Origin of the sequence: Streptomyces sp. NBC_00210, from assembly GCF_045160975.1 — a bacterium.
In the GTDB taxonomy this organism is placed as follows: domain Bacteria; phylum Actinomycetota; class Actinomycetes; order Streptomycetales; family Streptomycetaceae; genus Streptomyces.
In genome coordinates this window covers 56,940-112,384 of the sequence record NZ_CP108120.1, presented here as the reverse complement: position 1 = coordinate 112,384, position 55,445 = coordinate 56,940, and the positions used below count along the sequence as shown (strand labels likewise).

The 55,445-nt window shown below is 67.7% G+C and carries 53 protein-coding genes and 16 pseudogenes (1 of these 69 only partly in view); 33 read left to right on the top strand and 36 right to left on the bottom strand.

Annotated features, from left to right (window positions below; translation table 11 throughout):
• Positions 1–39: 39 nt before the first annotated feature.
• Positions 40–219: pseudogene (locus tag OG729_RS00660) on the top strand (IS5/IS1182 family transposase); the annotation flags it as partial.
• A 90-nt stretch (positions 220–309) separates the two neighbouring features.
• Here OG729_RS00660 and OG729_RS00655 read toward each other — a convergent pair.
• Positions 310–696, bottom strand: coding sequence for a hypothetical protein (locus tag OG729_RS00655; protein WP_405803551.1), 387 nt, complete (start codon positions 694–696; stop codon positions 310–312).
• Between the two features lie 163 nt (positions 697–859).
• The gene (locus OG729_RS00650; protein ID WP_405803549.1) at positions 860–1,111 is read right to left on the bottom strand and encodes a hypothetical protein; all 252 of its coding nucleotides are present in this window, start codon (positions 1,109–1,111) and stop codon (positions 860–862) included.
• A gap of 668 nt (positions 1,112–1,779) precedes the next feature.
• Between OG729_RS00650 and OG729_RS00645 the strand changes: the two genes are divergently transcribed.
• From OG729_RS00645 to OG729_RS00615, 7 genes and pseudogenes are all read left to right on the top strand, one after another.
• Positions 1,780–2,451, top strand: coding sequence for a hypothetical protein (locus OG729_RS00645; protein WP_405803548.1), 672 nt, complete (start codon positions 1,780–1,782; stop codon positions 2,449–2,451).
• An 18-nt stretch (positions 2,452–2,469) separates the two neighbouring features.
• Positions 2,470–2,652, top strand: a pseudogene (locus OG729_RS00640) (transposase family protein); the annotation flags it as partial.
• A gap of 242 nt (positions 2,653–2,894) precedes the next feature.
• Positions 2,895–3,812 carry a transposase gene (locus tag OG729_RS00635; RefSeq protein ID WP_405803545.1) on the top strand — a complete coding sequence of 306 codons (918 nt, stop codon included), beginning with the start codon at positions 2,895–2,897 and terminating at the stop codon, positions 3,810–3,812.
• Positions 3,706–3,960, top strand: coding sequence for a transposase (locus tag OG729_RS00630; RefSeq protein ID WP_405803544.1), 255 nt, complete (start codon positions 3,706–3,708; stop codon positions 3,958–3,960). Before OG729_RS00635 ends, OG729_RS00630 begins: the two co-directional genes overlap by 107 nt.
• A gap of 39 nt (positions 3,961–3,999) precedes the next feature.
• A complete protein-coding gene (locus OG729_RS00625; RefSeq protein WP_405803542.1) occupies positions 4,000–4,395 on the top strand; it encodes a GNAT family N-acetyltransferase in 396 nt (131 codons plus the stop codon).
• A gap of 771 nt (positions 4,396–5,166) precedes the next feature.
• A pseudogene (locus OG729_RS00620) lies at positions 5,167–5,301 on the top strand (IS5/IS1182 family transposase); the annotation flags it as partial.
• Positions 5,302–5,570: 269 nt separating this feature from the next.
• Positions 5,571–8,435, top strand: coding sequence for a matrixin family metalloprotease (locus OG729_RS00615; protein ID WP_405803541.1), 2,865 nt, complete (start codon positions 5,571–5,573; stop codon positions 8,433–8,435).
• Positions 8,436–8,750: 315 nt separating this feature from the next.
• Here the strand turns inward: OG729_RS00615 and OG729_RS00610 are convergent, their stop codons facing one another.
• A complete protein-coding gene (locus OG729_RS00610; protein WP_405803540.1) occupies positions 8,751–8,996 on the bottom strand; it encodes a hypothetical protein in 246 nt (81 codons plus the stop codon).
• A gap of 121 nt (positions 8,997–9,117) precedes the next feature.
• Between OG729_RS00610 and OG729_RS00605 the strand changes: the two genes are divergently transcribed.
• The 3 genes from OG729_RS00605 (at position 9,118) to OG729_RS00595 (ending at position 12,147) form a co-directional block, all read left to right on the top strand.
• Positions 9,118–9,255, top strand: a complete 138-nt coding sequence (locus OG729_RS00605; RefSeq protein WP_405803538.1) for a hypothetical protein — start codon at positions 9,118–9,120, stop codon at positions 9,253–9,255.
• A gap of 236 nt (positions 9,256–9,491) precedes the next feature.
• Positions 9,492–9,875, top strand: coding sequence for a hypothetical protein (locus OG729_RS00600; protein ID WP_405803537.1), 384 nt, complete (start codon positions 9,492–9,494; stop codon positions 9,873–9,875).
• 70 nt (positions 9,876–9,945) lie between these two features.
• Complete coding sequence (locus tag OG729_RS00595) at positions 9,946–12,147, top strand: tetratricopeptide repeat protein (RefSeq protein ID WP_405803535.1); 2,202 nt, start codon at positions 9,946–9,948, stop codon at positions 12,145–12,147.
• A 102-nt stretch (positions 12,148–12,249) separates the two neighbouring features.
• Here the strand turns inward: OG729_RS00595 and OG729_RS00590 are convergent, their stop codons facing one another.
• The 4 genes from OG729_RS00590 to OG729_RS00575 all read right to left on the bottom strand — a co-directional run bounded on the left by OG729_RS00590 (position 12,250) and on the right by OG729_RS00575 (position 14,637).
• The gene (locus tag OG729_RS00590) at positions 12,250–12,513 is read right to left on the bottom strand and encodes a hypothetical protein (protein WP_405803533.1); all 264 of its coding nucleotides are present in this window, start codon (positions 12,511–12,513) and stop codon (positions 12,250–12,252) included.
• 80 nt (positions 12,514–12,593) lie between these two features.
• A complete protein-coding gene (locus OG729_RS00585; RefSeq protein ID WP_405803531.1) occupies positions 12,594–13,256 on the bottom strand; it encodes a replication-relaxation family protein in 663 nt (220 codons plus the stop codon).
• Positions 13,166–13,543, bottom strand: a complete 378-nt coding sequence (locus OG729_RS00580; RefSeq protein ID WP_405803529.1) for a hypothetical protein — start codon at positions 13,541–13,543, stop codon at positions 13,166–13,168. The genes OG729_RS00585 and OG729_RS00580 overlap by 91 nt, the downstream gene beginning before the upstream one ends.
• A complete protein-coding gene (locus OG729_RS00575; RefSeq protein ID WP_405803527.1) occupies positions 13,540–14,637 on the bottom strand; it encodes a hypothetical protein in 1,098 nt (365 codons plus the stop codon). The genes OG729_RS00580 and OG729_RS00575 overlap by 4 nt, the downstream gene beginning before the upstream one ends.
• 62 nt (positions 14,638–14,699) lie before the next feature.
• On the opposite strand from OG729_RS00575, the gene OG729_RS00570 reads away from it, so the two are divergent.
• Both OG729_RS00570 and OG729_RS00565 read left to right on the top strand, forming a co-directional pair.
• Positions 14,700–15,347 carry a pentapeptide repeat-containing protein gene (locus OG729_RS00570; RefSeq protein WP_405803526.1) on the top strand — a complete coding sequence of 216 codons (648 nt, stop codon included), beginning with the start codon at positions 14,700–14,702 and terminating at the stop codon, positions 15,345–15,347.
• Positions 15,348–16,161: 814 nt separating this feature from the next.
• On the top strand, positions 16,162–16,563 hold the full coding sequence (locus tag OG729_RS00565; protein ID WP_405803525.1) for a hypothetical protein: 402 nt from the start codon (positions 16,162–16,164) through the stop codon (positions 16,561–16,563).
• Positions 16,564–16,604: 41 nt separating this feature from the next.
• On the opposite strand, the pseudogene OG729_RS00560 reads toward OG729_RS00565, so the two are convergent.
• From OG729_RS00560 to OG729_RS00530, 7 genes and pseudogenes are all read right to left on the bottom strand, one after another.
• Positions 16,605–16,832, bottom strand: a pseudogene (locus OG729_RS00560) (MoxR family ATPase); the annotation flags it as partial.
• A gap of 73 nt (positions 16,833–16,905) precedes the next feature.
• Positions 16,906–17,208 (bottom strand): annotated as a pseudogene (locus OG729_RS00555) (transposase); the annotation flags it as partial.
• A 38-nt stretch (positions 17,209–17,246) separates the two neighbouring features.
• Positions 17,247–18,122 carry an FKBP-type peptidyl-prolyl cis-trans isomerase gene (locus OG729_RS00550; RefSeq protein WP_405803523.1) on the bottom strand — a complete coding sequence of 292 codons (876 nt, stop codon included), beginning with the start codon at positions 18,120–18,122 and terminating at the stop codon, positions 17,247–17,249.
• A gap of 525 nt (positions 18,123–18,647) precedes the next feature.
• Positions 18,648–19,169, bottom strand: a complete 522-nt coding sequence (locus OG729_RS00545) for a hypothetical protein (protein ID WP_405803522.1) — start codon at positions 19,167–19,169, stop codon at positions 18,648–18,650.
• Positions 19,157–20,248 carry an RHS repeat-associated core domain-containing protein gene (locus OG729_RS00540; protein WP_405803520.1) on the bottom strand — a complete coding sequence of 364 codons (1,092 nt, stop codon included), beginning with the start codon at positions 20,246–20,248 and terminating at the stop codon, positions 19,157–19,159. The genes OG729_RS00545 and OG729_RS00540 overlap by 13 nt, the downstream gene beginning before the upstream one ends.
• Positions 20,245–21,717, bottom strand: a complete 1,473-nt coding sequence (locus OG729_RS00535) for a hypothetical protein (RefSeq protein WP_405803518.1) — start codon at positions 21,715–21,717, stop codon at positions 20,245–20,247. The genes OG729_RS00540 and OG729_RS00535 overlap by 4 nt, the downstream gene beginning before the upstream one ends.
• A gap of 44 nt (positions 21,718–21,761) precedes the next feature.
• Positions 21,762–21,956 carry a hypothetical protein gene (locus OG729_RS00530; RefSeq protein WP_405803517.1) on the bottom strand — a complete coding sequence of 65 codons (195 nt, stop codon included), beginning with the start codon at positions 21,954–21,956 and terminating at the stop codon, positions 21,762–21,764.
• 545 nt (positions 21,957–22,501) lie between these two features.
• Here OG729_RS00530 and OG729_RS00525 point away from each other — a divergent pair.
• The gene (locus OG729_RS00525; RefSeq protein ID WP_405803515.1) at positions 22,502–22,861 is read left to right on the top strand and encodes a hypothetical protein; all 360 of its coding nucleotides are present in this window, start codon (positions 22,502–22,504) and stop codon (positions 22,859–22,861) included.
• Positions 22,862–23,087: 226 nt separating this feature from the next.
• Here OG729_RS00525 and OG729_RS00520 read toward each other — a convergent pair whose 3' ends face one another.
• Positions 23,088–23,873: a hypothetical protein gene (locus tag OG729_RS00520; RefSeq protein WP_405803513.1), complete on the bottom strand. Its 786-nt coding sequence runs from the start codon at positions 23,871–23,873 to the stop codon at positions 23,088–23,090.
• Between the two features lie 122 nt (positions 23,874–23,995).
• Here OG729_RS00520 and OG729_RS00515 point away from each other — a divergent pair.
• From OG729_RS00515 to OG729_RS00500, 4 genes and pseudogenes are all read left to right on the top strand, one after another.
• A pseudogene (locus tag OG729_RS00515) lies at positions 23,996–24,157 on the top strand (protein-L-isoaspartate(D-aspartate) O-methyltransferase); the annotation flags it as partial.
• A gap of 274 nt (positions 24,158–24,431) precedes the next feature.
• On the top strand, positions 24,432–25,034 hold the full coding sequence (locus OG729_RS00510) for a hypothetical protein (protein ID WP_405803512.1): 603 nt from the start codon (positions 24,432–24,434) through the stop codon (positions 25,032–25,034).
• 566 nt (positions 25,035–25,600) lie between these two features.
• Positions 25,601–26,329, top strand: coding sequence for a DUF6193 family natural product biosynthesis protein (locus OG729_RS00505; RefSeq protein WP_405803511.1), 729 nt, complete (start codon positions 25,601–25,603; stop codon positions 26,327–26,329).
• A 367-nt stretch (positions 26,330–26,696) separates the two neighbouring features.
• On the top strand, positions 26,697–26,939 hold the full coding sequence (locus tag OG729_RS00500) for a hypothetical protein (RefSeq protein WP_405803510.1): 243 nt from the start codon (positions 26,697–26,699) through the stop codon (positions 26,937–26,939).
• A gap of 326 nt (positions 26,940–27,265) precedes the next feature.
• Here OG729_RS00500 and OG729_RS00495 read toward each other — a convergent pair.
• From OG729_RS00495 to OG729_RS00480, 4 genes and pseudogenes are all read right to left on the bottom strand, one after another.
• Positions 27,266–27,637 (bottom strand): annotated as a pseudogene (locus OG729_RS00495) (VOC family protein).
• Positions 27,628–28,224 (bottom strand): GNAT family N-acetyltransferase, encoded by a 597-nt coding sequence (locus tag OG729_RS00490; protein WP_405803508.1) that lies wholly within the window; start codon positions 28,222–28,224, stop codon positions 27,628–27,630. The pseudogene OG729_RS00495 and the gene OG729_RS00490 overlap by 10 nt, the downstream one beginning before the upstream one ends.
• Positions 28,225–28,315: 91 nt before the next feature.
• On the bottom strand, positions 28,316–28,825 hold the full coding sequence (locus OG729_RS00485) for a tyrosine protein phosphatase (protein WP_405803507.1): 510 nt from the start codon (positions 28,823–28,825) through the stop codon (positions 28,316–28,318).
• A 552-nt stretch (positions 28,826–29,377) separates the two neighbouring features.
• A complete protein-coding gene (locus tag OG729_RS00480) occupies positions 29,378–29,509 on the bottom strand; it encodes a hypothetical protein (RefSeq protein ID WP_405811450.1) in 132 nt (43 codons plus the stop codon).
• Positions 29,510–29,638: 129 nt separating this feature from the next.
• On the opposite strand from OG729_RS00480, the gene OG729_RS00475 reads away from it, so the two are divergent.
• Complete coding sequence (locus tag OG729_RS00475; RefSeq protein ID WP_405803505.1) at positions 29,639–30,337, top strand: nucleotidyltransferase domain-containing protein; 699 nt, start codon at positions 29,639–29,641, stop codon at positions 30,335–30,337.
• 43 nt (positions 30,338–30,380) lie between these two features.
• Here the strand turns inward: OG729_RS00475 and OG729_RS00470 are convergent.
• The 4 genes and pseudogenes from OG729_RS00470 to OG729_RS00455 form a co-directional block, all read right to left on the bottom strand.
• A pseudogene (locus tag OG729_RS00470) lies at positions 30,381–30,644 on the bottom strand (ATP-binding protein); the annotation flags it as partial.
• 130 nt (positions 30,645–30,774) lie between these two features.
• Positions 30,775–31,254, bottom strand: a pseudogene (locus OG729_RS00465) (hypothetical protein); the annotation flags it as partial.
• Positions 31,255–32,421: 1,167 nt separating this feature from the next.
• Positions 32,422–33,293 (bottom strand): annotated as a pseudogene (locus OG729_RS00460) (IS5 family transposase).
• Between the two features lie 243 nt (positions 33,294–33,536).
• Positions 33,537–33,665 carry a hypothetical protein gene (locus OG729_RS00455; RefSeq protein ID WP_405803503.1) on the bottom strand — a complete coding sequence of 43 codons (129 nt, stop codon included), beginning with the start codon at positions 33,663–33,665 and terminating at the stop codon, positions 33,537–33,539.
• A gap of 5 nt (positions 33,666–33,670) precedes the next feature.
• Here OG729_RS00455 and OG729_RS00450 point away from each other — a divergent pair, with 5 nt between their 5' ends.
• Positions 33,671–34,246 carry a DinB family protein gene (locus OG729_RS00450; protein ID WP_405803502.1) on the top strand — a complete coding sequence of 192 codons (576 nt, stop codon included), beginning with the start codon at positions 33,671–33,673 and terminating at the stop codon, positions 34,244–34,246.
• Between the two features lie 227 nt (positions 34,247–34,473).
• On the opposite strand, the gene OG729_RS00445 is transcribed toward OG729_RS00450, so the two are convergent.
• Positions 34,474–35,559, bottom strand: a complete 1,086-nt coding sequence (locus OG729_RS00445; protein WP_405803500.1) for an IS4 family transposase — start codon at positions 35,557–35,559, stop codon at positions 34,474–34,476.
• A gap of 186 nt (positions 35,560–35,745) precedes the next feature.
• Between OG729_RS00445 and OG729_RS00440 the strand changes: the two are divergent.
• Positions 35,746–35,982 (top strand): annotated as a pseudogene (locus OG729_RS00440) (transposase); the annotation flags it as partial.
• Between the two features lie 601 nt (positions 35,983–36,583).
• On the opposite strand, the gene OG729_RS00435 reads toward OG729_RS00440, so the two are convergent.
• Positions 36,584–37,039: a hypothetical protein gene (locus tag OG729_RS00435; RefSeq protein WP_405811449.1), complete on the bottom strand. Its 456-nt coding sequence runs from the start codon at positions 37,037–37,039 to the stop codon at positions 36,584–36,586.
• 70 nt (positions 37,040–37,109) lie between these two features.
• Here OG729_RS00435 and OG729_RS00430 point away from each other — a divergent pair, with 70 nt between their 5' ends.
• Both OG729_RS00430 and OG729_RS00425 read left to right on the top strand, forming a co-directional pair.
• Complete coding sequence (locus OG729_RS00430; protein ID WP_405803499.1) at positions 37,110–37,340, top strand: hypothetical protein; 231 nt, start codon at positions 37,110–37,112, stop codon at positions 37,338–37,340.
• Between the two features lie 318 nt (positions 37,341–37,658).
• The gene (locus OG729_RS00425) at positions 37,659–38,291 is read left to right on the top strand and encodes a hypothetical protein (RefSeq protein WP_405803497.1); all 633 of its coding nucleotides are present in this window, start codon (positions 37,659–37,661) and stop codon (positions 38,289–38,291) included.
• Positions 38,292–38,590: 299 nt separating this feature from the next.
• Here OG729_RS00425 and OG729_RS00420 read toward each other — a convergent pair whose 3' ends face one another.
• Positions 38,591–39,136 (bottom strand): thioredoxin family protein, encoded by a 546-nt coding sequence (locus OG729_RS00420; protein WP_360880316.1) that lies wholly within the window; start codon positions 39,134–39,136, stop codon positions 38,591–38,593.
• A 162-nt stretch (positions 39,137–39,298) separates the two neighbouring features.
• On the opposite strand from OG729_RS00420, the pseudogene OG729_RS00415 reads away from it, so the two are divergent.
• Positions 39,299–39,801 (top strand): annotated as a pseudogene (locus OG729_RS00415) (GNAT family N-acetyltransferase).
• 165 nt (positions 39,802–39,966) lie between these two features.
• Here the strand turns inward: OG729_RS00415 and OG729_RS00410 are convergent.
• The 4 genes from OG729_RS00410 to OG729_RS00395 all read right to left on the bottom strand — a co-directional run bounded on the left by OG729_RS00410 (position 39,967) and on the right by OG729_RS00395 (position 43,138).
• Positions 39,967–40,101, bottom strand: coding sequence for a hypothetical protein (locus tag OG729_RS00410; RefSeq protein WP_405810997.1), 135 nt, complete (start codon positions 40,099–40,101; stop codon positions 39,967–39,969).
• Positions 40,102–40,122: 21 nt separating this feature from the next.
• The gene (locus OG729_RS00405; RefSeq protein ID WP_405803496.1) at positions 40,123–41,061 is read right to left on the bottom strand and encodes a serine/threonine-protein kinase; all 939 of its coding nucleotides are present in this window, start codon (positions 41,059–41,061) and stop codon (positions 40,123–40,125) included.
• Entirely contained in the window at positions 41,058–42,932 is a 1,875-nt protein-coding gene (locus OG729_RS00400) for an ABC transporter ATP-binding protein (protein ID WP_405803494.1), read from the bottom strand. The genes OG729_RS00405 and OG729_RS00400 overlap by 4 nt, the downstream gene beginning before the upstream one ends.
• Positions 42,933–43,012: 80 nt before the next feature.
• A complete protein-coding gene (locus OG729_RS00395) occupies positions 43,013–43,138 on the bottom strand; it encodes a hypothetical protein (protein WP_360880328.1) in 126 nt (41 codons plus the stop codon).
• Positions 43,139–43,234: 96 nt separating this feature from the next.
• Here OG729_RS00395 and OG729_RS00390 point away from each other — a divergent pair.
• From OG729_RS00390 to OG729_RS00365, 6 genes and pseudogenes are all read left to right on the top strand, one after another.
• Positions 43,235–43,444 (top strand): annotated as a pseudogene (locus tag OG729_RS00390) (flavoprotein); the annotation flags it as partial.
• Between the two features lie 85 nt (positions 43,445–43,529).
• Positions 43,530–43,914: pseudogene (locus OG729_RS00385) on the top strand (IS5/IS1182 family transposase); the annotation flags it as partial.
• Between the two features lie 228 nt (positions 43,915–44,142).
• Positions 44,143–44,742: a cysteine hydrolase family protein gene (locus tag OG729_RS00380; RefSeq protein ID WP_405803492.1), complete on the top strand. Its 600-nt coding sequence runs from the start codon at positions 44,143–44,145 to the stop codon at positions 44,740–44,742.
• A 10-nt stretch (positions 44,743–44,752) separates the two neighbouring features.
• Positions 44,753–45,661, top strand: a complete 909-nt coding sequence (locus tag OG729_RS00375) for a GlxA family transcriptional regulator (protein ID WP_405803490.1) — start codon at positions 44,753–44,755, stop codon at positions 45,659–45,661.
• Between the two features lie 164 nt (positions 45,662–45,825).
• Positions 45,826–45,960 (top strand): annotated as a pseudogene (locus OG729_RS00370) (IS982 family transposase); the annotation flags it as partial.
• Between the two features lie 394 nt (positions 45,961–46,354).
• Positions 46,355–46,759 carry a hypothetical protein gene (locus OG729_RS00365; RefSeq protein ID WP_360880346.1) on the top strand — a complete coding sequence of 135 codons (405 nt, stop codon included), beginning with the start codon at positions 46,355–46,357 and terminating at the stop codon, positions 46,757–46,759.
• A 94-nt stretch (positions 46,760–46,853) separates the two neighbouring features.
• On the opposite strand, the gene OG729_RS00360 is transcribed toward OG729_RS00365, so the two are convergent.
• Positions 46,854–48,077, bottom strand: coding sequence for an IS256 family transposase (locus OG729_RS00360; RefSeq protein ID WP_405803488.1), 1,224 nt, complete (start codon positions 48,075–48,077; stop codon positions 46,854–46,856).
• Between the two features lie 91 nt (positions 48,078–48,168).
• Here OG729_RS00360 and OG729_RS00355 point away from each other — a divergent pair.
• Positions 48,169–48,965: pseudogene (locus OG729_RS00355) on the top strand (IS5 family transposase); the annotation flags it as partial.
• On the opposite strand, the gene OG729_RS00350 reads toward OG729_RS00355, so the two are convergent.
• From OG729_RS00350 to OG729_RS00340, 3 genes are all read right to left on the bottom strand, one after another.
• Complete coding sequence (locus OG729_RS00350) at positions 48,920–49,270, bottom strand: DUF2750 domain-containing protein (RefSeq protein ID WP_405810995.1); 351 nt, start codon at positions 49,268–49,270, stop codon at positions 48,920–48,922. The pseudogene OG729_RS00355 and the gene OG729_RS00350 overlap by 46 nt on opposite strands.
• A gap of 92 nt (positions 49,271–49,362) precedes the next feature.
• Positions 49,363–49,965 carry a hypothetical protein gene (locus tag OG729_RS00345; RefSeq protein WP_405803486.1) on the bottom strand — a complete coding sequence of 201 codons (603 nt, stop codon included), beginning with the start codon at positions 49,963–49,965 and terminating at the stop codon, positions 49,363–49,365.
• Between the two features lie 367 nt (positions 49,966–50,332).
• Positions 50,333–51,613 (bottom strand): IS701 family transposase, encoded by a 1,281-nt coding sequence (locus OG729_RS00340; RefSeq protein WP_405803484.1) that lies wholly within the window; start codon positions 51,611–51,613, stop codon positions 50,333–50,335.
• 238 nt (positions 51,614–51,851) lie between these two features.
• Here OG729_RS00340 and OG729_RS00335 point away from each other — a divergent pair, with 238 nt between their 5' ends.
• Positions 51,852–52,784: an aminoglycoside phosphotransferase family protein gene (locus tag OG729_RS00335; protein WP_405803483.1), complete on the top strand. Its 933-nt coding sequence runs from the start codon at positions 51,852–51,854 to the stop codon at positions 52,782–52,784.
• 632 nt (positions 52,785–53,416) lie between these two features.
• Here OG729_RS00335 and OG729_RS00330 read toward each other — a convergent pair.
• Both OG729_RS00330 and OG729_RS00325 read right to left on the bottom strand, forming a co-directional pair.
• On the bottom strand, positions 53,417–53,698 hold the full coding sequence (locus OG729_RS00330; RefSeq protein WP_405811447.1) for a hypothetical protein: 282 nt from the start codon (positions 53,696–53,698) through the stop codon (positions 53,417–53,419).
• Positions 53,608–54,039, bottom strand: coding sequence for a Helicase associated domain protein (locus OG729_RS00325; RefSeq protein WP_405810993.1), 432 nt, complete (start codon positions 54,037–54,039; stop codon positions 53,608–53,610). Before OG729_RS00325 ends, OG729_RS00330 begins: the two co-directional genes overlap by 91 nt.
• Before the next feature lie 344 nt (positions 54,040–54,383).
• Here OG729_RS00325 and OG729_RS00320 point away from each other — a divergent pair, with 344 nt between their 5' ends.
• On the top strand, positions 54,384–55,445 hold the 5' portion of the coding sequence (locus OG729_RS00320) for an FAD-dependent monooxygenase (RefSeq protein ID WP_405803481.1). Its footprint extends 501 nt past the window's final position; only the first 1,062 of its 1,563 coding nucleotides appear in the window; the start codon lies at positions 54,384–54,386; its stop codon lies beyond the right edge, outside the window.

The window sequence follows — 55,445 nt, the reverse complement described above, 5'->3', positions numbered from 1 at the left end:
TCAGCCTCCCCCTACCAACGACGAGGCCACAGCCCATAGAAGCTGCAGGCCGCGAAGAAGCTGGACTGGTCTCGGGCGGTGATCGACTCCAGCCATGTGAGGGCTGCTTGGCTGGGCCCCAAAAGCGGACCGAGCCCGGTCGACCGCGCACGTCCGGGCAGCAAGCACCACGTCCTCGTCGACGGGCAGGGCATCCCGCTCGCGGTGTCGCTGACCGGCATGGTGGTGGTCTCAGCCACGGCCGTCGTTCGCGGTGCCGATCGGCGACGGAGCAGCGCCAATGTCGTGCTGGTCCCAGGACTCCAATTGCTAGGCCCCCAGGCCCGGGAGTCCCAGGGTCAGCTCAGTGACGGGCAGGCCTGCGTCGATCAGGGTGCGGGCGTCTTGCACACTGGGCGGCGCAGCCGGTTCAAGCTCGGCGACGGCAACGCGGGGCGGGTCGGCCAGGCGGTCACGGATCACGAGCCGCGGGGCGGGGACCTCGTCAGGGTCGGTGTCCGTACGGCGCACCCACACCTGGCCGGGGGCAGCGAGGAGTACGGGGTCGCTATCGGTGACTCGCTCGCAGACCCAGCGCAGTGCCGTGTCGCGGGGGAACATGTCGGCCTCGACAATGCCGACGGTCAGGGTGTTCACCAGGACGGCGGCGGCCTGTTGGGTGCCGAGGATTTCGTCGAGACGGAGGGTGAAGGTCATCGTGAGCCTTTCTCTGACAGGGCCTTCAGGGAGGGTGGTTCTCGTCGGGGGAAGGTGCCGGCCGCCCGGCGCGGAAGAGGTCGCGTCGCGCCGGGCCGGGCGTATGGGGGATGCGATCAGCTACGAAGGGGGCTCGGTACTGACCGCCGGGGGATGCGGGCTGCTACAGGGCGAGCCTGGAGCGGAGTCCCGGTGCTACGGCCGCGATCTGTTCGAGCAGGCGCCAGCCGGGCGTCCACAGACTCCTGTTGCCGCTGGCTCGGATCGGTGTCGGCAGGGGCTGCACGTTCCTGATCACCCAGTGGTGGGAGCCAGCGCTCGACCACGGCGTGCACGACCCGTCGTCGGGGTGGTAGTCGGCGAGCTCGGCGACAGCGACGACGGCGCCCTGCACAAGGCGGTGCGAGCCGGGCAACGTGCGGGTGACGAGCGGCAGATGGCGGGCTGCGGTGTCGACGGTGACCGCGGCGTGGATGAGGAGGGTGCCCCGGTTATCTAGGGGTGGGCAAGTAAACCTCCTGGTAGATCGCTATGTGCTGTGTCTGTCACGTTGGGCACGCTCGTTCGGCGCCCGGGTCTCGACGACGGCCGGTCGCGGCGGGTGTGCTGCAGGCGCTGGTTGAGGTGGTGCGTCAACTGCGCGAGCTCGGCCCGCACAGTCCGATTAGCTTGTACTGCATACTGGCATCTTGAAAGCATGCAACCGTTCAACAGGTGGACGAGAGTGGCGATCGACGTCACTCGCTATGTGTGCGAGCAACACCTCGCAGACCGGAACTTCGAGTTTTACGGTCTCCAGGCTGCTGAAGCGCTCAACTATGGGCCCGGCAGCATCTACCCCGTCCTGCGCCGACTCGTAACCGCTAAATGGCTACTGGTTCGTGTGGAGGGAGCCGACGAGCCGCGTACCAAGGGCCGGCCGCGGCGGACCTACTACCGAATCAACCCGGACCAACTCGGCGCGGTCCGCCAGCGCGTCGCCGAGCTTGACGCGCGGGAGCGCTCATCGCGGTGGTCCCCACGCCCCGCCTCCCATCCGATGCCCGCGCCCAGTTCCGGGCCCGAATTCGGGAGGGTGGAAGGGTGAGTTTGATCTCGAGCGTGGTGCGGTTTACGCGCGACTCTGACAGCAGGATGGCGCGCCTCGCGCTCGCTGGCACCGTAGCGGCCGGGCCGGTCTCGTACATCTGGGGATCACCTCAATCCCCGGTGGCCAATTCCAGCATCGGTGTGAAGTGGACGTGGACCCTTGGAATGGGTCTCGGTCCGCTGCTGTTACTGCTGCTCGGCGACACGATTGCGCTGATTTCTTGGGCGACACGAGATCTCCGGCGGTGGGCTGCGCCCTTGCTGCCGCTGGTGGGAACAGTGGTGCTGGCAGTTCCGGCGGCCGCCTTCCCGCCGCGTGCTCGTCGTCAGTGGCTCTCTGGAGTGCTGGAGGCATTCTGGCTGCGCCGGGAACACGGGTTCACCTGGATTCGGGTGCTTTTCAGCTTCGTGGGTACCTGGCCATTGGCCCTGTTTTACGAATGGAGGGACTACCTCACCAGCCGACCCAACGACCTGGACCTAGCGTCCAACAGCGAGAACGCCGGGCCCCAACCGCCTGAGAGATACTGGAAGCGGCACCGTACGGAGATTTTCTGGGCGGCCGTCTTCGCGGTTACGGCGGCCGTGGGCTACGAGGCGCTCACCGAACTCATGCACTACAACGGCTACTCCTGGCCATGGGAGATCGCTGACTCGGCGCACTGAGAGCGTTCCCTGAGGCCAGTGAAGAACAGTCGCCCCAGGTCTGAATGGAGAGGGGCCTACGACGCCTCGTTCACCGACGGGATAACCTGCCCGGGGTGCGGATATTGGTCAGGTCGAATACACGGCTCCTACCTGCGGTTTCCTCGCGACCTGCCGACGGCGGGCAAGTTCGTCGTGGTGTCGCTACGGGTTCGGCGATTCGTCTGTGGGGAGGATTCCTGCCCACGCAAGACCTTCGCCGAGCAAGTACCGGGGCTCATCGGCCGGTTCGGGCGAAGGACCGAGCGGCTGCGATCGGCGCTGGTGTCGGTCGGACTCGCGCTCGCAGGCCGAGCCGGCGCCCGAATGACGGACGCCTTCAAGGTCCCGGTCAGCAGGAACACCCTACTGAGGCTGATCGCCTCGCTTCCGGATCCCGTCATTGCCGCACCCTCTACGGAACTGTGCTCGTCGACGTCGAAACACGTCGTCCCATCGACCTCCTGCCTGACCGGGAGGCGGACACGCTCGCGGCCTGGCTCGCCGAGCGGCCCGGCATCGAGATCGTCTGCCGCGACCGAGCCCCCTTCTTCGCCGAAGGCGCTACCCGCGGTGCCCCGCAGGCCATTCAGGTCGCCGATCGGTGGCATCTCTGGCACAACGTGGGTGAAGCCGCCGAGAAGTGCGTCCATCGGCACCGAGGCTGCTTACGTCCTGTTCCGGCTCCGGATGTTCCGCAGGAGGAGGAGCCGGCCACGTTGTCGCCCTGGCCGACAGGACACCGGTTCGCCGAACGCACCCGCGTAAAGCACGCCACCATTCACGCCCTCCTGGCCGCTGGGCACAGCAAGCGATCCGTCGCCCGACAGCTTGGCATGACCCTCAACACCATCCTGCGCTTCTCCCGCGCCACGACCCCGGAGGAGATGTTCACCGGCCAGTGGCAAAGCCGTGCGACCAAGCTCGACGCCTACAAGCCCTACCTCGATAAGCGCTGGCAAGAAGGCTGCACCAACGCCTGGAAACTGTGGGAGGAGATCAAGGAACAGGGCTATCCCCGCGGTTACGGCAGCGTCCGCGACTACGTCAGCAGAAGTCTTCGCGGCAAGCCCCAACCGGTCGGCCCCCGGCCGCCATCGGCCCGCGCCGTCACTCGCTGGATCCTCACCCACCCCGACGCCCTACCCGAAGGCGACCGGCTCCAGCTCAAAGCCGCCTTGGTCAACTGCCCCGAACTGACAGCACTCGCCCAACACGTGCGCTCCCTTCGGTCACATGCTCACCAACCTGCAGGGCGACCAGCTGCCGAGATGGATCGAAGCGGCCACCGCCACCACCGATCTGCCCAGCCTTCGGCACTTCGCCCAACACCTCGAACGTGACCTCGATGCCGTCATCGCCGGCCTCTCACTCCCGTGGAACTCAGGCGTCGTCGAAGGCCATGTCAACCGGATCAAGATGCTCAAGCGCCAGATGTTCGGCCGCGCCGGATTCAGCCTCCTACGCAAGCGAGTCCTCCTCGCTCCGTAGTCCGGTCACTGGACCTGGCACGGACATTACGATCGAGCAGTGACGATCAAGTACGAGTGGCGGGGCGACTTCGACAACGCCGCCCTCAACGCGCTACACGCTGACGGCTTCGGCCACCCGGTCGCTCAGACTGACTGGCGAGAACGACTTGAGCGCCACAGTCTTGGCTGGGTCTGCGCATGGGAAGACGGCTCTCTGATCGGCTTCGTCAACGTCGTCTGGGACGGTGGAGTCCATGCCTTCATCCTGGACACGGTGGTCGCACAGCATCGCCGAGCGAGAGGTGTTGGCGGCGCGCTAGTCGCAACCGCAGCCCACGAAGCGCGTGCGGCAGAGTGCGAATGGCTCCACGTCGACTTCGAGGAGCACCTGTGGTCGTTCTATTTCGATGCCTGCGGATTCAAGGAGACGGCAGCCGGTCTGATTGCTCTATAACGCCGTGGGCCGAGCCCTGGACCAGGGCGCACAGGACCAGGAGTGGCATCAACAGGCCCTTGCCAGACCCCTGACTCAATCTCGGCCGTCACCGAGTGTGACCGCACCACACAAGTTGGGCCAGAGCCACTACTCGTGAATAAAGCCAGCCAGGGGCAGCCACTGCACGGCCTGGTCGATGCGATCACCGTACGGGCGCACCTGACTTCGCGGTACTGCACCAATGCACCGTGCGCCGCTCCCGACCTTTCGGGTGTGCACAATCAACGCGCACGCAAGCTCAACGGCAGGGCACCCATGCACCACCTGCCGCACCTGACCCATTGGGTATGCACAGGCAGCCTGCACCTGCCGCCTGTCCGGCATGTCCACTCGCGAACCGCGGCGGGCGGGCGCGCAGTTCGTCTCACACGAACGGACGAGAATGAGCGAGAGACAAGCCCGTTGCCTCCGAGCCGAGTGAGCACCTGCATCTTGGCCGGAGGGCAGGTATCCGCGCCTGAGGCTTCGCGGCATGGACAACGGCGGGCGTTCCGCTCCGCCGCCGTGCTCTGGAGCCACGAGTTCATCCGCTCCTCGCGTGATGGTGATGTCGTTCAGGGGACTCCTCCGGCTCCTCAGGGCCGGTCGTCACGGCCGCACGCAAGGTGGTGTCGCCGGCGGCGCGCCGCAGCGGCTCCCGTGGAGCTCCGCAGCCCCCGTCCTCCGGACGGTGCCCGAGCACCTCCTCGCCCGATGGAGACAGGTACCGCGCCTTGGCTCACCCGCGGCCGCCCCCGCGTCGAGCACGACTTCGCCCACAGGAAGGTCTGGAGGGTCTTACGCGACCGCTGGCTCGAGGGCGACGGCGTCCATCACGCCTTGCTCGGCGTCGCCCGCTTCCACAACCTTGTACTCACCGGCTGACGCTTATCCGTTCAGCGGAGTGCCGTTCCTGCTACGGGGTGACAGTTTGGGAAGGTGTAGGGCTTTGTGAGGTAGGCAAGGTTGTCTTTCTCAGCGGACGCGACGCAGTCCATGCAAGCCCCCATGCCTGATCAGAGCTCCGATCGCGGGCCTTCGCGCTGTCGGCCGTCCCTCACAGGCCGACGCACCGCAGCTTGATTACGTCAGGCTCGGTGGGGGGAAGGTTGTTGGCCTGTCCCGGCATGAGAAAGACGGCGAGGTGCATTGCGATGCCCGACGTACCCGTACCTGGGGACTACGACGGAGACGGCACGCTGGACACGGCGTTCTGGGTAACCCCTGGAGGAAACTGGTTCATTCAGCCTCATTCCGGGGGCCAGCAGCGTGTGGTTCAGTTCGGTCAGGACAGCGACATTCCGGTGCCGAGCGACTTTGACCACGACGGCAAGGCGGACCTTGCCGTCTGGCGTCCCGGCGACCGCATGCTGCGCGTGCGTCCTTCCTCCGGTGTACCGGACTGGGCTCTGCCCATCCCTCAGGATGGTGAGGTTCCCAGACCCGAGGACCACGACGCGCTCACTTTGTTCGCCTACGCCCTTTTCGCGCTCGCCTTGCGGCTGAAGGCCGCCGGTCGGCCGGACGAAGCGTTCACGGCTGCCCGCGAAGGCGTCAGGATCTTTCTTCGGCTGGCAAGGAGCCCGGGCAAGTTGGATCCCGCGGTTTTCCTCTCCCAAGTGGTGGAGCTGGCGGGCCATCTCCCTGCGCCGGAGGCTGTTACGCCGACCCAGGACGCTGTCGCCATCCTGCGGCGCCTGGTCGACACCGACCCCAGCAACCTGGACCACCAGACCCAGCTCGCCTTCGCATACTTCTGGCTGACCTTGCGGCTGGAGGCCGCCGGTCGGCCGGACGAAGCGTTCACGGCTGCCCGCGAAGGCGTCAGGATCTTTCTTCGGCTGGCAGGAAGCCCGGGGAACTTGAATCTGGCGTCTTTCCTCGCCCGCGTGGTGGAGCTGACGGGCCATCTGCCCGCCTCCGAGGCTGTTGCGCCGACCCAGGACGCTGTCGCCATCCTGCGGCGCCTGGTCGACACCGACCCCAGCAACCTGGACCACCAGACCCAGCTCGCCTTCGCATACTTCTGGCTGACCTTGCGGCTGGAGGCCGCCGGTCGGCCGGACGAAGCGTTCACGGCTGCCCGCGAAGGCGTCAGGATCTTTCTTCGGCTGGCAGGAAGCCCGGGGAACTTGAATCTGGCGTCTTTCCTCGCCCGCGTGGTGGAGCTGACGGGCCATCTGCCCGCCTCCGAGGCTGTTACGCCGACCCAGGACGCTGTCGCCATCCTGCGGCGCCTGGTCGACACCGACCCCACCAACCTCGACCACCAGACCCAGCTCGCCTCCACACTTCACTCGCTGACCACGCGGCTGCAAGACGCCGGTCGGCCGGACGAAGCGGCTACGGCCGGATCGGAGGCCGAGGCTGCCGACCATCGAGTCGCCGCGCTCCGGAGGGTGCCGTCCGTTCTTGAACGCCTCGGGTATGGAGGCGCGGGCGGTACGGCAATCATGGACCTGCTGCAGCGGTACGGGACAGTGTGGAGCCTTCCGCTCGACGGCCGCACCTTTGACAATCAGCTGGTCACAGTCGCAGACCACCTGGATGGTCGATTCTGCGGGGTTCCCGATCACGTGGAAGGCTACGGGGCTCTGGGCCTGCATCCCCTGACCTTCTTCCCATCCGACGGACAATGGACCCGCGGCAACCTCACCTGGTCGCTGAACAGCGTCGGTGCAAAGGTGTTGAAGGCCGACACGGTGGAAGGAATCATCGCCAGCGCGTTCGCCCAGTGGGAGGCGGTGCTGGCGTCACAATTCTTCAAATTCCGCAAAGTGGAGAGCGGTGGCGACCTCAGGCTCCGCTTCGTCGGCAAAGAGATCGTAGAGGACTTCGGTGAGGATCTTGGCACGATCGGTGCTGCCAAGGATCCACCGGAAGGCGACATCAATTTCGACGCCGCCGAGTTGTGGGACAAGGCCCGGTTTCTACATGTGGCCCTCCATGAGATCGGCCATGCGCTGGGCTTGGGACATACGACGAGCCCAGAATCCTTGATGGCCCCAAAAACCGCGCCTGGAGAGTGGCATAAAACGATCGACGTCGAGTCCAAGCGGGAACTCTCCAGCCTGTACGACTGGACCGACCAGCTTCCCGCAGTCGGCGGCACAGCCGACCGGCCAAGCCTCGCCGTGGCGGGGGCGACGAGTTCCACTTCCTTCCCCGACCAGCTTTTCATGGCGTGGCGGGGCAGCGACGCTGGCCCCGATGACCGTAGCCTCTGGTGCTCCGAGCTCGTCAAGGAGCATGTCTGGGGGCCCCAGAAGATCACACGCTTCGCCTCCACGCACGGGCCGGCCCTCACATCGCTTCCCCCCACAGGTGGCGCCCAGGGCCTCATGATGGCTTGGAAGGGTTCGAAGGACGGTTCAGAGGACGACAAGAAGATCTGGTTCGCCACCAAGCTCCCCAGCGACCCTGACTGGGGAAATCAGAGCCCTGTCCCAGGAGTCCTCACCAGTTGCGGTCCCGCCCTCGCCTCGTTCAACGACCGCATCTTCATGGCCTGGAAGGGATTCGACAACGGCTCCATCTGGTTCTCCTCACACGGCCCGGGAGGTTGGGCGGGCCAGCAAGAGATCCGGCCAGGAGAAATCGGAACCTCCCACAGCCCCTGCCTGGTCGCCTTCCGCAAGCGCCTCTTCCTCTTCTGGAAAGGCACCGACACCAACGTCTTCTTCAGCTCGATGGGCAGCGCGCCTGGCAGCACCTGGCTGGCGCAGCAGCCCGTCCAATACGCCGTCGAAATAGACCCCACACCGCTTCTCATCGGTTCCAGCCATGGACCAGCGGCCACCGTGCACGACGACCTCATCGCCCTCGCGTGGAAGGGCGCGACCGACGGTGGCCTCTGGTTCACGTGGTTCGACGGGAAGGACTTCGCTGGCCAGATCCCCATCCCCCACAGGGGCACGTCCGCCGGACCCGCGATCGCGCAGTGGAACGGCCGCCTCCATATGACCTGGAAGGGCTCCGCCCCCGACACCACCACCATCTTTGAGTCATCCCTCGGCTGACAATCCAGCCGTCACGGCTCAGGTCCGATTTGAAGCCCAGGCCACGAACCCAGGGTCGTTTCAGAGTCCCTGTGAGCATGTGGGTCGCAGTTCACGGCGGTGCAAGGGTCTGGTTCGGGCCGTCACGAACGCAACGAGGCTCCGGTTGAACGGGGTGACCTTCCCAAGTCGCCCTGAACCACCGGAGCTTCGATGTGCCTCCAGTCTGCCATCGTCTGCCTGATCAAGTCGCCCGCGCTGGACGGCGCCGCTGGATTGTCGCTGGTGGAGCGCCTGCGACTGCTTCCCGATCCGCGTCGGGCGCCGCGGGGTACGTCACCCGTTCGTGGCAGTGTTGCTGATCGCTGCCTCGGCGGTGATTGCTGGCGCGCGCTCGTAGGCCGCCATCGGCAGCAGGCCGGTTACGAAGACCGCGCCCGAAGCGGTCCGCCCGGTCGACGTGCGAAGGGCTCCCGGGCGGACTCCACCGTCCAGGCTGCCTTGCCCTGCGATGCCGCCGCCGTTGACATGGCCGGTGCGTGAGCCGAACGGGTCGGCCGAAAAACCGCTGCGGTCAGCCACCGCACACCCGGCCACGCACACCGCTGCTCACCGATGCAGGATCTGCCGTTCCGCTCCGTTCCGCTCCTTCTCGATGCCACACTCTCGACCACCACCAGGGCAACGCACGAGGGACTGTTCGTTGACTGATGACCGTAAGGCCGTTGAGCAGTACGCACTGGATGCCTCACAAGCACACACCGAGCTGGCCCAGTCGTTGGCCGAGAAGCCGCTGGAGTACCCGCTGGAGGCGCACCGAATCCTGAGGAGCTGTGCCTGAGCCCTTCATGACAATGCTTCCGTGCTCTGACCTGGGGCGCTGCCAATAGTCGGCTCGTCTGTCGCCTTTCTGGGGAAGCGCGGAGCCCTCTGACCCCGCTGGGCAGCCGTTTTGGTGTCAACGCCGCGCTCAGAAACCGGCGTTGAGCACGCTCAGGATTGGTGCCCCTGCTGTGTTCCCACGGCGGCCTGAGCCTGGAACCCTTGAAGCACTGGGACCACGAGGGGAGTTCCGCTGTGGCGCGAACGGGTCGGTGGGCAGTGGCCGTGATGGCGTCGGTCGTGGCCTTCGGAGTCGGTCTGTGGCTGGCCGGATCGGTGTTCTCCGACTGGCTGCCGCGTGGGGAGGCTGAACGCTGGGCGGTCGCCGCCGCGTTCGCAACGATTGCCGCAGGCGCGGTCGGCGCGCCGTTCGGCTGGTGGGCCGGGCGCGAGACGCTGGGCGGCGGCCGGGTGGTCCAGCGGGCGACGGCGACGGAGGCCTCACGGACCACACAGATCGGCGGCAGCCGAGGTGGCACGGCCTCCGCACCCGCTGGTGATGTGGAGCAGCAGGCCGAATCGTCCGGCACTGCCCGCATTACGCAGATCGGTGGCGATCAGCACACCGGCGGGCGGTAGCCGGATGGCGGGGGAGAAGCGGCGTATCCACCGCGCAGAGCAGCATGCGCGTGTCCAGGGAGCGGGACGCGTGGAGCAGTTCGCCGGCGACCAGTACAACGTCATCACCACGGGTACCGGCCCCGTACCGCAGGCAACGGCCGCGCTTCCGGCCCCACCGGCCCACCTCGTCGGCCGCACGTCCGAGGCCGCACAGCTGCTGGAACTCCTCGATCCCGAAGGGCAGGGCCCCTCGGCCGTCGTGGTCTCCGCCGTCTCCGGACTCGGGGGGATCGGCAAGACCGCGCTGGCGCTGCATGTCGCCCACGAGGCGGCGGTCGTACGCAACTGGTACCCCGGCGGCGTGCTGTTCGTGAATCTGCGCGGTTACGACCCCGAGGGCCAGGTCACGGGCGGGCAGGCTCTTGCCGCGCTGCTGCGGGCACTCGGCGTGCGGGACGAGGACCTGCCGTCCACGACCGACGAACAGGCAGCCGTCTACCGCTCCGAGCTGGCCCGCATGGCAGACCAGGGCCGACGCGTGCTGCTGGTGGCGGACAACGCCTCAACGGCGTCGCAGGTCGAACCGCTCATCCCGGCCCGCAGGGAGCACCGAGTGCTCGTGACCTCCCGGCACATCCTGGCGGCGCTCCACGCCCGCCAGCTCAGTCTCGGCGAACTCGCCCCGGGCCCGGCCCGCGAACTCATCAGCGACAGCCTCACCCGCGCCCGCCCGGACGACCCCCGGCCCTCGCTCGCGCCGGAAGCGCTGGACGAGGTCGTACGGCTCTGCGGCAGGCTCCCGCTCGCCCTGGAGATCGCCGCGGCCCGACTGACCGTGGACCCAGGTTTCTCTCCTGCCGCCCTGGCCGCCGAACTGGAGGACGCCCGCGGCCGACTGGAGCATCTGCGCTACGACGACGGCGGCCACTCGCTGGCTGTGCGGGCCGCCTTTGAAGGCTCCTACCGCCGCTTGGACCCCGAACAGGCCCTTCTCTTCCGGCTGCTGGCCTTCAATCCCGGCCCCGATGTGGCCACCGACTCGGCAGGAGCGCTGATCGGGCGCCCGGCCAGGAGCCTCCTTGCGGGCCTGGCCCGTACGGCACTGCTGAGAGAGCAGCCAGTGGGTTCCGGGCGGTGGCGGATGCACGACCTGATCCGGCTGTACGCGGCGGAGCTGGCGGAGCAGGACGACGTCGGCGTGGTCGCTGAGCCGGTCGAGCGGCTGTTGGAGCACTATGAGACCACCCTCGCAGCCGCGACCACGCTGCTGAAGGACTCACCTGAGGAGCAGAGCGGCGGGCGGTTCCAGAGCAGGAGGGAGGCGCTTGACTGGCTGAGGGCTGAACGTGCAAACCTCACTGCCGCAACGGTGGCTTTTTCGGAGAGCCACCCCGAGATCGTGGTGGACATCGCGTTCCGCCTTTCGGAGCGGCTCGACCAATGGCGGTACTTCGACGACGGCGTCACCGTGGGGAAGGCGGCCCTGGACGCCGCTGCGCATCTGGGCTCCCGACGGATCGTGGCCGGCTTGGAGAACAACCTCGGCGTGACCCTGAACCGTGCCGGGCGCAAGGCGGAGGCGGTGGCCGTCACCCATGAGGCCATCCGGCGATTTCGTGGGCTCGCTGAGGAGGAACCGGAGTTCGAGTCTGATCTGGGGCGGGCCCTCGCCAACTTGGCTGATCAGGAAAGCGATCCGGAAAGGTGCAGGGTGGCCGCCGAGGAGGCCATCACCATCGGTCGCCGTTGGACCAAGGACGGCGACCTCACGGATCCTGATGTGGAGCTTGCGGGAGCCCTGCACAATCTCAGCGGGGCGCTCGCGGACCTCGGGCGCCACGCGGAGGCGGTGGCCCCGGCGCAGGAAGCCATGGAGATCCGCAGACGCCAGGCACAGGTGGCCCCGGGGGCCTTCCAGAGGTACTTCGCCGATCTGTTGATCCATCTCAGTACTGAGCTGTTGGAGGCGGGCCGACCGGAAGACGCCGTGCTGCGGGCCGCTGAGGGCGTGGACGTCTTCAGGCAGCTGGCCGCAGAGGATCTCAGGGCGCACGAGCACGCCTTTTGCGACGCACTCGCACAGCTCGGGCTCGCTTTCGTCGCCGTCGGGCACACCGAGGAGGCTCGCGAACTCCACGCACAGGCGATGGCACTGGCGGCGCGACTCGGTGAGAATACCGAGGAGACCGCGGCGGTGACCGAACTCACCCGCGCTCTGCCGCCCGCAGCCGAGAGAGGCGGACTATGGCACCGCATCGCCAAGATGCGCCGGGGCAGACGGAGTACGTGACGCCCACCCACGCCCTACCTCGCGACAGCAGCCTGATAGCCCTCCTGCTGGCGTTCGGCTGCCCGTCCATCGACGCCCAGCCGAACGGATCATGACCACGCCTCACAACGCCATGACCTTCTGAAAGAGGATGTGATACAGCTTTTGAGCGGCCTGACGCGCAGCGCCCATGAACTGCCGCAACTGTTCGAACTCCTCGAGGGCGGCATCGACCGGTTGCGAGCAGCCGGCCGCCTGGAAACCGACTTCCGGGGCGCGTCGCTGGAGGAAAGGCTGCAGGACTTCCAAGCTGGGCTCGCCGCAGCCGGCGAGGCCTCCAACGCGCTTGAGCGCGGCCTGGACCAGGCGTACCGGGCCATCGGCCACGTCTCATACAAGGAATCGGCAGAGCCCCAGGCATAGCTGGTCAGGGCGGCCTGGCCGCCCCCGGGGCCGGGGTGCGTTCGTTACAGGTCCATCCATGAGCGACGCTCGATGGGCCCGGACAGCGGTGTCCACACCGCCGAAGTCGGCCCGTGCTGTTCGAGGTCCTCAAGGACGGCAGCGCCGAGATTGACCTGCCCAGCCAGCTGGGCCACCAGCGGGTGGCCGGCAGCCATCGCCCGCAGGTCGTCGATCCGGCGCTGGAGGCTGGTGGTGGGAGCGCCCGTCAGGATGAACAGGACCCGGGGGAAGCGGGGATAGAACCGCTGCCAGGCGAGCATCGCGGCCTGGTCGGCGACGGTGCCGCGGCGGCCGACCGGCTGGGGCGTGTAGTCGTGGAAGCGGGCGTAGGAGATGAGTTTGCGGGCGAGTCGTTCGGAGGACATGGTGGCGCGGTCGACCTCCACGAAGGCCCGGTACTGCAGCCTGCGCGGACGGGTGGCTGTGTAGTGCAGGACGGCGTCGGCGATCAGTTTGTCTTCCCCGCCCGTGTCCGGGAGCCGGTGCGCGATCTCGGGCACCCAGTCCAGCGGGCCGTACTCGTCCCCGCGCCGTCGGGCATCGGTGAGGAACGCGAGATGTGCGCGAACCCCGGTCAGGGTGTGGGCGGCGCGCAGTGAGGCCTCTGTGGAGTTGGCCAGTGCCTGCAGAGGGCGGCCGCGCAGCACCGGCCAGCCGGCGGCCACCCGGCGCCGCGGGGGGTGAGGAACCAGGCCCGCATGCGGCTGGTGTTGGGCAGGACGGTGTAGGACGCCAGTTTGTCCTCCCGCAGTGCGTTCAGCACGGTGGAGGTGAGCTGCCGGACGGAGCCGGGGCTGAGCATCTGGTGCATCTGCGGGGTCGTGACCAGCCGGTGCTGCGCGAGCAGCGCGAGGGCCCGGTGGGCTGCGGCGTCCTCCGTACTGGGCTGGGAGTCCGTCCCGGTGTCCTTGACCGTGGCACTGGCGCCTGCGCTGTCGAGTTCGGTGTTCATCGGTACTGCTCCTGGAGTGCGGTGTCATCGGACGGGGCGGTGGGCCGGGTCGGGCCGGAGCCTCCTGAACCCTGCGCGCCCTGTTCCGCAGCGGGGCCAGGGCGAGTCAGGAACGCCCGGACGGTGATCTCGTGGGTGGAAGCGACGGCGGTGAGGGAGGCCAGCGGCAGGGCCCCGGTGTTGGTGTGCGCGGCCGTCAGCAGGGCGCGGACCTTGCCCGGGCGGGCCAGGTCGCCGAAGACTTCGCTCAGTTCCGGGCCGCGGATCATCAGCGGCCCGACCCGCTTCCCGGCCACGGTGAAGGACGCCCAGTGGTAGTACTTGTCCAGCTCGGTGGCGTCTGCGGGGTCGACCTGCCCGCCCCACTCATCGGTGATGTGCCGGATCGCCTCCACCGAGCCGGCCGTGGGGGAGAGGGAAGAGGCGTTCTGCAGCAGCGCGGTGCGCACGTCCGGGCTGAGCCGGTGCAGCAGCTGTGTCATGCCGTGCATCCGGACACCGAACTTCCGCAGCTGCTCGGTGATTTCGGCGAGTGAGGAGGAGGCGGCGCCGTCCAGGGAGATCAGCTCGTCGAGGTAGAGGAGGAAGGGGGCCCGGTCGCGGGCGGGGATGTCTCGGCGGGACAGGCCGGCCCGGAGCATGTCGCGCACCAGGAGGGATACCAGCAGCCGGTCGGTGGGTCCGGTGCCGGCCGGGCAGATCCATACGACGTTGGAGTCGTCCATGGCATGGCGGATGTCGTAACTGCCGGTGGGGGAGTGGAGGGAGGCTTTGATGACGGGGGAGGCGGCGAGCCGGTCCAGCGGGTTCAGCACGGTGGGCAGGGCGTCTTTGGGGATTTCGGCGAAGGAGGTGTGCCACCAGCGGGCGGCTTCGGCATCGAGCCGGTCGACGACCAGCGATCTGAAGAGCGGATCGGTGAGCAGAGGGCGGATCTGGAAGACCGTGGCCTGGCAGTCCTCGGCCGGCCGTTGATGTAATCGGGTGTCGTGGCGCGCAGGACGGTGATGATCCCGCGCTGTCCCAACGCGGGCACGGCGCCACAGGAGCAGCGCCTCCTGCTCCGCATCGCCGTCCTGGCCGCAGCCGCGCAATTCGGCGGCGGTGCGCCGGGCCGCGCGCTTGCGGCCGCTCCCAGGGTTACGTCCAGGCGCGGATGAACGAGCTGCGCGAGCGGGAGGTCCGTCTGACCGTCTTGCGACTCATCGCGGCCCACCTGAAAGACGACTCTCCCGAATCCTGGCAGGGGTACGACCTCGACTTCACCGGAGCTGTCCTGGATGAGGCCGACTTCCGTCGTGCCCGTTTCACCGGCGGCGATATCATCTTCATCAACACGCTCTTCGTCGGCCACGGCGCGGACCAGATCGTCTTCGACGAGGCCGACTTCGCCGAAGGCAGCTGCGTCTACTTCCGCCTCGCCGAATTCCGCAGCGGTTACCTCCGCTTCAACCGCGCCACGTTCAGCGGGGGCTGGGTCACCTTCTACAGCGCCCGTTTCGCTGGCACTCAGGTGGGCTTCCGCGACGCCGCCTTCGCTGCGGGGGAGATCCTTTTTGAGGACGCTGAGTTCTCCGACGGCCGCGTCGACTTCACCGGCGCCACCTTCACGGGCAGCACGGTGAACTTCGGTGAGCACCATCTTCATTCCGTCTACACCACGGTCCCGCCCGCGCGCTTCACCGGCGGCACCGTCGATTTCGCCCAGGCCGCCGACTTCAGCCACCCGCCTCACTTCGGTCTGCAGGTGCCACCACCCGGTCTTCTGCTACCTCCTGGCACCGACATTCGCGACCTGCCCTGAGGGGCGACCAGGCGCGCATCGTTGCCCTGTAGACGCTGTGTGGGGTGCGCTGTGCTGTCGCTGGTCTGGCTGCGCCGTTTTGCGCGGCCGCGTCCTGCTGGTCGACGGGAGGGGCAAATGAGATATCGCTCTGCTCAGTGGCCTGGACATTGCCGGGACGCGCATCGCCTTGGCCGCCACTCATCCAATCCAAGAGGCCCAACGGGCCCCGGCCCTCACCGTCCCGCTGCCCCCGGCAGCGGGCAGCCGCAGCCGGCCAACGGCCGGCCCCGGGTCTGCTGCGCCCGCACCTTGTCTCCTGGGCCCCGGCAGGGGCCCGGGCCGGCCGTCCCGCCGTCCCCGTCAGGGGGCTGCGCCCTGTCGGCCAGCGGCCGGCCCGCTTCAGAGCGGGTGGTGGGCTGTCGGCCCTCGGCTGGTCCTGCGCACTGGGGTCCTGTCGCTGACCGGGCGCGTGTTGGGGCGCAGCGCTTCGTTCTTTACGGCCCGGGGTGGGCGTGGCCGGGTCGGTGCCGTGGGGTGCGGGTGTAGGCGGTCCGGGTGCGCTCCGCGCTCGGGGACCTCGCTCCGCGCTGCCCCCCGTTACCGCCTTCGGTAACTCTCGCACTGAGTTTGCGCAGGGGGTTCGACCGGGGCCTGCTCCACGGGACAATGGGCGGACCGGCCACAGCGAGATCTGCCCAGGGGCGCCGGGACGCGCACTGAAGTCGGCGCCGGAGACACCGGGGGACGCACCATGGCAGGACGGGCACGCAACGCGGCAGGGACGAGGAGCTTCAGCGACCTCTTCCATGAACCGGGTGAAACCGTGAGGTGGATGATCGGCCGTCCGTCGAGGGGACCCGACGATGATCTGGACGACCTTCGGCTGGGGCGGCCGCTTCTCGTCAGCGCCCTGTCCCGCCGAGATCGTCGCATCGTGCGGTTCCAGGCGGGTTGCCTGATCCTGCAGTTGGACGCCCCTCGCCCCATCATCTGGCGTCGCTATCGGGTCTTTAACGGCTACGGCTCCGGCGTGCCCTTGGATCCGCCGTTCGAGGTAGAGGAAGCGGGCAGGGACGCCTGGCCCGGCACTTTCAACCCCGGGGACCCTCGCTTCTGCATGATCGTCGTTTACGCGGCCGGCCGGCGCTGGGACCTCGCCGTGCCGAAAGTCGATCTCCAACTCGTGCGCGCAGCACTCGCTGCGGCGAACCGGCCCGACATCCCGCCCGAGTAGGTTCCGTATCGCCGTAGGGCGCCACCGCGTCAAGCGAGGAGGGCGTGGCAGCGCACCCTGACGTGCGGTACGGGCTCCCGGCGGTCGTCGTCGGTGTGCGTCCGCACGTCGTGGTGGCCCGGCCGGTCGGCTGTCTGCTCCGGCTCGGGGAGGGCGAACTCGCTTTCTTCCATCACGTTCAGCAGGTCGTTCGGCAGGTCGATGTCGCTCTTGTCGAGCTCGTCGATGAGCAGCACAGAGCGCCTGGCGGGTGGGAGTGCGGTGCCGAGGGCTGAGGGGGCGTAGAGCGGGTCTGTCTAATGAACGGCCCTGTCTCACTTTCGGTGGTGACTGAGGGTGGCGCTATCCGAGGAGGATGCGGTGGCGGAGGAGGGTGAACCCTGCTCTGCCGTGCACCTGCCGCGCGATCAGCTTGGTCTTGGTGTTGACACCCCCGGTGGGCCTGTTGCTGTACGGGAGTGTGAACGCAGCGAGCACAGCGTCACGGTCTCGCTCCAGACCGCGGGTGAAGGCGTGCAGATGCGGCAGATCGGCTGTGCGGACCTCGGCGGTCCAGTGCTCGAGCACGTCGCCATTTCCAGGGTCCGGCACCAAGAGCGGGGCGAAGGTTCGGATGCAGGAGGCGAGTTGGGTCATTTCGCGGCACTCCTTCGAGGAGCTCTTCAGCCGGAGGCCACGTTGTGTCACGCGGCTTCTAGGATGTCGAGGACCGAGATCACCGTGGCGCCGGGCTCCAGACCTTTCGGGGGATGCAGACCGTACGCCAGCTTCGCGGGGATGACCGCGAGGATCCGGCTGCCGACCCGCTGGCCGACCAGGGCGCGGTCCCAGCCAGCGATGACGTTGCCCCGGCCGATCACGACCGGCAGCGGGCCGCCGTCCGCCTGGGAGCTGAGGAAGAGGTCCACCTCGTCCTTGCCGCGGGCGGGCTCCCAAGCGGCCGAGGAGTGCTGCAGGACCAGAGTCTGCCCGGCCTTCACCACCGGACCGGCGCCGTCCACCAGGCGCTGGACGACCAGGCCCTTGGGGGCCGCTTGGTCGGGGATGGTCAGTGTTGCGGTGCCGTCGCCCTTGTTCATGTGCACCTCGGGCAGCGCATCGGAGACCGAGTGCTGCTCGCCGGGGACGATGGCGTGGGCGCCGATGACATTCAGGATGTCGACGGCGAACACGACGGTGTCCTTGCCGGTGACATGGAGCTGCGCGCTACCGGTCGTCCCATACGCCTCCGCCGGGGGTGCGACGACCAGAACCCGGCTCCCGGCGCGCTGGCCTTGCACGGCTCGGTCCAGGGCGGGCAGCGTCGCGCCGCGCCCGACGGCGAACACCTGCGGCCGGGCCCCCTTGCCGTACGAGCCGGGCAGCGCCTTGCCAGTGCGCCACACCTTGGCGGTGTAGCGGACGACGGCCACATCGCCGGGGTGTGCCGAAATTCCCCGTCCCAGCGTCTGCAGCGCGACGACGAACTTGCCGCTCGGGGTGGCCTTCGGGACAGAGATCGTGGCAGGGCGCCCGAACTGGCCCGAAACAGTGGGCAATACGGCATCAGTGCGCACCACGGCGGGCCCGGCCGCCTTTGTTTGCACCGGCGCCGAGGGGGCGGCAAGCGGCCGGTGCCAGCCGTCCGGCCGGGACTGGTGGGATGAATCGTTGCTGCTGCACCCCACGAGCACGAGGGCTGGTGTTATCAGCAGCGCTGCGAATCGACGCATTTCTTTCCCGAGGATCGGGTGGGTGCGACCGCCGAGGACTCGGATCGGTCGCCCCACCGTGGACTGTTTTCCGTTCAGCGCTAGGTATTCAGGACTGGAGCAGCCGCGAATTCCTTGATGATTCCGGCGGCTTGCCGAAGCTCTTCGACCGTGTCGAGCGCCAGAACTTCTTGCTCGTCGATGTAGCCGCAACAATGCCTATAGCGCGAAGATTCAGCCTGCGCGCCATATAGTTCCTTTCTGAAATCATGGACGAACGTCGACTCGGGCGCGGTACTTATCGCGTCTGGGCGCGGGGCACCGTTCCCGCCCCCGAATGCGGGGCGCCAGGTAGCTGGCGCCCCGCATTGCTGAGTGGAGGAGTAGACGGGACTAAATGACGAGGACCGTCACCCAGAGCGCCCACATCCCCACCGTGAGGACGAGAACGGCGCCTTCACTGAGCCAGCGGCCGATCCAGACGAGAACATTCTGTCCGGCCATCTCGGCTCTCAGGGACCGTTGGGCCAGCATGTGGCTCAGCTGGCGTGATACGAACAACGCGCTGGGCACTGCAGGGACCAACGAGAGCGCAATCCGCACGTACTGCTCTGCGGTTGTACTGCCCGGGATCAGCAAGAGACTTCCGACCCCGAGCGGGACTGCGATCACGAACCACAGCCATGAGCGAAGGGCCAGTGCGTCAGAAGCCGGACGCCATACGCCGCACGCATCCTGCTGGCGGATCTTTCCGGGCCGCGCCTGGAGTAGGTCCGACACAGCCTTGTCGGCTTCAGCGGCTGCGATCGCCGCTTCCTTTCGATCCCCTTTTGCGAAAACGAGGAACGCCAGAGTGGCCAGGCGGGTCTCGCAGGCTCGCAGGATCCGCTCGCGATTCTTGATCACCGCAGCCATCGTCGCCATCCTTGCTGCCGGTAGGAGCGATGCTCCCCGTACAGCCCGTAGGCCGTGGAAGCTCCGCCGTACCAGCGGTCGATCCCGTCCGCGCGCCGAGTGTAATGGTGGTGGTATCGGCGGTTTGCCTTGGCCGCTCTGCTTCGCATCCGCTTGTTGTACCTTCCGCTGCCGCGAACTCCCTTGGCATACCGGGCCATTTTGCGGCCCTTCCAGAATCTTCCTGCGTAGCGGAAGCCCTTACCGGCACCGAACGTGGCGCTTCCGGCTATGTCCATCCAACCAGTCCTGTCGCCGTGGCGGACCTTATAGATCCCGCGGCCGAGAGAGATCCCCGCAGATATGGCGGAGCAGGCGGCGCAACCGAACATGCCGGCTATCGCAAGTCCGGTGCCTACCCTGTCGATCCACTTACCCCAGCCGAATCGTCCGTCGAGGTCGTAACAGTTGACCGGGTCGGCAGTGCAGTACTCGTAGGCGTTGGCGTTGCCTCCGGCGATTGGGTCGACGGAGAGGAAGCGTCCGAGGGCCTGGTCGTAGAGGCGGACACCCATGAGGATGGCGCCGGTGACGGTCTCGCTGGAGCGTTGTTTGCTGCCGATCCAGCCGTAGCGGGAGGCGGCGATGCCGGCTTCCGGATTGCCGTATTCGTCGTGGGCGAGGGCGACGACAGGCTTGGTGGTGTCCAGGGGGAGCTGGACGGTGACGTCGCCGTGGATGTTGGTCAGTTGCAGGACGGTGTCACCCGTGGCGCTGGTGATGGCGTCCAGGTCGCCGCTGCTGCCCTGGACGTTGCGGCTGATGACGCCTGCGGTGTCCTCCTTGATCCAGTCTGGGCTGTCGCTGCCGGATCCGTAGTGGTTGGTCTTCGCGCCGGTCTGCGTCCAGGTGGCGCCGCCGTCCGCGGTGCTTTCGGTGGTCCAGGCGGCGAGGCGCTGGGCGGCGTCCAGCGTCCAGGTCTGGCGGCTGGTGACCGTGGTCTGCTGCCGGACGAGGTCGTTGGTGTAGTAACCGATGGTCGCGCCGGAGGCCTGGGTGGTGGTACGGCCGAAGGCGTCGTAGACGATGCCCGCGTTCACCAGCCGGTCGGCGCTGTCGTAGGTGCTGGTGGTTGTGGTCGCGCCGGTGGAGGTGCAGGCCGTACCGGCCGCGCTGGTGGATGTGGCCAGTGCGGTGCGGTTGGTGTTGTTGCCGAGGTGTAACCGCGGCGGGTGCAGGTCCCGTCGGGGGTGGTGTCGTCGGCCCGGGTCAGGCGGCCGGAGTTGTCGTAGGTGTAGGTACGGGCGTAGGTCTGGCCGCCGGTGTCGGTGTCGGTGACGGTCTGGCCCTGGATGGAGTGATCGGCGGTGTCGGAGGCGACCACCGTGCCGTCACTGTCCCGGGTGTAGACGCGGGAGGTCTCCTGGCCGGTCTCGTCCTGGGAAGCGGTGAGGGTATATCCGCCGGGCAGCTGCTCGGTGGCCAGGTCACCGTCCGCGTCATAGGTCCCGCTGAAGGTGCCCGCAGCCGAATCGGTCCGCGAGGTCTCCACGCCGCGCGGGTCCTTGATGGTGTCGTAGGTGAACGTGGTCGTCGACGGCGCCGAGTCGGTCACCTTGGTCGGGCGGCCCAGGCTGTCGTACTCGGTGGTCGCGGTATTGCCCGCGCCGTCGCAGTAGGAGATCTCCCGTCCGAGCAGGTCGGTGGTGTGGGTGATGGTCTGCCCGCCCGCAGTGACGGTGGCGATGTCGCCGCTGTCCGGGTCGTAGGTGCTGGTGACATCCGGCACCGCCGTACCGACCCCGCCGGTCACCGACACCGTGGTGGGCCGTCCTGCGTTGTCGAAGGTGGTCGTGGTGGTGCGCGTCACCGAATTCGCGGTCTCGGTGACCTTCGCCGTGCTGCCGAACCGGTCGTACTCGACCGTGTTGGTGGGCAGCTGGGTGGGGTTGGCGCCGCCGCCGGTGATGGCGCCGGCCGGGCCGGTGGAGCAGATCAGGTCGGCCCACTCCGGGCGGCCGTTGCAGGCGCCGGTTCCGGTGGCCGAGTAGTAGGTGTTGAGGGTGGCGCCGGCGTCGGTGCCGGTCGACTTGGGCAGCGTGGTCTTGGCGACCCGGCCCTGGGTGTCGTAGGAGGTGGTCTTGGTGAGGTTCAGGCCTCCCGGGTCGTCGGTGGTAGAGGTGGGCAGGCCCTTGACCCAGTCGTAGCCGGTCTTGGAGCTGCGGGTGTCGGCGTCCGCCGGGTAGCCGTCGACGTGCGCGCCTGCGGTGACGGTGGTGGGCTGGTTGGCCACCGTCACCGTGCCATCGGTGGGCCGTCCCTCGTCGAAGGCGGTCACCGTGTGCTGGCGGGCGGCGACCTCACTGCCTGCGGGCAGGTCGGTGCCGCCGGTGCCGGCCTGCAGGGCGCCGGTGAGGGTGGTCAGATGCAGCGGACCGCTGGACTCCAGCTCGCGCAGCCCGTCGCTGGAGTAGGTGTGGGTGTGGACAGGCCTGTGGGCGGCGAGACTGTCCGGCTTCTTGTGGGGTCTGCCTCGCCCCGGCCGGGGGACGCGGATCGTTTCCAGCACTGGCTCCAGCTGGGTGCAGTAGGCCCGCTGCCCCGACGCGACGATCAGGGAAGGGGCCAGCAGCAGCCGTCCGCGCTCAGGTGGATCTTGGTGGTGAGATCGCCCCGCGAGCGGACCAGGCCCTCACGAACCGCGGCGACGCCGACAGGGCCGTGCTCCTCGCCGGGTCGACCGGCCGCCCCGGCCACGGAGTCGAGAAAGCCTTGTACGCCCTCGACGCCCTCGACGCCCTCGACCACACGCCCACCCTGCTGCTCGGGCTCCCGAACACGACGAGGGTCACAGGCTTGGCCAGGGCCGACGACGGAACGGTGTACCTCCTCACCGACATCCGCGGCAATGAGCAGGCCCCTCGACCCCACCTGCTGCGCGTCACCCTGCCCGCCGGATGCGGTGACCTCAAACTCTCCGCTGGGCCCCCGGCCTGCTGGGCCCGACCTTCTAGCGGTATCCCTCACGTGGCTCCGCCGGACGGCACTTGAGGAGGGCCGCCCTTGATAGGCAACTCGGAGGCGGAGGCGAGAGCCCTTCTGGATACCGCTGTGCGAGTGAGCGCAGGGCCATGACAGACTCCCGCGTCTGACCTGGTGCCCAGGACCAGGTCCGCATAAAGGGGTGGGCAATGAGAGGCCATAGACGCTCGATGACAGTTGGCGCTGTTGCGTCGACGTTGCTGATCGCAGGCTGTGGGGGCCCTGCCGTGACAGCTACGCCGCACACGCGCCAGTCGTCGCCGTCTGCCAGATCGGCGTCTGCCTCACCTACGGCGTCGCCGTCGCCGGTCGTGGAGAAGAGCCGGGATCAGGTGGTGAGCGACTTCCGCTTCGCCTCCGAAGGAATCGGAGAAGAGGGGTTGAGAGTCGTCAACGCCATGCCCGGGAACGAGGAGTGCCAGGTCGACACCATGGCCTTGTCGCCGGGGGTCCCGGACGAGGCCAGCTTGCTGCTTGCTGTCGAGCGGCTTCAGAAGCGGGGGTGGCGGCGGGAGGGCGTGGTGTCAAAGGAAGAGGGGGCCTACCTCAAGGCGGGCACGTGGGCGGCCATGCTGGGCGTCGGAGCCGTGCCGGAGAACGTGCGGGCTCTGGCAGGCTCGAACAAGGGGGCGTTTGTGGCGTCGGCGCTCGGGAAATGTGACCGCTCGTAGAGATGAGCCTCGCCAAGGCGGCGCAACTGCCTATCGGATGACGAAGAACCGAGGGAATTCGTTGACCTGCTGAAACGCGGGTTCTGCTACCTGAAGGTCCCGCGTTGAAGCCTGGAGATTCCCTCTGAACTTGGGGCGGGTTGGCGATGGCGTCGGTGCGGCGATCCGCGCGGCGTCGGACGCGACCGTCACGGCTTACATAACACCGCGTGGCGTAACGCCTCGCCTAACTGTGAGGCCTCTGCCGAGTCATCACTCTTGACGCGGGAGGCAGTGGCCGGGGAGCCAGATGCAGGCTGCTGTCGGCCGCGGTTACGTCGAAGGCCCAGCGCGCGCCCTCGGCAACCAGCCACAAGGTCACCGGGCCCCGTGCCGTGATGTTCAAGAGTGCCGTGTATTTGCGCCGGTGGTTTTGTTTGGCAGATGCATGCCTATTCATGCCCAGTCTCAGCAGGGAAGCCAGCAGGCCCAACAGACCGTCGGATCCATGAATCCTGGCCTTGGCCTCCATGGCCAGTACCGGCGCGCCATCGGTCTCGACCACGGCATCAAACTCCCCCTGCTCGAAGCAGATATCTGCCCCGGCGACGTTGTGGACCGAGATCAATTCTGCCGCGGCTGCCAGCTGGATCAGATACTCCAGATTGAGCGCGAGGCCGGAGCCGTTGCGGCTGAACAGGGCGTACCGGCCGCCGGAGGCCTTGGGCCGGAAGGCCTGTGGCACGACGAACCCGGCGGAATCCACGTGCAGCACCTGGGCGTCCAGCGCTGCCAGAAATCCCGCGGCCTCATCCGCCCCGAGTCCCCGCCGGGACTCTCCGAGGTGCGGCGAGAGGACATCAGCCCGCACTGCGGCGAACCCGATCGCCCACGCCCGCAGCAGCGCTTCGAGCCGCTCCACCGCCCCCGGGCACCGGGCTTCTGCCGTCCTGGCCAGGTCGTCGGACTGCCCGAGCATCTCCTCCCACCAGGTGTCACCCAGGACCTCCCGGACCGCCTCAATATCCCCCATAGTTACCTCCTCCCGCCCGGGCAGCGTCACCAGGCCCGCGTAGCGAGAAGAGTACGGCCGACGGCCGAATCCACGGTGCGATGCACCCGCGGACGACCAACTTCCTTGCCCAAGGGGACGCCGAACCCGCCGCGTGGTACGCGGCCGCGGACGCTGACGTGCCGGTCGCCACCCAGTGGGACGACGGCCGCCACCAGGGCACCGCGCCCGGCACCGTGCCCACCTCATCGGCCTCGATGCCGTCGGTCGTCATGGCCATGCTCGCCGACCTCGACGTACGCGACGTCAGCAGGCCCTCGAATCCAGCCTGGTCCCCATTCGTGAGTGGCTCGACAATCTGGCTCTGCAGTTCACGCCCGAGATCAACTCCGCTTTGACCCGCCTTGCCGAGATCGCCGCGCAGCTTTTTCGTATCGATGTACCTGACCTGTCGCACCTGGCACCAAAGATCGATGGTCCGGACTCGCTGGTGCCGCAGGCCCGCTGACAAGGGCGCTGCAGAAGTTCGCAGCCCTCCTGCCCGGCAACTGGCGCGACGGGAACCTCGATCTCAAGCAGATGACGGACGTCATGAGGGGCGGCATCCCGCTCACGTGGGTTCCCCCGGCCGACGTGATCCGCGCACTCGTCGCCGCGCCGGATGGTCCCGCGAGGGCCATCGTCCTGGAGGCGAACCGCGATGCGATCGTCGGCTCCTGCCGACAGGTCCTCACGGAAGTCGCCAGCCCCGACCTTCAGCACCAGGTGCGCCTTCTCGAAGAGTGTGTGGACATGATGGACAGCGGCAGGCATCAGGGCGCTCAGGCGCTCGCCGCGAGCGTCTGGGACACCGTGTGCCGCGGAGTGTGGCGGGCAGAGCCCCATCTCAACGGCGGCAAGCGCTGGAACTACAAGGAGGTTGACGCGCGGCTCCCCGACATCGATGACGACGACACCGTGATCGAGTTCCGTCAGGCGTACCTCTTCGCCCCGTTCGTGAACGCCTGCGACAGCTTCTGGGACAACGACCCGGTCCCCACGACATTCAACCGTCATGCGAATGTCCACGCGGCAGGGCCGACTCAGTACACAGTGGCCAACGCTCTGACTGCGCTGATGTTGGCTGTGAGCCTGGTGCGGGAGCTGGAGGAGGGGATTCTCTCCGTCCAGATCCACGTCTGATCCTGCCAGCGTGGAGTGGTCCCGAGCAACGTGCCAATGAAGCCCGGGGCCGCAGGCCCGCACGTGTCCTGTCAGAAGCGGGGCGCGCCACTGGTGACCGGACGACGTCAGGCGGACCGCAGGACTGAGTAGTTGTAGCTATGGGACCACTTTATGCCCGGCCTGCCGAGTTCCGGGTGTCGGCGAGGACCTGGTCGAGGCGCTTGCGGGTTTCCCGTACTTGAGGTGCAGGCCGCCCAGGATCAGCGCAGGCGGGAGGGTTCGGTATCGGAACCACCAAGGATGGCGCGGTGGCGCAGTCCCCTCGGCGTTGTTGCACAGGGTGCACAGCAGGCCTTCTCCGAACTACAGGCTCGGCCTCATTGCCTCAGGCAGGACGGCGAGTGACAGCGGCCAATATCCTTTTCAACGTACGGCCAGCGGTACCCCGCTCACGACCCCCACCGTCGTCCAGTTGCGCTCCCCGGATCGCGAGCAACGGGTACATAGAGTGACGTATGCGCCGTCCCCTGCCGCTGTGCCTGATCGCCGTTCTCTCGGGGGCGTTGTAAGGGCAGACTGTGCAGGTGGACTCTGACCTGTACCCTGACCTGGCTGCTGCGGGCAGCCTGACCGCAGCGCTGGAACAACTGGCGGCCGAACTCGGTGTCGACCTCATGGTGGTTCCCCACGAAGGAGGCTCCCCCGTTACGGCGGGCATCGCCTCGTCGGTCCCGGGGCGCAAGCCGCTGTCCGTCTACATCGGGGCAAGCAGCCGCTGGTTCAGCGTCTCGGGCTGGGGCCAGGGCATCGAGCTCGTTACCGGAGCCACGCCGGACCTGGCGGATGTCGTAAGGGCTGGTGTGGCGTGGGGACAGGGCTGCGGCCTGCGAGAGCTGCGGGCCGAACTGCCGTTTCTGCACTCCAGTGAACGCGCCGAGGCGCACGAACGCGGGCCAGCGGCAGTGGTGGAGCTGCAGTGGCGGAAGATGCGGGAGCAGGCAGCCGAGGCCCCGGATTTCCCTGAGTTCGGCACACTCGTGGAAGCGGCTCACGCCAATCCGAGGTTGCGACAGCTCTACGTGTACTCCAGCCACTGGACGCTTGGCTTCAGCTCCTGCACCGGATTCCCCTTCCGGAATGAGGTTGCCATCGTCCCGGCACACAACGGCAGTCCCTATCGCGTGATGAAGCACCTGCACGCCAACACCATCGACGAGACCGCCACGGTCGAGGATGCTGTCGCCTTGGCGGTGTCCCATCTCCCTGCCGGCCTCGGCCCGGCCGTCGCGGGAACCGCCGAACGAGATGAGTGACGCACCCGAAAAGAGTCACTGACGGTCACCGACCTCGTGGCCAGTTGACTCCCCATCAGGTGGCCGCGAGCGGGGCCGCGGGCTCGGCCAACTCTCCCACCTTTGGCGCAACGACCTGACGCTGCCGGCGCGGCCTCTGACGATCACGGATCGAACGCCTTGACTCGCGAACCGCAGCGGGGGCGGGAGCGGGCACCCCACGCCGACTACGTGCCCGACGGCCTCAAGGCAGCGGCCACCTCGACCACCACGCTCACAGCGCTCGAAGCGGGTTTCGAAGACTCCCTGCGCCATCCGTTCACGCTGGTGGCGGGACTTGTGGTCGGTGACTGTGTCCAGGCTGGCGACCGGCGGGGTGAGGAGCGCAGTGTGTGGCTGTACGGGCTGTCCGACCGGTTCCTGGGCGGCGGTCCTGTTCCACGACGGCCAGAAGGTCTCGACGGTCTACCGGGGCGGTCCCCGCAGGCTGTGGGACGAGGTCGAGGCCGCGTACCGCTGGTGGGATGCCGTGGGACGACCGGGCATCCACAGGTTCGGCCTGACGGTCAGCCAGCAAGGCGACCAGGCATGGCTCGACACCCCTGAGCGACCCGTGGGGGATGAAGGCTAGGCAGACGGGCGTGCCGTAACGTCCATCCAGGCCACCGACGAAACTCAGTGATCTGCAGGCAGAAGGGAGTTGACCAACCGCCGCCGAGCTTGGCCCAGCAGCTGTTTGCTGCCGGTCAGGCTCTTGCACTCGGGGCCGGTGGGCCGGGTCAGTCGAGCAGCTTCCGAGTAGCCAGCGGAGCGACGATGCCTCCCACAGCATTCCGAGGCTCACCTGAACCGGGCACTCATCACCCTCATGACCAGGCGGCTCACCCGCAAGCAACCCGCCCCGCGCCGGACGAACAGGCCGCAGGCCACCGGCTAGCAGACCGCGAGCAAGACCAATTAGCCTCGGACCAGGCAGAAGGGATGCGGATGCCCAGCCGGATCGGTGAAGACCCGCCACCTATCTTCACCCGGCTGGTGATCCGGCTTGCCCGCGCCCAACTCCAGCAGCCGGGCCTCGGCCTCGTCCAGGTCCTCGACCGCGAAGTCGAGGTGGAACTGCAAGGGAACAGTTTGGTCAGGCCAGCGCGGAGCCCGGTAGTCGTCGACCCGTTGAAAGCCGATGAAGAGTCCGTCCTCACGGCTGAGACCGGCGAAGTCGGCGTCTGATTTCGGGTGGGGTTCGAGGCCGGTGGCCTACTGATAGAACGCTGAAGCCAGCGGATCAGGACAGTCGAGGGTTATCGCGGTCAACTTCATCTTCAAGGGCATGGCACCTCCGGGCCGACCAGTGGACTTTCGCAATGCACAGGTATCGAATGCAGTTGAGCGAACTCGTCAGCGAGCATTCCCACCATGACGAGATCGCGGTGACGACCGGCGAAGAACACATGATCGCGGAGGCGGCCCTCCTCAACGAAACCGAGCCGACGATGAAGTGCCAGCGACGCCTCGTTGTCCGCGAATATCCGTGCTCCGCACTTGTGATAGCGCCGCTCGGCGAACATGAAGCGCAGCAGGATCACCACGGCTTCTGCCGCGTAGCTTTTGCGCCGATGATCAGCGCCCATCGTGACGCCGTACTCGAACCAGCCCGCGCGTGGATCAGCGTGGTGCGAGCCGATCGCACCGACTATTTCACCTGTGTCGATGGCTTCGATTGCCAACTGGAAGCAGTCGCCATCGGACTTGGCAGCGGCCTGCTCCTTTGCCCAGACACGGAAGCTTTCGGCGGAACGGGGTGGATGCAGCAGGTCTCCCGACCGCTCCTCGTCCACAGAGAAGCGCATGAACGCGGTCCAGTCGTCGGCCTCGATACCGCGCAAGCGCACCCGTTTGCCGGTCCAGAACGATGTCATCCCCTATTCGATCACGCCGAAGTGCGCGATGTACAGGCTTTTCAACAACCTCAGGATGGCCTCTGACCTGGGACTTCAGGTTGCCAAACAGTCACCTAGCGGTAGTTGATCCAGGCGCGGCTTTGTGGAGCTCCACTGTCCACTCGCGTTGTTCGGGGGTGTCGGGGACGGAAAGTCCCCGGGCCTGTTCGAGGTGGTTCCAGGCGGTGTCGGGATCGACGCCGTTGAGGATGAGGAGGGATGCGGCGAGGAGGGATGCGCGTCCTATGCCGAAGCGGCAGTGGGTAACGACGTGTGCGCCCTCACGCAGTCGTTCGGCGAGGCTGTGCAACGTGGGCAGGACCGTGGCGAGTTCGGGGACGGTGCGGTCGGGGATGGGGACCGCGACGAACTGCAGTCCTGCGGCGGTGGCCGCCTGGGCTTCCACGGCGAGACCGAGTTCGTTGAGCTCGGGCTGGGTGAGTGCGCAGACCAGCACGTCGACACCGGCGGAGCTCAGGGCGTTCATCTCATCCTCGAGCCAGTCCATGCCTCGGGGCTTGGCCATGGTGCTCAGCCGTCCCGGGCCTGGCAGGTCGACGGTGAACAAGGGAGGTCGCATATCAGCAGCGCTTTCGTTCGGTGTGGTCGAAGGTTGAGCGGATGGTCAGCGGCAGAGGCCGGCCGGGCTCGGCGCGCAGTTCGCGGAGTGGGACCGAAGGGACTGGCCACGTCGGCGAGACGCTCGAGAAGGGCGTCCAGGGCGCCCTGGCCGTCGTCGACAGCGGCCCGTTCGGATGCCCACGAGCATGCACTGCAAGTCGGCCCTGGCTTCGATGAGTTGAGCTTCTGTCGAGGCCTTGGGCGGATAGAAGTCGCAGCGAGAGCAGGCCATCCGGTGCTGGCACCGCTCGAAGAAGGTGTAGGAGCAGAGTCCGTGTCCGAGATCGTAATACTGCCAGGGCTCGCCCCTTGCGGCGGCCCCGGAGGTGGTTCTGTCCAGCCGGAGTGGCCGCAATGTCTTGCCTGCGACGCTGCCCGGGACGCCCCTCGCTGGAGTCCGCCCCGCTGGGGGCGCCAGCGGGGCGGAAGAGATGCAGTGAGCTCGGTCGTGGGCCGGCGATGCGTGACAGGGGACCGGCTCGCTGCGTCTGCGCTTTGCGAGCTGGGGGTTTCAGCAGCCGTTGAGGACCGAGGACAGGGCGCTCTTCTCGGCGGAGTCGACGGAGAGGCCGTAGTAGTACTTGACTTGGACCCAGGCGCGGGCGTGGGTGCAGCTGGCTGCATGGGTTAGAAGCGAGAGCACTTGTCGGTGGATTTCGGCATCACTCGGTGTTCGTAGAGCGCATGAAAGTTGATGAGAAGTAGGAGCACCCACTGTGGTGCGGTGCACCCGCCCTCTTACGGGACCGACGTCGGCACATACGCTGCGATCATGGATGACCCCGTGCTCACCGCCCGCGAACTGGTTCGGGACCGATTTCCCGCCGCCCGGGCGGCCTTCCTCGCCGGCAGCGTGCTGACCGACCGCCGGACGCCCACATCTGATCTGGACATCGTGGTCCTCTTGGATGGGCCGCCCGCCCTCAGCCGGGAGAACCTGGTGTACCGCGGCTGGCCGGTGGAGCTGTTCGTGCAAACGGAGGCCGTCTGGCACAGGTTCGCCGACCAGGAGACCGCGAAGCGGAGTTCGCCGCTGCTCGCCATGTGTGCTGACGGCATGCTCCTGGTAGACACGGATGGGCTGGGCGCTTCGCTCCAGGACGAGGCACGAAAGCGTTGGGCCGCGGGCCCGCCGACGCTCTCGGACCATGAGCGTGACTACCAGCGGTACGTCCTGACCGATTTGCTCGATGACCTGGGTGGCTGCGCGGACCCTGCAGAGCGGGTGTACTTGGTCTCGCACATGCTGCAGCGTGCCTCGGAGCTGGTCCTGCTGGTCGGCGGGCACTGGCTCGGCGGAGGCAAGTGGTTGTCGCGGCGGCTGGCTGCGGCCGACCCCGGGGTGCACCGTGCGTTGTCCGAAGCTGCCGCGCAGGCGATCGCCGGGGATGCGAAGGTCTTCGCCGCTGTCGTGGCAGAGGTGCTAGACCTGGCTGGCGGCCCGCTGTGGGACGGGTATGCCATCCGATGAGTCGGTGGGGCGCGATCACACCACCCAGGAGTATGGCGGGCGATCAGCCGGCTGAGGCCTGTTGTTCGGCTCGGGCGCGGGTGGTGGCGAGGCGGTAGGAGTCGGTGCCCGTCTCGATGATGTTGCCTCCGAAGGTGAGGCGGTCGACGATGGCCGCGCAGAGGCGGGGGTCGGTGAAGGTCTTGGTCCAGCCGGAGAACGATTCGTTCGAGGCGATGGCCACGCTGTTCTTTTCCTCCCGCTCGGTCAGAACCTGGAAGAGGAGTTCGGCGACGCGGCGGTCGAGTTCCATGTAGCCGAGTTCGTCGTGCAGAGCACAACCATCGTCCCGAAGCAAGCATCCAGGTGCTTTCAAAACTCGACGACATCACTCTCCCGTGGAAGAGGGTGCTCTCGCCGCTGAGCTACAGGCGCTCTCGTAACTCGCTAACAAAGCCAGTGCAGCGGTAGGTGGTGCGGGAGGGCCACCAGGTGGCGGGGTCCTGGTCGTCCTTGGACTGGTTGACGTTGTCGGTGACGGCGAGGAGTCGGGGGCGGGTGAGGTCGTTGGCGAGCGTCTGCCGTTTGGAGGTGGTCCAGTTGTCGGCGCCGGAGTCCCTGGCCTCGGCGAGGGGGATGAGTTGGTCGATGTCGACGTCGGAGGCGGCGTGCCAGGTGGCGCCGTCGTAGGGGGAGTACCAGCTGCCGCTGGTGGCGGCGCAGGCGGAGTCGGTGACGACGTTGGAGCCGTCGCGCTTGAGGACGGTCTCGCGGGTGTTGCAGGTGCCGCTGATGGTGATCCAGTGGGGGAACAGGTCGCGGCTGTAGCCGGTGCGGGAGTGCTCGGCTGACACGGCGAGGGAGGCCAGGTAGGAACGGGCGGTGGAAGTGCTGACCGGTGTGGGCAGAGCGGCGCCGTGACGGGCGTGTGTGTGCATGAGTATTGACTCCCGAGCTGGGGTTGACGGGCGGGGGCGCCGCTCATCGTGGCCCGGAGGAGTTGATGCGGGTAGACCTCGCAGGGTGAAGTTCCCATGACAACCCGTCAACAACCTGACCAGGATGGCAACCGCACTCGGGCGATGGGACGTTGCGCTCCCGCTCATGACAACTGATACGCCCATCCGGTGCTCGACCCATGGGAGTTATCCCAGGTGGCGTGGACCCGGCGCCGCTGAGATCACCCAAGGCAAGCGACGGCCGGATGGTCGGCTACACCGAACTCAACGACACCGCCGACGCCGATCTCGGACAGCGGCCTCCGCCGCCGCCGCGTCTGATGAGGCGAGGTAATAAGCTCCTCGCGGCGCAGGGAGCAGACCTCGAAGACCCAGCCTTCAGTGACCACGTCGTGCATCGGTGGCGCCGACGCGATGGACAAGCACTTGTACCCGCCGCATGGATCCCGCCCGAGGCTGACTGACGAGGCTGATGCAGCAGGCTGCGCGAAGTTGCTGCCACCCTCCACGCCGGGAGGTGCGCCTGCGGTCGTCCAGAGCGAGCAAGTACGGGCCTGGACTTGCTCCGCTGGCGGCGGCACGCAGACTGAGCCTTACCCATCATCAGGGAATCGGTGGAGGCGCGGCAGGACTGGCCCGACGGGCGTACGGCGTACCAGGTCCTGATCGACCGGAGGGGACGACAGCGATGACTCACCGCACGTACTGGTGGCGTCATGAGGGTCTTCGGGTCGCGCATCGGAGTGCGGCGGAGCCGACAGGCGGAGGCGGGGCAGGGCCGGGATCTCCCGCGGCCACCGCGGCGGTCGAAGCTGGCCTGACCCAGGGATGTTCGGTTGCCCGGGCCCCTGCGTTGCGGAAGCAGAGCGACGTCCAGGTGTTACGGATCACCGGAGCGAGGCAGGGACTGGACGACGACGTCCGCGCCCGGCAGCCCGCTAGGTCATCTCGATGTCTCGTCCGGACCCGCCGGCGCTGGTGCGCCATCTCTATGACCAAGAGCAGGGCGGGCAGCCGTGTTTCCGATACGACTCCAGGAAGTCGGTGCACTGCTCTTGCGGGGACGATCTTTCCACAGCGGGTGAGGCGGGAAGCGGCCCCTGCTACGGACGATGCAGAGCTAAGAGGTCGTTTCATCCTGCTGTTTCATCCCTGGATGCCGCTTTGATGTGCTGATGTCGGGTCTCGCCAGGAGATGGTGTTCTCTCCGGTGAGACGGCGAGCCATCAGGTCGGTCATCGCGAGGTGGATCATGGCTTCGGAACGGTGTGGGTGGGTTTCGTAGTCGCGGGCCAGGCGGCGGTGGAGCATCAGCCAGCCGTAGGTCCGCTCCACCGCCCGCCGTTTCGGGATCGGGGTGAATCCCCTGCTCCCAGGGGTGCGTTGGACGATTTCGAGGTCGATGCTGAGGGTCGCGGCGTGCTCGACGAAGTGCTGGCGGTAGCCGCCGTCGACCCAGACCTTGCGCAGGCCGGGGTGGTCGGCGGCAGCCTGTTCCAGGAGGGTGCGGCCGGCCGTGGAGTCTTGGACGCCGGCTGCGGTGACCAGGACTGCCAGCAGCAGGCCGAGGGTGTCGGTAATGATGCTGCGCTTGCGGCCTACGATCTTTTTGCCCGCGTCGATGCCCTGACTCCTCGCGGGGACACTGGTCGAAGTCTTGACGCTCTGCGCGTCGATCACGCAGGCGGACGGGGTGGCTTCGCGGCCTTCCTGTAGGCGCACCAACTCCCTCAGCAGACCGTTGAGCTGGACGAACACCCCGTCTTTCTGCCACCTGGCGAAGTAGCCGTAGACACTCTGATACGGCGGGAAGTCGTGCGGGAGATAGGCCCATTGGCAGCCGGTGCGGTCCACATACAGGATCGCGTTCATGATCTCGCGCAGGTCATGCCTTGGCGGCCGGCCGAAGGTCCAGGGCCCCGGCCGCGGCGTTCGAAGCGCCAGGCGGACAGCACCGGCTCGATCAGCTCCCAGCGGGCATCGGACAGATCACTTGGATACGCGCCACGTTCCGTCATGACTCGGGCATACCGCCACCCGGGGGCGTGCGCCCAGGCGTGCATCCCGCCTCGTCGAAGCACGGGACAGACCCGGTCGTCCTGGAACGAGACAGGCGCAAGCAGACCTCCACCCCATTCGTCACACCACCAGACTCACCAAGCAGAGCCGCCCCTGCAGACCCACCAGCAACACCCCAAGAGACAGAACAAAACAGCCCAGAACACAGCACTCAAGATGAAAACGACCTCTAAGAGGTTGTCTCACGTGGCAAGTTTCGCGAGCTTCTTGTAGCAGGTCAGGGCGGCGGCCATGGCCAGGACTCGGCTCTGCCAGTCGTTGCGGACCAGGTACGGGATCTTGAGACCACGAGCAGCCCATGGCAGGCTCATGCCGCATGATCGATGAATTCGCGAAAGACAACCTGCACGGGAGACTGCGGCGGGACCGCAAGGCGCTGCTCTGGAAACTCGACGGCTTGTCCGAATACGACGCCCGCAGACCTTTGACAGCGACCGGGACCAACCTCCTCGGCCTGGTCAAACACGTGGCCACCGTCGAGGCCAGGTACTTCGGCGAGGTCTTCGACCGCCCTTCCCCGGAACCGCTGCCCCGGTGGCAGGACTCCAACGGCAGCGATCTGTGGGCGACCGAGGACGAGACCCGCGATCAGATCATCGGGTTCTACCGGCGCACGTGGGAACACTCGGACGCGACGATCAACGAGCTTCCCCTCGACGCCCCCGGCCACGTGCCGTGGTGGGCGGAGGACACGAACCTGTTCGCCATCATGGTCCATGTCCTCGGCGAGTCCATCCGGCATGCCGGGCACGCCGATATCCTGCGCGAGGGCCTCGACGGCCGGACCGGGTTGCGCGCCGAACTCGAGAAGCAGATCGACGAGGAAGCCCGTGCAGCCTACTGCGCGAAGATCGAGCAGGCCGCGTGGTCGGCCGCACCAATCAAGGCTTAGAGGCAATGCTGTTGTGTTACCGCGCTGAGGATCTGGGTGGGTGGACGACGACGACGGCGTCGGCTGGCGCTTTGGTGGGCTGGGGCCAGGTGTGGTGTTCGGCCCGCTTGAGCCGGTAGTTGGACATCTTGCGTTTGACGACGCGGGGCTGGCTGCGGAGCCGTCGGGGTGGCAGCAGCCGGTCCAGAAGATCGTCCCGGAGTTGCCTGAGTGCGTTGACCAGGAGCTCAGGGGGAAAAGACGCCTGGTGTGGTGGTCACGCTGCGCCGGGCGGCGCGCAGGGTGTCGGTGAAGGACAGCCGGTCGGGATCGAGGCCGCGGGCGGCTGCGGTTCTGCACATCAGCTCGCGCAGGGCGTGATGGACCAGCAGATGCGCCCAGATCTGTTGGCGCACTCCTTCGGGAGTCTTGCTGGTCAGCACCACTCCGGGGCCGCGTTGATGGGTTTTGATCTCGCCGAGTACGGATTCGATCTCCCAGCGTTCGCGGTAGAGCGCGGCCAGCTCTCGGGCCGGGTACTCGTCCGCGTTCAGCAGGTCGGTGACCAGGCGATAGCCGTCCCGCTCGGCGCCGGGGACGCCGTTAAGGCGGTAGCTGATGACCCGCACCGGGACCGGGTCCCGTTTCTTGCCGTCGCTGTGCGCCTGGATCCGTGACAGCCAGGAACCGTCCGCCAGCCGTTGCTGGACCGGCAGCACACGGTTGGCCGGCACCCGCCACAACAGGTGCGCGCCACTGGCGGTGAACGCCCGCCACAGGGGGACGCCCAGGAACTCGCGGTCGGCCAGGACCAGTTGGTCCGGCCCGCAGGAGCGGGGCAGGCGGGACACCAGCGTCACCTCGCCGGTGCGGCAGCCCGCCAGCTCCGCGTCCAGCACCGCATGGGTGCCGACCTCGACCAGCGCGACCACTCTCACCTGCGGGAACGCCGCCTTGTGTGGTCCGCGGGCGTTGCCGGGACGGCCGAACTCCTTCTCATTCGTGGCGGTGTCGGCCACGTCCCAGCAGGTGCCGTCCACCCCCACCAGCCTCAGACCGCGCCAGAAGGCACCCGGTATCGCCGCCTCCGCCATTGGCCGGGCCGTGGCCGCGAACAACACCCGCAAAGGTTCCGACCCCAGCCGTTCCCGGGCTCTGAACAGCGAGGACTTCGCGGGGATGTGCCAGTTACCCCACAGCCCCGCTCCGCGCAGCCCCTCTACCAGGTGCCGCAGAACCTCCAGATAGGGAGCCGGCGAGAACAACGCCAGCCCCAGCACGAAATACACCAGCCGTGCCGGGAGCAGCCGTCTGCGCTGCTCGACCCGGCCCACGCGGCCACCACCCGGTCCACCAACCCCGGCGGATACACCCAGGTCAACAGCCCCAGACCCGATAACTCCGACAGACGCTCGGCCACCGACACCACCCCCGGACACCGCCACAGCAGCGTACGCTCGGATCTAACGCAACGGCATTGGGCTTAGAGGTTGTCTCACGTGACTTGATGTTCGTGCGGCATGATGCCGGTCGTGGGTGCTGATTTATCGAAGTGTCTGGTTCCTGATGAACTCTGGGAGCTGGCCGCCCCGTTGCTGCCGTCGTTCGCTGCTCGTCTGCAAGGTGGTGGGACCGCTCCGTGTGACGAGCGGGCCGTGTTCACGGCAGTGGTGTACGCGCTGACCAGCGGCTGTGCCTGGCGGCATCTGCCGCCGGCGTTCGGCACGTCGCCCGCCACCGCGCATCGCCGCTTCACGGTATGGACCGAGGAACCAGACCCGCCGATCTTCACTCCCCGCCTGACGGTGATCGCGGACAACCGCGAGGGCGGTAAGGCCTGGTTCGGAGCCGCCCGGCGCAGCGCCGGGAACCGCGCAACCACCAACCGGCTCACCCTGCACGTCAGCGACCTGGCTCCTGGTGAGGGAGTGCTCATGACGACCTATCACTCGGACGGGCAGGAGATGGCCACCGGCACCCCGTTCATGGAGGTCCGGACGACCGCTGACAATCGCATCGATCTGCTGGACGAGCTGTGGTCGGTTCTGCCGCCCGAACTCCGTATCGCTGCGGCGGCCTTCGCACCCGGAGGGCTCACGAGTGCCGACATCCGGCAAGCATCAGACGCTCGCGCCTGGCATTGTCCGCCGCCGAGTCCAAGCACTCGGCGCCAGAACCTCGAGGACATCCGCTTCAGGACACAGGCATGGGCCCACGCCAAGCGGGGACCTGGGGAATTTCGTGAGCGTTCACAGTTGGTGGGTTCCGGGTGTTCGGGGGGCCTCAGCCGTGCGCTTGAGACCATGAGTGAGGCCGCACCAGGTGGACTGCCTTGGCCGCAGGTTGGGCCAGGGCAGGTCAGGTCGTGCATCCGTCGTACAGCCACTTTCCGCTCTCGCGAGTCCAGTGCTCGTTGGTGGTGTCAAGGTTGGGGAGGCCTACCGTGTAGGAGACGCGCGCTTCACCGCTGGATATCTGGTCGATGGCGAATGTCTTCACAGAGAGATGCCCGAAGTCGGCTGCGTAGCCTTCCACGATGTTGCTGAACAGGCTCTTGTCGGCCTTTGCCCCGCAGCGCTGCGACAGCAGCCCACGCGCAGTCGCGACATCGGGCTGGTAGAGGGCGGTGACGTAGGAGCGGACGGCCTTCTCCAGCGCGAGGGCGTTGTTTGCCTTGTCCTGATTCTCCAGCGGCTGGCTGGCGCTCGGGCTGGCCGTAGCGTCGGCCTTCTCGGTTGCGCCTCCTGTTGTACAAGCGGCGAGCGCCAGAATCGCAGTGACAACGAGGGTGGTACTTGTGGTGCGGGTGTGCATTTGCCCCCCTGGGCCTGTTCAGTACGTGATCGGGCAGCATGCCACGCGCCCGGTGCTATGCCCGCACCGGGTGCGGCGCCACGAGCTGCGCTCTTGCCCCGATCCTCGCCGCCAGGCATGGCTGGCTGCTGAGGGCCTCGTCGCCAGCCTGATCCAGCGCTTCGGTTACCCGGAGACGCTGCAGATGACCACGGACGGAGTTGTCCGCAGCCAGTACTGGGATTCACGTGGGTACGGCTCCCGCGTACAGGAGTTGGCCACCCAGGCCAAGACCGACACGACGCAGGACACCGTCGGCTGAACTCCGCAGGGCCCCGAGTGTCCCGTCTCAAACGATCTGGCCCCGGCCCAGACCTGTGACCTGCGGCGACCGGATGAGTTGAGACGCGGGGATGTCGGCAATCTCGGTTGATGGTCCTGGGCGAGTGGATGCTGGATGTGGTCTCAGTTGACCTGGTCCGGCTCCGCCGTTTCGAACTGATACCACACCTGGGTCGTTAGCCACGACTGGTAGTCCCTGAAGAGACCGGCGAGGCGGTCAGGCTGTTCTCGGGCGAAGAAACTGCCGTCAGACCTGCGGGTTAAGGTGAGCGGCCGCCGCACTCAAGGAGCCTGGACCATGACCATTCATCCTGATGTAGAGGCTTTGCTTCGGATAGTTCCTGCGGAGCACCGGGGTGAAGAGCGTATTGACTGGACGGCAGCGGAAGCCGCGCTGGGTACGAAACTGCCGAGCGACTACATATCGCTTCTGGACACCTACGGTGTGGGCGATATCGAGCAGCTGGTCATCCTCCCGCCACTGTCAGTCGACGTCCCTAATCTGCACAATTGCCACATCGGAAGCATGAGTACGGGACTTCGCCAGCTGTGGGAGGAGGAGGGCGGTGTGCCAGGCGTCTCGGTCGGCGCAGAGGCCGTCCTTCCGTGGGGAAGCGGCTGCAACGCCAACGAGATGGCCTGGCTCATGACGGATGCGGACCCGGACAGATGGCCCGTCGTGGCATGGCGTCGCCAGATAGCCTACGGGGGCTCCCGATGGGCGATCTTCGACTGCGGCATGGTCAAGTTCCTCACACGCATGATGCTCGCGGAGTTCGACGACTGTCCGCTTGGCGACGCGTCACTATGGGGACGTCCTGCACCGTTCGTAAGCTGGCGCGAACAGCGCCGGCGACTCGTCGCCGGACTGGACCCCCTGACCGGGGAACCAGACCCCTATGCCGAGATGTACCCGATCTTCGAAGAATGAGCTCCTTCCACGTGACACTCCGTCAACAAGACGGGCCCTGTGGCTTCGCTGGCCCAGCGCCCTCCTGGTCGAAGCACTCGCCCGCACCGGCCGCGTCGGCATCGCCAGGTTCGCTGTCCACACTCGCTAGCGCCTGGCCGTGCTGCGCCGACGCCGGGGCAATCCTGGTGGTCTATGCCCGGCGGTGGCCGCAGGAGCTTCGTGAGCCCGGCGATACTTCCAGAGCCTCAGCCACCTTGCGCGCCATCGCTGCCGTGTGGGGCGGCAGGCAGTCCCTCGCGAATCCGATCAGCAGGTGATCACTCTCGCCATTTGATGGAGCAGCCCATGCTCGGCCGGTGGGGCTCAGGGACCGGCTCACCGGCCAGGACGCGAGTGATCGCGGTGTCCAGCAGTTCACCGGTGACCGGCTTGCCGCTCCCCGGTGTGGACTCGTCCATTGCCCCGCGGTAGGCCAGGTGGCGCTGGGCGTCGTACAGGTAGAAATCCGGTGTGCAGGCGGCCTGGTAGGACCGGGCGACGGTCTGGTCGGCATCCACCAGGTACGGGAAGGTCCAGCCCGCCCGCCCGGCCTGTTCAGCCAGGCGTTCGGGCCGGTCGTCCGGGTAGGCGTCGGTGTCGTTGGCGCACACGCCCACCACAGCCAGGCTCGGGTACCGGGCGAGCAGCCTGCCGATCCCGGCCTCGACATGGCGAACGTAAGGACAGTGGTTGCACAAAAATGCGACCAATAGCCCAGGGGCGGTGGCAAAGTCGTCACGGCGGACAGTCCGGCCGGCCAGATCGGGAAGCGCGAAGTCCGGCGCGGGCGTACCCAGCGGCACCATCTGCGACGAGACAGCCATACTGCAATGCTACAAGCGTCGCACCGCGTATCCGAGTCGGCTCACCGTGGACCGTGGTGACTCACCAGGGCCGGCTCGACGCCGGCCGTCGCCACCGCGGCCGGGTCGGCGGCCAAGTGCTCGGGCTGTGGTTCGTGATGATCCGTGGGGCAGAGTAGGGGCATGTCTAGGTACGAGGCGATGTCGTTCCACCTTGAGACCGAGCGGCTGATACTGCGGCCGTGGGCCGAGTCGGACGCCGATGAGCTCCGCGCCCTGCAGTCCGAACGCGGCAACGGGCGCCCACGGTTGAGCACACCGGGACGCTCATCGCGAAGCAGCTCACCGCAACGGCGACGACGGGGATCGCCCTGCTGCCCATCCAGCGCCGTGACGAGGGCGACTTCATCGGCTATTGCGGGTTGATCATCGGCCGCTCCGCCGTTGAGGAGCCTGAGATCGCGTATGAGTTGTTCCAGCGCGTGCATGGGCGTGGCTACGCCACGGAGGCGGCCAGCGCGGTGCTCGATGCCGCTGGAGCGACCGGGCGGAAACGGCTCTGGTCGACCGTCGGCGCATGGAACACACCGTCGTTCCGTGTCCTTGAGAAGCTCGGGTTCGAGCGGGATCACGTTTCCACGGACGACAGCGGTGAAGTGGTATGGCTCACACGCTCGTTGCCATGACGCGGGGTCGCGCCCCGCAGATGACGACCAGGGGCGGATACTGGGGGTGACACTCCCGAAAGACGGAGGCTGCGGCGTGAGTGCTGTATGTCTCTGTGCGGTCGGGATTCGCGCGGCTCTGCGCTTCTTACAGGTCAGACGCGGTGGCACTGGATCAATCGGGTATCACGCATGAAAGGTGGCTCGGAAGTCCGCGGGGAAGGTGCCGACGTACCGGTGGAAGGCGGCACGGAAGGCCGCGGGGCTGCCCAGGCCGGTGCGGCGGGCGACCTGTTCGACAGGGGTCGTGGTCGTCTCCAGGAGTTCGCGGCCCCCACCGCGTCACTGGGCTGCCGGCGGCGGTGTACCGGCGCGGTGCAGCCGGGGCGGGTTTGCGTCGAGGGCGGCGGCGAGTTCGGGAATCGTGGGCCGGGCGGCAGGGTCGGGCCGGAGGCAGCTGTCGATGGCCGCGGCCAGGTCGTGCGGCAGGCGTCGGCGGGATGCTGTCGGCGGCGCTGTTTCTTCGAGCTGGGGATACCAGTCGTCCTGGCCGCCGGGTCCGCCGCCGGCCCCCTCCACGCTTCCGTCCACGCTTCCCTCCACGGTCTCGCCGCTGTCGAACGGCACTTCGCCGGTTGCGGCCTCGTACAGGGTGACGCCGATGCCCCACACGTCGGCGGCGGCCGACAGCGGGCCACCGCGCGCCTGTTCGGGAGCGAGGTAGCTGAAGGTGCCCACGCCGGGAGGGGCGGTGCCGGGCGGGCGGGCGACGCTGAGGTCGAGCACTTTGGCGTGTCCGCAGTCGACGACGATGTTGGAGGGCTTGAGGTCCAGGTGCAGCAGACCCTGTCCGTGGAGGTAGTGGACCGCGGAACACAGGTGCACGCCGAGGAGGGCCACGTCCTGGGCGGCTGTTTCGCGCGGCAGCCGGTGGATGAGGTGGGACAGGGTTTCGCCGGTCAGTGTTTCCAGCACGACGAGCGGCTGGGGCGAGTCGAGGGTCTCGTAGGCGCGCACCAGGTGCGGATGGGTGAAGGCCCGGAGCCAGTCGCCCTCCTGCAGCAGCCGGTCCCGTAGCCGTCCCTCGTGACGTCGGTCGGGACGCACCACTTTCACTACGCATCGGCAGCCCCGTTCCTCGCTCCAGCTGTCGTAGAGGTCGAGCCATCCGGTCCGGGCGAGGTGCGCCAGTACCTCGTAGCCCGGCGCGGGGCTCGTTCCGGGCGCCAGGGGCGGCGGAGCCGGTCGTGCTGCGGCCTTTGGTGCTGTGGCCTTGTTCATGGCAGTCCTCTGGTCATGAGAGCACTCACCTCTGGGGAGCCGACGGGCACGGTGTCCCTTGCGCCCTTCAGCCGGTGAAGCTTCGCGTAGGTTCCGCCGCGCAGGAGCAGGTCTTCGTGTGTGCCGTGCTCGACGATCCGGCCGTGGTCCAGCACCACGATCGATGTCGCGTCGCGGACCATGAGCAGATTGTGGGAGATGACGATGGTGGTCCGACCGGCCATCAGCCGGCCCAGGGGTTCCATGATCCGCCAGCCCGACTGTGTGTCCAGCCCGGTGGTCGGCTCGTCGAGGAGCAGCACGGGTGCGTCCCTGATCATCGCGCGGGCGATCGCCAGGCGTTGGCGCTGGCCGCCGGAGAGCGTGCGGCCGCGCTGGCCCACCAGGGTGTCGTAACCCTCCGGGAGGAGCCGGATGAAGTCGTGCGCGTCGGCGGCGCGGGCCGCTGCGACGATGTCCGCCTCGCTCGCCCCCGGGCGGCCGTAGGCGATGTTCTCGCGCACGGAGCCGTGAAAGACGAGGGTCTCCTGCAGTACCACCGCGACGTTCTCCCGCAGTTCGGACAGCCGGAGGTCCTTCAGATCGGTGCCGTCGAGGCGGACCGCCCCGTGTTCCGGGTCGTAGAAGCGCAGTTGCAGCTTCGCGACGGTGGATTTGCCGGCGCCGCTCGCCCCGACCACCGCCAGCGTCCCGCCCGACTCCACCCGGAACGACACATCGGACAGGGCCCACCGGGATGTGCCCGGATAGCGAAAGGAGACGCCGTCGAACTCCACGTGCCCGCGGGCACGTCCGATCCGCCGCGCGGCGGCGCCTTCGAGGACCTGGGGGCGCTGGTCGAGCAACTCGATGATCCGCTCGGCGGAGGCGGACGCCGCGTAGAAGGTATTGGTGAGGCCGGACAGGTCGCGGATGGGGCTGTAGAGCTTGCTCAGCAGCGCCAGGAAGACCAGCAGGCCGCCCAGTGTGAGCTGGCCCTGCGCCAACTTCCAGGTGCCCAGCGCCATCACCGACAGCGCCCCGGTCAGCTCGATGATTTCGACGACCGGCCCGTAGGCCGCGCGGATCCGCACCGAAGCCATCGTCGCTCGGAACCTGCCCACGTTCTCGCGCTCGAACCGGCCCTCCTCCCACTCCTGCCGGTTGTAGGCCTGGACCAGGGCGGCGTTGCCGAGCGACTCCTCGGCGATCGCACTGATCGAACCGCTGCGCCGTCTGCGCTCCCGTGACGCGGCTTTGATCAGCCGGGAGAAACGCCGGGCCGAGCACCAGAACAGCGGCACGATGACGAGTGCGAGGAGAGTCAGATCCCACCGCAGGTAGAACAGCAGGCCGAGGAAGACGCCCAGGCGGACGACGTGGTAGAGCCCGTTCGCCACCCCTAACAGGAGGAACGTCTCGACCGCGTCGACGTCGCCGGTGACACGGGACAGCACGTCCCCCAGCCGCCGTCGCTCGAAAAACCCGAGCGACAGTCCCTGGACGTGCCGGAACACATCCGACCGCAGGTCCAGCAGGAACCGCTCGCTGACCCAGGTGGACAGCACGTCGTCGGCGAATCCCAGCAGGCCGGAGCAAACGATGAGTCCCACGTATGCAAGGGCTATCCAGGGGAAGGGACCCAGATCACGCGGGACGAGGACGTCGTCCACCACGACCTTGAAAAGCCAGATCTCGGCCGCATCGATGACGGGCCCGATCATGCTGAAGCCGAGCAGGGGGACAAGCCAGCGCCGACCACCGCGTGTATAGGGCCAAAAACGCCGGAACACCTCACGCGGGGCGACCGGAGGCGCGGCGGCGACAACCCCATCGTGGTCATCGGTCACCGACAGCAGCCGCCGCAGAACATGCCGCCGGACATGCGTCATGGCACGCGTTCCTCATGGATCACGGCCTTGAGCGGGCCGGGCAAATCCGGGGCCCGGGCCCGCTCAGCCGTTGTCTGCGGTCACTTGTGACCATGGGTGGTGGTACGGCGGCGACGACGGCGCTTGCCGGTGGAATCCGAGCGGTCCGACGTCTTGTCCTTCTTGTCCCGGCGGTGCTTCGCGGGACTGAGACTATTGAAGATCATGATCTTCCCTCCTTCCAACTCAGATACGTCTCAGGGCGGGAATCGGATGGCGCTGAGGCGAAATTTTCCGTGGACGCGGGACGGGCAGGAGGAAACCTGCATGCTCCTCGCGTACCGGCTCCCCGCCCGCCGAACGACGACCCGTTCGGGCGCGCCGCCGCCCGCCTCGCCGGTCGCGGCCTTGAGCCTCTTGTCCCGGAGGCCGGGAACGGTGCCGGCGCGGCGGCGTGCGACTGGGCACACGTGCGGCTGTTCTCCACCTGGGCCGGGCTTGTCGGCCCGGCTGCCGAGAGGCTCCTGGCCCCCGACCGGCGGCCGTCGGCGCTTTGGGCGTGATGCATTTCGATCAGGAACCAGGCTGCGCCGACGCCTATCAGAACGGTCGCCACGGCTGCCCGCCACCCTCGACCACTTCGCCGAACCGGCAGCGGCCCTGGGACCGCTGCCCGAGCACCCGCGCCTGAGCCTGGACGCCGGGTACGACTATGGCATGGTCCACCATGACCCGGAGGCCCGAGGGATCTTTGGTCAGATCGCCGAGCGCGGCGCGAAGACCTCGATCCAGGCCGGCGGACGGTGGGTGGAGGGTGGTGGAGCGCACGAAGTCCTGGATGAACAACTTCGGCAAGCTCCGCCGCTGTACCGAGCCACGAAGAGCCCCACTCGAGTTCTTCATCGCCCTGGCCAGCACCATCATCACCGTCCGCTGCCTGCTCCGACGCGCCTGGACCCTCTACCACTGGGGCACCCACCCACGAAGCCCTCGCCATCGATGACCTGCCGGCGGACGCCCAAAAGTGCACTATCCAGAGGCGCGAGGCATGGCTTGATCAACTGCGTGCGCGAAGCGGGAGGGCGCAGGCAGCTGCCTACCGATCTCGATCAGTTCCTCGCGCCCCTGCCGTGGTTGCTCAACTGCCTTAGCTACTGATGACCGGATCGGTCCGCTGCCCGACCCGATGCTGCCTGTCGCCGCCCCGCCCGCGCGGCTCAGGCTTGGGGACATGACCCGAGCACTGATCGTCATCGATGTCCAGGAGTCCTTCCGCGCCCGTCCGCTGTGGGCAACCACCTCCGACCTGAAGATCGCCAACCAGGTCAACCGCCTGGTCCGGATCTCCCGTCAGGCCGAGGACCTGGTCGTGTGGGTACTGCACTCCGAACCCGGCAGCGGCGATGTCTTCGACCCGGCCCTCGGCCATGTCCGGCTGATGGAGGAGCTGGAGCGAGCGGATGGGGACCCACTGATCCACAAGACCTCCCACAACGCCTTCACCACCACCAACCTGCAGCAACTCCTCACCGAGCGCGGTATCCGCGAGCTCACCGTCTGCGGCATCCGCACCGAGCAGTGCGTGGAGACCACCACCCGCGTCGCCAGCGACCTCGGCTACCAGGTCACCTTTGTCATCGACGCGACCGCGACCAATCCCATCCCGCACCGCGACGCCCCCGCCGACCAGAGCGTCGCCCAGCTGCTGGCCGACCCCCGCACACTGCCTGCCGAAGAGGTCATCCGACGCACCGAGTACGCCCTCGCCGGACGCTTCGCCACCATCGCAACGGTCGACCAGCTGGAAGCCGCAGCAGGACTTCAGGCATGATGACCGAATCGTGAGCCACATCGTCTTCTTCCTGGTGCCCGGAGTCCATATGCTGGACCTGGCCGGCCCCGCGCAGGTCTTCTCCACAGCCGCCGACTTCGGGCACCCCTACACCCTCGCCTACGTCGCCGAGCAGCCACAGGTCTCCACCGCCCAGGGGCTGCCGCTGGTGGCCGGGCTCGACTGGCCCGAGCTCGGGCCCGAAGATCTGATCGTGGTGCCCGGCTGGCGGACACTCACCCTGGCCCACGACCCCGCCATCGGCGCTGCCTCCCTACAGGTCCTCCGGGACCACCACGCCAGGGGCGGAACGGTGGCCAGCGTCTGCGCCGGAGCCGAGGCGCTCGGCCAGGCCGGCCTGCTCGACGGCCGCCACTGCACCACCCACCACGACGTGCAGGACGAACTGGCCCTGCGCCACCCCAGGGCGGTGGTCGTCCGCGACGTCCTGTTCACCACCGACGACCGGGTGATCACCTCGGCCGGCATCGCCAGCGGCATCGATCTGGCCCTGCACCTGGTCGCGACCCGGCACGGCCCGGCCATCGCAGCCCAGGTGGCCCGGGAAATGGTCGTCTACGCTCGCCGCAACGGCCACGAGCCCCAGTCCAGCGCGATGCTCCGGCACCGGTCCCACCTCGACGACACCGTGCACCGCGCCCAAGACCTCATCGACGCCCGCTTCGACCAACCGCTCCCCCTGCCCACCCTGGCCTCGGCCGTCGGCGTGAGCGAACGCACCCTCACCCGCCTCTTCAGCCGCGCCACCGGGCTCACCCCACTGCGCTACCAGCAGACCCTCCGCCTCGAACGCGCCCAGCACTTCATCAGCCACGGCGCGACGATCGACGCCGCCGCCCGCTCAGTCGGTTTCGAGGACCCGCGCATGCTGCGCCGCCTCCGCGCCCGCACGGCCTGACTGCATCAGGCAACCGAACGCCCCTGGCGAGTGCAACTGACTTCCCGTGCCTACCTACTGGTGGAGCCAGGGCGGAACATCCCCGCGGGTGCGGGGCCGACCTAGACGACTGATTCCAAGGGGTAGCTGCGTGAGCAAAGGCCAGTAGTACCCAAGATCAGTGTGTGACGACTGACTTGGACACGCTCGCTACCGCGCTCTACGCGAAGACCGATGACCTGCTGAAAGCGTCGCCGCAGCTCGACCCATGGCGACCGAGGGTCGGGACATCCCCGCGGCTCAGCGATGCCGAGCTGGTGTGAAGTGCCGAGTCATGTCTCCTGGTGTGGTGTAGCGGCGAGCAGTTGTTCTCTGCCCTGGGTGGTCAGCAACCTGTCGCGGTGCCCGTCGCGTCAAGTGGTGATGGCATGGACCGTCGCGTGCGCCGGGCCAGGAAGCGGTTCGCGAAGAAGGTGATCCATGGACTGTTCGCGGCCCGACCGCGATCGGCCGTTGTGGTTGCGGTACTTCGCTGCCGTACCGCCTCACGCCTCGTGAAGAGAGTGGCCGCCGACGACTGACTTGAACGTGTTCAAACTCTGTGCCAGGGTACGGCGTGCGTTCTTGAGCCCATCGGTCGCGCACGCGGCCTGCGGAACCCGCTAGGGGTGGAGTGTGTTGCGTTCCTGTCGTACTGCGCCGATCTTGCTCGCCATGGCCCTCGCCCTGACGGCCTGCGGCAGGTTGACCGTCATGCCGCCGCCCGAAGGCGATGCGGTCGTTCTGAAGCCGGCCGAACTTGCGACCACGTGGACCGATGCCGACGGCGGCACCCTCACGCTGAAGCCGGACGGGACGTTCATCGCCGATAAAGTCTGCATCGCCTACCGCTGGGACGAGGGTTTGACCGGGTCCGGAACAGGCACCTGGGTGCAAGACTCCAACAAGAAGCAAACCTTCGTCGGTGTGACCTTCGACGCCGCTCACCCTGAAACGGGTGAGCGGGAGCCCGACTCCTACGACGCCTTGAGGCAAGGCAAGGTCCTGAAGCTCTGGGTCGCCGTCGGCGATCCGGACAACGATTATCCGAACTGTGTCCTGACCAGCCCGGCGAGTTGACCAGGTTGCCGCGCGGCCGGGTGAGCTGCACATGGTCCGGCATCGCGCATGAGCGGTTTTAGTCGATCGTGTCCCCCTGCCGTGATGGAGGGGATCAGCCCTCGGTAGTGCCGGGGAGGGCCTCGGTGCCGACGGTGGCGTAGACGGTGGCCATGCTCTCTTCGGAGAGGTAGCGGCGGGGGAAGGCGATCCATTCGTCGTGCATTTCGGCCAGCACTGCGGTGGCCAGTCGTAGGACGGCCTCGGGGTTGGGGAAGACCTGGACGACGTCGGTGCGGCGTTTGATCTCTCGGTTGATCCGTTCCAGCGGGTTGGTGGACTGGATCTTCTTCCAGTGCTGCTGGGGGAAGTCGGCGAAGGCGGTGAGGTCCTCCTTCGCCTCCAGCAGCATGGTTTTGACCTTGGGGAACTGTCTGCCGAGCATGTCGGCGACAGTATCCAGCTGGGCCCGGACTGCCTCAGCGGTGGGCTGGGCGAAGATGGTGCGGATGGTCGCGGCGACCATCTCCCCGGTGCCCTTTTCGATTACCGAGAAGACGTTGCGCACGAAATGAACCCGGCAGCGCTGCCAGCCGGCACCGAACATGACCTTGCGGATGGCCTTCACCGGCCCCGAATGGCTGTCGGAAACCACCAACCGCACCCCGCAAAGCCCCCGCTCGCGCAAGCTGCGTAAGAACGCGGTCCAGGACGCCTCGCTCTCGCTGTCATCCACCATCACCCCGACCACCTCGCGGTTGCTCTGCTCGCTGACACCGGTAGCGATCACCACGGCCTGCGAGACGATCTGATGGTTCACCCGGGCCTTGACGTAGGTGGCGTCCAAGAACAGACAGGGAAAGCGGGTGTGATCCAGCGGCCGGGTACGGAAAGCCGTCAGTTCCGCATCCATCCCGGCACAGATCCGCGAGACCTCGCTCTTGGAGATGCCGGTGTCCGCACCCAGGGCTTTGACCAGGTCATCGACGCTGCGGGTGGACACCCCGAGCACGTATGCCTCCATCACCACCGCATCCAAGGCCCGGTCGATCCGGCGGCGGCGCTCCAGCAGCGAGGGGAAGAAGCTCCCCGCCCGGATCTTCGGGATCGCCAGCTCCACATCGCCCGCCTGCGTGGTCAGCGACTTCTCGCGGTGCCCGTTGCGCCAGGTGGTGCGGGACTCGGTGTGCTCGTTCCACTCGGCGCCGATCCGGGCGGTGGCCTCCGCCTCGATTAGTTCCTGCAGAATGCGCTCGCACACCGCGCGGATTGTCTCGACTCCATCCGCCGCACGTAGTGACTCCAGCAGCCGCAACAGGTCAGACTGGGACAAGGCCATCGTGCACTCCCCGGGTTGGACTTAGAACTCCTAACGAAATGATCTTCGAGGTGGTTGGATCACTCCGGGATGCGTGATCCGGGGGTGCAGGGTGGCTCGGCCGAAGCCGTGGGACGTCGATGACGAGTTGTGGGTGGTGATCGAGCCGCTGTTGCCCAAGGTTGAGCGTCGGACTCGGCATTCGGGACGCAAGCGGCATCCGAACCGGCTGGTGTTCCAGGGCATCTTGTTCGTCCTGCACACCGGGATTGCCTGGTAACACCTGCCGCAGGAACTCGGCTTCGGCTCGGGCGTGACCTGCTGGCGCCGCCTGGCCGAGTGGACCGAGGACGGGGTATGGCCCCGGCTGCATCAGGTCCTCCTCGCCGAGCTCCGCCGCGCGAACGCCCTGGACTTCTCCCGGGCGGCCGTCGACGGCTCCCACATCCGGGCGTTAAAGGGGGCTCCAAGACCGGACGAAGTCCCGTCGACCGGGGCAGGACGGGCAGTAAACATCACCTGATCACCGACGCCACCGGCATCTCGCTCGCCGCCACCCTGACCGGCGGCAACCGCAACGACGTCACCCAGCTGATCCCACTGCTTCAGGCGGTACCGCCGGTGCGGAGCAAGCGAGGCCGGCCCCGGTGCCGCCCGGACGTGGTGCTGGGCGACCGTGGCTACGACCACGACAAGTACCGCCGTCTGGTCTGGGATCTCGGCGTGAAGCCACTGATCGCCCGCCGGGGCACCGAGCACGGTTCGGGCCTGGACACCCAACGCAGGGTCGTGGAGCGCGCGTTCGCCCATCTGCACTGGTTCCGCCGCCTGCGGATCCGCTGGGAGATCCGCGACGACATCCATCAAGCATTCCTCACCCTCGGATGCGCACTCATCTGCTGGCGGCGACTGTGTGCTCTGCCGAGCGAGTGCGAGAGCTTGTCGGCCGCCGCGAGCCGTCTGAGGACTTCGACCGGAGTGAAACTCCACCCGACGAGACGGGGTCCGCTCCAGTTCACGCCGATCAAGAGTCCCTCACCGGCGGCAGTAGTCAGTTCGCTGTCGCGCCAGGCGTCCAGAGACATGGATTCAACTCGTAGCCCATTTCCCCAGATCTTCGCCGCCTGCGCGGCGCGGGCGGATGTCGACCAGTAGGGAAGACTCCGCGTGCCGTCAGCCGCGAGGGGAGCCGGGCTCCCCTCGTCATCCCGCACAAGCCAGACGGCTCCGCTCTGACCACCTGAGCCTAGCGTTCCGCGCCCCTCATTTCGTTAGGAGTTCTAAGGGCAGTCCGCACACTGGAGCACTAGCGATCTGCGCAGGCACCGAAGTCGAGCCAGCCGAGCTTGAGTTCGGGCCAGTCCGACACCCCGTAGAAGTCGGTCTCCTCATGGCTCACAGAGACCCCGCCGCCGTACTGCCGACCGATATAGCGGGAGACGGAACCATCCCCGCCTGACTGGAAGACCTGGAGCTCGGCGCGGCCGTCGTGGTTGGTGTCGGTGGCCCGCACCCCGTATACGAACGTCGAGTGCTTCATACGGATGGTGCCGGTCCGGTCACTGCTCAGGTCGCGGGCGAGAGGCCCGTAGTGCACCTCATGCACCACCATGTTGTCCCGCGGAGTGTCGCCCTCGTCGCGCTGACTGTAGAAGAGGGCCAGATCGAGGTACCCGTCGCCGTCGAAGTCGCCGAAGGTTCCCCGTGTCTCCATATCCTCCTTCGATGCGCCTCGCAGCTTCTGCCAAAACCCGCGGGCATCGCCGACGCTGACAGTGGTGCGGTGATCGTCTCTCTGGAAGACCACTGAGCTGGTGCCGTCGCCGTATGGGTCGTGGATCTCGTCCAGTTGTCCGTCCGCGTCTACGTCGGCGCGCAGAGTGCTGTTGTCGACGGCGCATATGGCCATGGGTGCATGGTCGCCTGGTTTGGGCCCGGTGCCCAACAGAAGCCATATGCTTTCGGCGATCACGACGAGACCAGCTCCGGTAGCCGTGGCGAGCCGCCGCCGACGTGTGCGCTGTCGCGGCAGCGACGAGAACACGCCCCCAGACGTGGATTGCTTCGGAGCAGCAGAGAAAGGCATGCCAGAACCCTAGTACTCCAGCAGGATTTCGCTGTCTGACCTGCGGGTTTCGCTGGGCGGCTGGAGTGTAGCGGGCTGTGGAGTGGTCAGGGGCGGTCTCACGGAGGCCGCCCCTCGAACGTGCGACAACGCCGCAGGTAATGACAGCGACGGGCGACTGCCTGGCGTCGTCGGCGCCAGTTCGACCAGCTCATCGCGTGGCGTCGGCCTCGGCGTCCGCGCAGGTGCGGGGGCCGGGGACGACAAGCTGCCAGGAGTCGCCGAACCTCCGCCACTGTGAGCGCGATGGCCCCGGCTGCCTCACCGGTTCCGCCCCCTTTTCCCTGGCCTGGTGTGCCGTGGCTGCCAGGAAGGCGTGCGCGAGCATGGCGAGGGTGATGTGCCGGTACCAGCCCACGTAACGGCGGACTTCGTACTGGTCCAAGCCGCACTCGTTCTTCGCGGCCTGGAAACACTCCTCGATCGCCCAGCGCGACCCGGCGATCCGCACCAGTTCCCGGGCGGTGGTCTCCAAAGGGGCGTAGGCGAGGTAGTAGGCGACTTCGTCGGGCTTGCGGATGCTGCGACGGGCCAGCGCCCACCGCATCCGATGGGGGACCTCGCCCTGGTAGTCGAACTCGGCGACGGCCGGCAGCCGCACCGCCGCCCAGTGGTAGACCCGCGGTCCCTTCGCGCCGTCTCCGCATGAGATCTTCTCCCACGCCTCGGCCGGGGCCTGTGCGAACAGGCCCTCGATGCGGGGACAGCCCACAGTGAACTGGGACTTGGGCACGGCCAGCACATAGCCGACGCCCGACTGCTCCAGCAGCCGACGGAAGCGACTCTCCTGGCCGTAGGCGGAATCCGCAGTGACCCAGGCGATGGGCAGCGGTGAGGCGAGGGCCCGCAGCACCATGCGCCGGGCCAGTTCGCCCTTGGTGGCAAACGCCTGGTCGTCGGGGACTTTGGCCGCGCGGCAGCGTTCACGGTCCTCGGCCCAGGACTTGGGCAGATACAACTCCCGGTCCACCAAGGCGCGCCCGCGGCCGGAGGCGTAGGCGGCGAAGACACCGATCTGGCAGTTCTCGGTGCGGCCGGCGGTTCCGGAGTATTGGCGCTGAACCCCGGCGGAGGTGGTGCCCTTCTTGATGAAGCCGGTGTCGTCGATGATGAGGACCCCGCCGTCCTCACCGAGCTTGTCGGCGACGTATTGCTGCAGGTCGTCGCGGATGTCGTCGGGCTCCCACTTTGCGCCGGCGAGCAGGTGCTGCAGACCGTCGGGGGTGGCATGGCCTGCCTGTTCGGCCAGCTGCCAGCTGTTCTTTCGGGCCACCGGGGCGAGCAGTCCGCGTACGTAGTCACGCATGCGGCGGCGAAGCTCCACACGGCCGAAGTGATGACCGATGGTCACGAAGAGGTCGTCCAGTTCAAGGTCCCACTGCTCGGCAGCACTCTCGAAGATCACGTGGGGAGCTTTCCCAACCGCTGTCATTACCTGCGGCGTTGTCGCACGTTCGAGGGGCGGCCTCCGTGAGACCGCCCCTGACCACTCCACAGCCCGCTACACTCCAGCCGCCCAGCGAAACCCGCAGGTCAGACAGCGAAATCCTGCTGGAGTACTAGTACTCCAGCTGTAGATCGTGATCTTCATGGTCGGGGGACTGCCTGGGGGCGGTAGTGGCTGGCTCGGGCTTGGGTGGCGGCGTCAGACCGGCGCGTAAGGTGCCCGGGTGATCGAGATACCAGAGGCGTTCGCGCAGAGCACGATTGAGCGCGAAGGAGAGCCCGGAGCGGCATGGCTCGGCGAACTGGCCGGGATCGTGGAAGAGCTGCTGGGGCGCTGGGAGTGTGTGCCGGACGGGAAGGTCATGCACGGGGGCGTCGGGGTAATCATCCCCGTGCGGCAGCGGGCCGAAGGTACTGCTGTGCTGAAGGTGTCATTTCCGCACCCTGGCAATGTCCACGAGCCGGACGCTTTCGCGGCGTGGGGCGGGCGCGGAGCGGTCCTGCTGCACGAGCGCGACGACGAGCGGTTCGCGATGCTGCTTGAGCGGGTCCAGGCGTCAACCCTGGCCGGAGTGGAAGACGGCGACGAGGTTGTGACGGTCGCCGGCCGGATCAGCCGCCGGCTGGCCATCCCCGCGCCGCCGGGCCTGCCCCGGCTGAAAGAGCAGGCCAATGTCTGGGAGGAGCAGCTGCGCAAGGACGCTGAGGAGCTGACGCACGCACTGTCGCGCAACGTGGTGGGCGCCGCCGTGGCGACCGTCCGCGAGCTCGGCCACGTCCAGCCGGACACCCTCATCCACGGCGACCTCCACGCCAGGAACATCCTGCGTGCCGACCGTGAGCCATGGCTGGCCGTCGATCCCAAGGGATATGCAGGAGATCCCGCTTACGACGGCGGCACGCTACTCAAGTCGCGCGCGTTGACGCTCCTTGAGGCGGACGACCCGCGCAAGGCGGTCCACCGCACTCTGGACGTCTTCGCCGAGGCTGCGGAAGTCGATCCCGAACGTGTCCAGCGTTGGGCCCAGTTCCATGCCGTCCAGGCTGCGTTCTGGGGCCGCCGCCACGGATTCCGCATCGCTCGCAGCGGACCGCAGTTGGACTGGCTCACCGAATTCGCTGACCGCCTTGCGGAGTTGCTCACCCAACGCTCGTAGGTCGTGATCTCGCTGGGCTGGGGCGGGTGCGGAGACAAGTGCGGCCACCGTTGATCATCGTGAGTTGTGTGGACTTACGAAGAGACGGTGGCCGCAGGTCACAGCATAGATCCCGTCCGTTGGCGGGAGGCGTTCGAGGTTGCCATAGGCCGGATCGCTGCCCGGTTCGCCCGGGTCGAACCCCGCCTGCGAGCCGGGCGGTTGGTGCAACGGCCCCGCGGACGAGGATGAGAACCATGCCCACGCCGGGCCGGGTAAGTACCGGATGCGCGTCCACTCCCGGGGCCGGGATCTCGACCCCGACGGGGTCCAGGGCGACGGCGAGCCGGGTGAAGAGTACCTAATCCAAATGTGGCCCGAACGCGGCAGGCGCCGCGCCTGACCACCGTCTGCACGATACGAAGCCCGCCCTTGCTCACTTGGGCGGGCTTCGTGTCGTGCGCTCGACGCAAAAGCGGTCGCATCGTCGCCTGCTCGGCGTGGCTGTGGTTGAGCGAAACGGACGGCCTCGCTGTCGACCGCGGCGGCGACGGTCACGTCGTTGCTTGTCACGCCCAGCGCATCCCCTGGGCCGACAGCTCTGCCACCCGCTCGGGCGACAGCTTGGCGGCCTTCACGCGCTGCTGGCTGACCTAGTCGCCCAGTCGCACGGTCTGTCCGTCGATGTGCTCGGTGTGGCTGCGCGGGACCTCCAGGTGCTCTTCGCGTTCGTGGTACTGGCGGGCGGCTGCCAGGTTCTGGGCCCACATCTCGGCCCGGGTGCGCTTGGCCGGCGCGGCCTTGATGCCCAGCACGCTGGTGAGCATCCACTGCTGAGTCGCGGTCAGCTTGGCGAAGTCGGCGCGCTGGGCGGCGGCCCACTTGCCCAGGTCCTCACCGTCCGCGATGGCCACACCTGCCTTGTCGGGCAGCATGCCGCCGGCCTTGGTGTGGAGCCAAGCAAGGCGGAAGGCGCGCTGCCAGTCGATGCTCCACGTCGGGCACCATCCTGAGTCGATGTCCTCCAGCGCCTGCCTGCGCTCGTGGGACAGGGGCGCAGTGCCGCTCTGGGCTCGGGCAGTCCCTCGGCGCGGCAGCGTTCGAGCTCGGCGGCACGGCGTCCAGCTGCCCGCTGGTTCTTCAGCCAGCGCCCTACCGGGTACTCGCCGACGACGGCGTCCACCGGTGCGGCCAGGCCGACTTCGTGCTCGGCGGCCCAGGCGGCGGCAGCGGCCAGGCCCTCTTCGAAGCCGACGTCGAAGTGCGACCAGACCATGCCCAGGGCGCTGGAGCTGGGCGGCGCGGTCGGCGTCCAGGCGGCCGGGGATAGTGCCGACGACAGTCGGTGACCCACACACCCAGCGGGAAGTCAGCAGGGGGCCAGTCGGCCGGGGTGCGGTAGCCGTACGGCACGCGCAGGTCCCGGTGTTCCTTGGGGTAGCGCTGGCGGCCTGGATGCCGCGCCGCCAGTGCACCCGCTCGGGGTTGAGGACCCGCAGCTCGATGAACGCGGCCAGCTGGCGCGCGTCGCGCGGGGCCGGTCCCTTGACATCGCGGCGCCTGTTGTGGCTGGTCAGGGCGGTGAAGGGGCCTTTTTGGCCCTCGGTCATAGTGGGCGCCATGGACTATGACGTAGTGGTGGCCGGAGGCGGCCCGGTCGGACTGATGCTGGCCTGCGAGCTCCGGCTCGGAGGCGCGCGGGTGGCCGTCCTGGAGCGCCTCACCGAAGTGGACCCGACGATCAAGGGCGGGGCGATCACTACGCCCAGCGCAGAGGCGCTCTACCGCCGGGGCATGCTGCCCCCGCTGGCCGAGGTGCAGCGGCAGGCGATGGACCGCTTCCAGGCGTTCATGCGCGAGCGGAACGGCGGGGACGGAGGCCGGGCTGCAGGCCAAGGGCTCGGGTTCGTCGGGCACTTCGCCGGGATCATGCTGCGCGCCGACCTGGTCGACCGTACGGAGCCGGGTTTCGGCGACGCCGGACCCGCCGCCGAGATCGGTCTCGTGGCGCAGCAGGACATCGAGCGGCTGCTCGGCGGGCGGGCGGACGAGCTCGGTGTCGACGTGCGACGGGGAGTGGAGCTGACCGGCTTCGACGCGGACGACGGGGCAGTCACCGTGTGGACGAGCGGCGGGGCGATACGCGCCGGCTGGCTCGTGGGCTGCGACGGCGGCCGCAGCACGGTCCGCAAGCTCGCGGGGTTCGAATTTCCCGGTACGGACCCGGAGATCACCTGTCATCAGGCGGTCGTGGAGATGACCGGCGCCGAGGACCTGAAGGTCGGCTGGACCGCCACGGACACCGGGGTGTACGCCCACGGGCCGATGCCGGGCCGCGTCGTCACGGTGGAGTTCGACGGCCCCCCGGTCGACCGGGGGGCGCCGGTCACCACCGAGGACCTCCAGGCGCGGCTGCGCCGCGTATCCGGCGTGGACGTCACGATCACCGGGGTGCGGACCGCGACCCGCTTCACCGACCATGCCCGCCAGGTCACCGCGTACCGCAAGGGCCGGGTGCTGCTGGCGGGCGACGCGGCGCACGTGCACTCCGCGTTCGGGAGCCAGGGGCTGAGCCTGGGCATCGGGGACGCGATGAACCTCGGCTGGAAGCTCGCCGCGGTGATCGGCGGCCGGGCGCCGGAAGGGCTGCTGGACACGTACACCTCCGAGCGGCACCCGGTC

What these genes read in the sequence shown, in the direction of transcription:
- OG729_RS00475 (WP_405803505.1), top strand. Translation starts at nt 29,639, where the DNA reads ATGGATGACCCCGTGCTCACCGCCCGCGAACTGGTTCGGGACCGATTT.
- OG729_RS00395 (WP_360880328.1), bottom strand. Translation starts at nt 43,138, where the DNA reads ATGATCTTCAATAGTCTCAGTCCCGCGAAGCACCGCCGGGACAAGAAG.
- OG729_RS00400 (WP_405803494.1), bottom strand. Translation starts at nt 42,932, where the DNA reads ATGACGCATGTCCGGCGGCATGTTCTGCGGCGGCTGCTGTCGGTGACC.
- OG729_RS00405 (WP_405803496.1), bottom strand. Translation starts at nt 41,061, where the DNA reads ATGAACAAGGCCACAGCACCAAAGGCCGCAGCACGACCGGCTCCGCCG.
- OG729_RS00615 (WP_405803541.1), top strand. Translation starts at nt 5,571, where the DNA reads ATGCCCGACGTACCCGTACCTGGGGACTACGACGGAGACGGCACGCTG.
- OG729_RS00520 (WP_405803513.1), bottom strand. Translation starts at nt 23,873, where the DNA reads ATGGGGGATATTGAGGCGGTCCGGGAGGTCCTGGGTGACACCTGGTGG.
- OG729_RS00450 (WP_405803502.1), top strand. Translation starts at nt 33,671, where the DNA reads ATGATCGATGAATTCGCGAAAGACAACCTGCACGGGAGACTGCGGCGG.
- OG729_RS00365 (WP_360880346.1), top strand. Translation starts at nt 46,355, where the DNA reads ATGGCCCTCGCCCTGACGGCCTGCGGCAGGTTGACCGTCATGCCGCCG.
- OG729_RS00420 (WP_360880316.1), bottom strand. Translation starts at nt 39,136, where the DNA reads ATGGCTGTCTCGTCGCAGATGGTGCCGCTGGGTACGCCCGCGCCGGAC.
- OG729_RS00580 (WP_405803529.1), bottom strand. Translation starts at nt 13,543, where the DNA reads ATGAACACCGAACTCGACAGCGCAGGCGCCAGTGCCACGGTCAAGGAC.
- OG729_RS00655 (WP_405803551.1), bottom strand. Translation starts at nt 696, where the DNA reads ATGACCTTCACCCTCCGTCTCGACGAAATCCTCGGCACCCAACAGGCC.
- OG729_RS00510 (WP_405803512.1), top strand. Translation starts at nt 24,432, where the DNA reads ATGACGGACGTCATGAGGGGCGGCATCCCGCTCACGTGGGTTCCCCCG.
- OG729_RS00435 (WP_405811449.1), bottom strand. Translation starts at nt 37,039, where the DNA reads ATGCACACCCGCACCACAAGTACCACCCTCGTTGTCACTGCGATTCTG.
- OG729_RS00570 (WP_405803526.1), top strand. Translation starts at nt 14,700, where the DNA reads ATGAACGAGCTGCGCGAGCGGGAGGTCCGTCTGACCGTCTTGCGACTC.
- OG729_RS00345 (WP_405803486.1), bottom strand. Translation starts at nt 49,965, where the DNA reads ATGGCCATATGCGCCGTCGACAACAGCACTCTGCGCGCCGACGTAGAC.
- OG729_RS00325 (WP_405810993.1), bottom strand. Translation starts at nt 54,039, where the DNA reads ATGGTCTGGTCGCACTTCGACGTCGGCTTCGAAGAGGGCCTGGCCGCT.
- OG729_RS00545 (WP_405803522.1), bottom strand. Translation starts at nt 19,169, where the DNA reads ATGGCTGCGGTGATCAAGAATCGCGAGCGGATCCTGCGAGCCTGCGAG.
- OG729_RS00340 (WP_405803484.1), bottom strand. Translation starts at nt 51,613, where the DNA reads ATGACAGCGGTTGGGAAAGCTCCCCACGTGATCTTCGAGAGTGCTGCC.
- OG729_RS00485 (WP_405803507.1), bottom strand. Translation starts at nt 28,825, where the DNA reads ATGCGACCTCCCTTGTTCACCGTCGACCTGCCAGGCCCGGGACGGCTG.
- OG729_RS00455 (WP_405803503.1), bottom strand. Translation starts at nt 33,665, where the DNA reads ATGAGCCTGCCATGGGCTGCTCGTGGTCTCAAGATCCCGTACCTGGTC.
- OG729_RS00630 (WP_405803544.1), top strand. Translation starts at nt 3,706, where the DNA reads ATGCTCACCAACCTGCAGGGCGACCAGCTGCCGAGATGGATCGAAGCG.
- OG729_RS00490 (WP_405803508.1), bottom strand. Translation starts at nt 28,224, where the DNA reads ATGACATCGTTCTGGACCGGCAAACGGGTGCGCTTGCGCGGTATCGAG.
- OG729_RS00380 (WP_405803492.1), top strand. Translation starts at nt 44,143, where the DNA reads ATGACCCGAGCACTGATCGTCATCGATGTCCAGGAGTCCTTCCGCGCC.
- OG729_RS00360 (WP_405803488.1), bottom strand. Translation starts at nt 48,077, where the DNA reads ATGGCCTTGTCCCAGTCTGACCTGTTGCGGCTGCTGGAGTCACTACGT.
- OG729_RS00565 (WP_405803525.1), top strand. Translation starts at nt 16,162, where the DNA reads ATGATCGGCCGTCCGTCGAGGGGACCCGACGATGATCTGGACGACCTT.
- OG729_RS00425 (WP_405803497.1), top strand. Translation starts at nt 37,659, where the DNA reads ATGACCATTCATCCTGATGTAGAGGCTTTGCTTCGGATAGTTCCTGCG.
- OG729_RS00330 (WP_405811447.1), bottom strand. Translation starts at nt 53,698, where the DNA reads ATGCTGCCCGACAAGGCAGGTGTGGCCATCGCGGACGGTGAGGACCTG.